The sequence below is a fragment of the Ensifer sp. NM-2 genome (genome assembly GCF_003024455.1).
GTDB classification, from domain to species: Bacteria; Pseudomonadota; Alphaproteobacteria; order Rhizobiales; family Rhizobiaceae; genus Ensifer; species Ensifer canadensis.
In genome coordinates, this window is the sequence record NZ_PVZR01000013.1 from 1 (window position 1) to 55,382 (window position 55,382).

General features: G+C 58.8%; 57 protein-coding genes and 7 pseudogenes (1 of these 64 running past the window's edge). 32 read left to right on the forward strand and 32 right to left on the reverse strand.

The features are described 5' to 3' along the window. A pseudogene (locus C6558_RS23170) lies at positions 1 to 427 on the forward strand (hypothetical protein); the annotation flags it as partial. A gap of 245 nt (positions 428 to 672) precedes the next feature. On the opposite strand, the gene C6558_RS23175 reads toward C6558_RS23170, so the two are convergent. From C6558_RS23175 to C6558_RS23200, 5 genes are all read right to left on the reverse strand, one after another. Continuing rightward, entirely contained in the window at positions 673 to 2,037 is a 1,365-nt protein-coding gene (locus tag C6558_RS23175) for a hypothetical protein (protein ID WP_146160900.1), read from the reverse strand. A 386-nt stretch (positions 2,038 to 2,423) separates the two neighbouring features. Continuing rightward, positions 2,424 to 3,215, reverse strand: a complete 792-nt coding sequence (locus C6558_RS23185) for a hypothetical protein (protein WP_107027814.1) — start codon at positions 3,213 to 3,215, stop codon at positions 2,424 to 2,426. A 104-nt stretch (positions 3,216 to 3,319) separates the two neighbouring features. Next, positions 3,320 to 4,351, reverse strand: a complete 1,032-nt coding sequence (locus C6558_RS23190) for a DUF1254 domain-containing protein (protein WP_107027717.1) — start codon at positions 4,349 to 4,351, stop codon at positions 3,320 to 3,322. A 134-nt stretch (positions 4,352 to 4,485) separates the two neighbouring features. After that, positions 4,486 to 4,830 (reverse strand): YcgJ family protein, encoded by a 345-nt coding sequence (locus tag C6558_RS23195; RefSeq protein WP_107027718.1) that lies wholly within the window; start codon positions 4,828 to 4,830, stop codon positions 4,486 to 4,488. A gap of 95 nt (positions 4,831 to 4,925) precedes the next feature. Next, positions 4,926 to 5,744, reverse strand: a complete 819-nt coding sequence (locus tag C6558_RS23200) for a phosphatase PAP2 family protein (protein WP_107027719.1) — start codon at positions 5,742 to 5,744, stop codon at positions 4,926 to 4,928. 204 nt (positions 5,745 to 5,948) lie between these two features. Between C6558_RS23200 and C6558_RS23205 the strand changes: the two genes are divergently transcribed. The 4 genes from C6558_RS23205 (at position 5,949) to C6558_RS39990 (ending at position 9,428) form a co-directional block, all read left to right on the forward strand. After that, positions 5,949 to 6,638 (forward strand): Crp/Fnr family transcriptional regulator, encoded by a 690-nt coding sequence (locus tag C6558_RS23205; RefSeq protein ID WP_057206664.1) that lies wholly within the window; start codon positions 5,949 to 5,951, stop codon positions 6,636 to 6,638. Positions 6,639 to 7,772: 1,134 nt separating this feature from the next. Then, positions 7,773 to 8,495, forward strand: coding sequence for a hypothetical protein (locus tag C6558_RS23215; RefSeq protein WP_146160901.1), 723 nt, complete (start codon positions 7,773 to 7,775; stop codon positions 8,493 to 8,495). Continuing rightward, positions 8,496 to 8,927: a hypothetical protein gene (locus C6558_RS23220; RefSeq protein WP_107027721.1), complete on the forward strand. Its 432-nt coding sequence runs from the start codon at positions 8,496 to 8,498 to the stop codon at positions 8,925 to 8,927. A gap of 345 nt (positions 8,928 to 9,272) precedes the next feature. Further along, the gene (locus tag C6558_RS39990; protein ID WP_158268945.1) at positions 9,273 to 9,428 is read left to right on the forward strand and encodes a hypothetical protein; all 156 of its coding nucleotides are present in this window, start codon (positions 9,273 to 9,275) and stop codon (positions 9,426 to 9,428) included. A gap of 125 nt (positions 9,429 to 9,553) precedes the next feature. Here C6558_RS39990 and C6558_RS23225 read toward each other — a convergent pair whose 3' ends face one another. Together C6558_RS23225 and C6558_RS23230 are read right to left on the reverse strand one after the other, a co-directional pair. Next, positions 9,554 to 9,976, reverse strand: coding sequence for a type II toxin-antitoxin system VapC family toxin (locus tag C6558_RS23225; RefSeq protein WP_107027722.1), 423 nt, complete (start codon positions 9,974 to 9,976; stop codon positions 9,554 to 9,556). Further along, a complete protein-coding gene (locus C6558_RS23230; RefSeq protein ID WP_057211036.1) occupies positions 9,973 to 10,227 on the reverse strand; it encodes a type II toxin-antitoxin system Phd/YefM family antitoxin in 255 nt (84 codons plus the stop codon). The genes C6558_RS23225 and C6558_RS23230 overlap by 4 nt, the downstream gene beginning before the upstream one ends. A 412-nt stretch (positions 10,228 to 10,639) precedes the next feature. Between C6558_RS23230 and C6558_RS23235 the strand changes: the two genes are divergently transcribed. The 6 genes from C6558_RS23235 to C6558_RS40350 all read left to right on the forward strand — a co-directional run bounded on the left by C6558_RS23235 (position 10,640) and on the right by C6558_RS40350 (position 14,044). Next, the gene (locus tag C6558_RS23235; protein ID WP_244497516.1) at positions 10,640 to 11,356 is read left to right on the forward strand and encodes an alpha/beta fold hydrolase; all 717 of its coding nucleotides are present in this window, start codon (positions 10,640 to 10,642) and stop codon (positions 11,354 to 11,356) included. 242 nt (positions 11,357 to 11,598) lie between these two features. Beyond that, positions 11,599 to 11,982, forward strand: coding sequence for an adenylate/guanylate cyclase domain-containing protein (locus C6558_RS23240; protein ID WP_245449196.1), 384 nt, complete (start codon positions 11,599 to 11,601; stop codon positions 11,980 to 11,982). 8 nt (positions 11,983 to 11,990) lie between these two features. Beyond that, positions 11,991 to 12,404, forward strand: a complete 414-nt coding sequence (locus C6558_RS23245) for an MbcA/ParS/Xre antitoxin family protein (protein ID WP_057225706.1) — start codon at positions 11,991 to 11,993, stop codon at positions 12,402 to 12,404. Continuing rightward, positions 12,398 to 13,096: an RES family NAD+ phosphorylase gene (locus C6558_RS23250; protein ID WP_057225704.1), complete on the forward strand. Its 699-nt coding sequence runs from the start codon at positions 12,398 to 12,400 to the stop codon at positions 13,094 to 13,096. The genes C6558_RS23245 and C6558_RS23250 overlap by 7 nt, the downstream gene beginning before the upstream one ends. A 322-nt stretch (positions 13,097 to 13,418) precedes the next feature. Beyond that, complete coding sequence (locus C6558_RS23255) at positions 13,419 to 13,682, forward strand: hypothetical protein (RefSeq protein WP_107027723.1); 264 nt, start codon at positions 13,419 to 13,421, stop codon at positions 13,680 to 13,682. A 77-nt stretch (positions 13,683 to 13,759) separates the two neighbouring features. Then, positions 13,760 to 14,044 (forward strand): hypothetical protein, encoded by a 285-nt coding sequence (locus C6558_RS40350; RefSeq protein WP_199197045.1) that lies wholly within the window; start codon positions 13,760 to 13,762, stop codon positions 14,042 to 14,044. Positions 14,045 to 14,233: 189 nt separating this feature from the next. Here the strand turns inward: C6558_RS40350 and C6558_RS23265 are convergent. Together C6558_RS23265 and C6558_RS23270 are read right to left on the reverse strand one after the other, a co-directional pair. Continuing rightward, positions 14,234 to 14,570, reverse strand: a pseudogene (locus C6558_RS23265) (adenylate/guanylate cyclase domain-containing protein); the annotation flags it as partial. A gap of 238 nt (positions 14,571 to 14,808) precedes the next feature. Continuing rightward, a complete protein-coding gene (locus C6558_RS23270) occupies positions 14,809 to 15,549 on the reverse strand; it encodes a hypothetical protein (protein ID WP_146160902.1) in 741 nt (246 codons plus the stop codon). A gap of 49 nt (positions 15,550 to 15,598) precedes the next feature. Here C6558_RS23270 and C6558_RS40920 point away from each other — a divergent pair. The 3 genes and pseudogenes from C6558_RS40920 to C6558_RS40925 form a co-directional block, all read left to right on the forward strand. After that, a pseudogene (locus C6558_RS40920) lies at positions 15,599 to 15,688 on the forward strand (AsnC family transcriptional regulator); the annotation flags it as partial. 119 nt (positions 15,689 to 15,807) lie between these two features. Beyond that, positions 15,808 to 16,749 (forward strand): hypothetical protein, encoded by a 942-nt coding sequence (locus C6558_RS23280; protein WP_057221530.1) that lies wholly within the window; start codon positions 15,808 to 15,810, stop codon positions 16,747 to 16,749. Positions 16,750 to 16,834: 85 nt separating this feature from the next. Beyond that, positions 16,835 to 17,575, forward strand: a pseudogene (locus tag C6558_RS40925) (PLP-dependent cysteine synthase family protein); the annotation flags it as partial. Between the two features lie 62 nt (positions 17,576 to 17,637). On the opposite strand, the gene C6558_RS23290 reads toward C6558_RS40925, so the two are convergent. The 6 genes from C6558_RS23290 to C6558_RS23315 form a co-directional block, all read right to left on the reverse strand. Then, the gene (locus C6558_RS23290) at positions 17,638 to 19,263 is read right to left on the reverse strand and encodes a tripartite tricarboxylate transporter permease (protein ID WP_082523792.1); all 1,626 of its coding nucleotides are present in this window, start codon (positions 19,261 to 19,263) and stop codon (positions 17,638 to 17,640) included. Between the two features lie 2 nt (positions 19,264 to 19,265). Further along, a complete protein-coding gene (locus C6558_RS23295) occupies positions 19,266 to 19,697 on the reverse strand; it encodes a tripartite tricarboxylate transporter TctB family protein (protein ID WP_057211026.1) in 432 nt (143 codons plus the stop codon). Continuing rightward, positions 19,694 to 20,653, reverse strand: coding sequence for a tripartite tricarboxylate transporter substrate binding protein (locus C6558_RS23300; protein ID WP_057211024.1), 960 nt, complete (start codon positions 20,651 to 20,653; stop codon positions 19,694 to 19,696). Before C6558_RS23300 ends, C6558_RS23295 begins: the two co-directional genes overlap by 4 nt. 49 nt (positions 20,654 to 20,702) lie before the next feature. After that, positions 20,703 to 21,758, reverse strand: a complete 1,056-nt coding sequence (locus C6558_RS23305; RefSeq protein ID WP_158268946.1) for a pyridoxal-phosphate dependent enzyme — start codon at positions 21,756 to 21,758, stop codon at positions 20,703 to 20,705. 191 nt (positions 21,759 to 21,949) lie between these two features. Next, positions 21,950 to 23,143: a Xaa-Pro peptidase family protein gene (locus tag C6558_RS23310; RefSeq protein WP_057211020.1), complete on the reverse strand. Its 1,194-nt coding sequence runs from the start codon at positions 23,141 to 23,143 to the stop codon at positions 21,950 to 21,952. After that, the gene (locus C6558_RS23315; protein WP_337797752.1) at positions 23,133 to 23,954 is read right to left on the reverse strand and encodes an IclR family transcriptional regulator; all 822 of its coding nucleotides are present in this window, start codon (positions 23,952 to 23,954) and stop codon (positions 23,133 to 23,135) included. The genes C6558_RS23310 and C6558_RS23315 overlap by 11 nt, the downstream gene beginning before the upstream one ends. 95 nt (positions 23,955 to 24,049) lie before the next feature. Between C6558_RS23315 and C6558_RS23320 the strand changes: the two genes are divergently transcribed. Then, positions 24,050 to 24,301, forward strand: coding sequence for a helix-turn-helix domain-containing protein (locus C6558_RS23320; protein WP_057211016.1), 252 nt, complete (start codon positions 24,050 to 24,052; stop codon positions 24,299 to 24,301). On the opposite strand, the gene C6558_RS23325 is transcribed toward C6558_RS23320, so the two are convergent. Further along, positions 24,285 to 24,524 (reverse strand): helix-turn-helix transcriptional regulator, encoded by a 240-nt coding sequence (locus tag C6558_RS23325; RefSeq protein ID WP_337797753.1) that lies wholly within the window; start codon positions 24,522 to 24,524, stop codon positions 24,285 to 24,287. The genes C6558_RS23320 and C6558_RS23325 overlap by 17 nt on opposite strands. A 177-nt stretch (positions 24,525 to 24,701) precedes the next feature. Here C6558_RS23325 and C6558_RS23330 point away from each other — a divergent pair, with 177 nt between their 5' ends. The 4 genes from C6558_RS23330 (at position 24,702) to C6558_RS23345 (ending at position 27,803) form a co-directional block, all read left to right on the forward strand. Then, positions 24,702 to 25,349 carry a LuxR family transcriptional regulator gene (locus tag C6558_RS23330; protein ID WP_158268947.1) on the forward strand — a complete coding sequence of 216 codons (648 nt, stop codon included), beginning with the start codon at positions 24,702 to 24,704 and terminating at the stop codon, positions 25,347 to 25,349. A 138-nt stretch (positions 25,350 to 25,487) separates the two neighbouring features. Further along, positions 25,488 to 26,111 carry an acyl-homoserine-lactone synthase gene (locus C6558_RS23335; RefSeq protein ID WP_107027727.1) on the forward strand — a complete coding sequence of 208 codons (624 nt, stop codon included), beginning with the start codon at positions 25,488 to 25,490 and terminating at the stop codon, positions 26,109 to 26,111. Positions 26,112 to 26,814: 703 nt separating this feature from the next. Beyond that, positions 26,815 to 27,300 (forward strand): antitoxin Xre/MbcA/ParS toxin-binding domain-containing protein, encoded by a 486-nt coding sequence (locus C6558_RS23340; RefSeq protein ID WP_057211010.1) that lies wholly within the window; start codon positions 26,815 to 26,817, stop codon positions 27,298 to 27,300. Further along, the gene (locus C6558_RS23345) at positions 27,297 to 27,803 is read left to right on the forward strand and encodes an RES family NAD+ phosphorylase (RefSeq protein ID WP_057211008.1); all 507 of its coding nucleotides are present in this window, start codon (positions 27,297 to 27,299) and stop codon (positions 27,801 to 27,803) included. Before C6558_RS23340 ends, C6558_RS23345 begins: the two co-directional genes overlap by 4 nt. Before the next feature lie 59 nt (positions 27,804 to 27,862). On the opposite strand, the pseudogene C6558_RS23350 reads toward C6558_RS23345, so the two are convergent. From C6558_RS23350 to C6558_RS23360, 3 genes and pseudogenes are all read right to left on the reverse strand, one after another. Next, positions 27,863 to 28,123, reverse strand: a pseudogene (locus C6558_RS23350) (DUF2493 domain-containing protein); the annotation flags it as partial. A gap of 94 nt (positions 28,124 to 28,217) precedes the next feature. Continuing rightward, positions 28,218 to 30,782: a relaxase/mobilization nuclease domain-containing protein gene (locus tag C6558_RS23355; RefSeq protein WP_107027728.1), complete on the reverse strand. Its 2,565-nt coding sequence runs from the start codon at positions 30,780 to 30,782 to the stop codon at positions 28,218 to 28,220. Then, positions 30,772 to 31,242: a plasmid mobilization relaxosome protein MobC gene (locus C6558_RS23360; RefSeq protein WP_107027729.1), complete on the reverse strand. Its 471-nt coding sequence runs from the start codon at positions 31,240 to 31,242 to the stop codon at positions 30,772 to 30,774. Before C6558_RS23360 ends, C6558_RS23355 begins: the two co-directional genes overlap by 11 nt. Before the next feature lie 385 nt (positions 31,243 to 31,627). Between C6558_RS23360 and C6558_RS23365 the strand changes: the two genes are divergently transcribed. Next, the gene (locus C6558_RS23365; protein ID WP_107027730.1) at positions 31,628 to 32,344 is read left to right on the forward strand and encodes a ParA family protein; all 717 of its coding nucleotides are present in this window, start codon (positions 31,628 to 31,630) and stop codon (positions 32,342 to 32,344) included. A gap of 11 nt (positions 32,345 to 32,355) precedes the next feature. Further along, a complete protein-coding gene (locus C6558_RS23370) occupies positions 32,356 to 32,787 on the forward strand; it encodes a DUF932 domain-containing protein (RefSeq protein WP_244494314.1) in 432 nt (143 codons plus the stop codon). A 451-nt stretch (positions 32,788 to 33,238) separates the two neighbouring features. On the opposite strand, the gene C6558_RS23375 is transcribed toward C6558_RS23370, so the two are convergent. After that, complete coding sequence (locus tag C6558_RS23375) at positions 33,239 to 34,210, reverse strand: LysR substrate-binding domain-containing protein (protein WP_082523786.1); 972 nt, start codon at positions 34,208 to 34,210, stop codon at positions 33,239 to 33,241. Between the two features lie 48 nt (positions 34,211 to 34,258). Between C6558_RS23375 and C6558_RS23380 the strand changes: the two genes are divergently transcribed. The 5 genes and pseudogenes from C6558_RS23380 to C6558_RS23400 all read left to right on the forward strand — a co-directional run. Continuing rightward, a complete protein-coding gene (locus C6558_RS23380) occupies positions 34,259 to 35,653 on the forward strand; it encodes a M20 family metallopeptidase (protein ID WP_057210949.1) in 1,395 nt (464 codons plus the stop codon). 67 nt (positions 35,654 to 35,720) lie between these two features. After that, positions 35,721 to 36,518, forward strand: a complete 798-nt coding sequence (locus tag C6558_RS23385; RefSeq protein WP_158268948.1) for a transporter substrate-binding domain-containing protein — start codon at positions 35,721 to 35,723, stop codon at positions 36,516 to 36,518. A 6-nt stretch (positions 36,519 to 36,524) separates the two neighbouring features. Next, the gene (locus tag C6558_RS23390) at positions 36,525 to 37,235 is read left to right on the forward strand and encodes an ABC transporter permease (protein ID WP_063963368.1); all 711 of its coding nucleotides are present in this window, start codon (positions 36,525 to 36,527) and stop codon (positions 37,233 to 37,235) included. Between the two features lie 2 nt (positions 37,236 to 37,237). Continuing rightward, complete coding sequence (locus C6558_RS23395; protein WP_057210945.1) at positions 37,238 to 37,978, forward strand: ABC transporter permease; 741 nt, start codon at positions 37,238 to 37,240, stop codon at positions 37,976 to 37,978. A gap of 85 nt (positions 37,979 to 38,063) precedes the next feature. Next, a pseudogene (locus C6558_RS23400) lies at positions 38,064 to 38,350 on the forward strand (integrase core domain-containing protein); the annotation flags it as partial. Positions 38,351 to 38,462: 112 nt separating this feature from the next. Here the strand turns inward: C6558_RS23400 and tauA are convergent. Both tauA and speB read right to left on the reverse strand, forming a co-directional pair. Next, a complete protein-coding gene (tauA, locus tag C6558_RS23405) occupies positions 38,463 to 39,473 on the reverse strand; it encodes a taurine ABC transporter substrate-binding protein (protein WP_057210941.1) in 1,011 nt (336 codons plus the stop codon). Positions 39,474 to 39,516: 43 nt separating this feature from the next. Beyond that, positions 39,517 to 40,491, reverse strand: coding sequence for an agmatinase (speB, locus tag C6558_RS23410; protein WP_107027731.1), 975 nt, complete (start codon positions 40,489 to 40,491; stop codon positions 39,517 to 39,519). A 170-nt stretch (positions 40,492 to 40,661) separates the two neighbouring features. On the opposite strand from speB, the gene C6558_RS23415 reads away from it, so the two are divergent. Beyond that, entirely contained in the window at positions 40,662 to 41,597 is a 936-nt protein-coding gene (locus C6558_RS23415) for a LysR family transcriptional regulator (protein WP_107027732.1), read from the forward strand. Positions 41,598 to 41,607: 10 nt separating this feature from the next. On the opposite strand, the pseudogene C6558_RS23420 reads toward C6558_RS23415, so the two are convergent. Beyond that, positions 41,608 to 41,841: pseudogene (locus C6558_RS23420) on the reverse strand (XRE family transcriptional regulator); the annotation flags it as partial. A gap of 134 nt (positions 41,842 to 41,975) precedes the next feature. Between C6558_RS23420 and C6558_RS23425 the strand changes: the two are divergent. Next, positions 41,976 to 42,773, forward strand: a complete 798-nt coding sequence (locus tag C6558_RS23425) for an inositol monophosphatase family protein (protein WP_107027733.1) — start codon at positions 41,976 to 41,978, stop codon at positions 42,771 to 42,773. On the opposite strand, the gene C6558_RS23430 is transcribed toward C6558_RS23425, so the two are convergent. The 7 genes from C6558_RS23430 to C6558_RS23460 all read right to left on the reverse strand — a co-directional run bounded on the left by C6558_RS23430 (position 42,754) and on the right by C6558_RS23460 (position 49,841). Then, positions 42,754 to 43,476: a glycerophosphodiester phosphodiesterase family protein gene (locus tag C6558_RS23430; RefSeq protein WP_158268949.1), complete on the reverse strand. Its 723-nt coding sequence runs from the start codon at positions 43,474 to 43,476 to the stop codon at positions 42,754 to 42,756. The two genes, C6558_RS23425 and C6558_RS23430, sit on opposite strands and share 20 nt — an antisense overlap. A gap of 101 nt (positions 43,477 to 43,577) precedes the next feature. Continuing rightward, positions 43,578 to 44,633: an ABC transporter ATP-binding protein gene (locus C6558_RS23435; RefSeq protein WP_107027735.1), complete on the reverse strand. Its 1,056-nt coding sequence runs from the start codon at positions 44,631 to 44,633 to the stop codon at positions 43,578 to 43,580. A gap of 36 nt (positions 44,634 to 44,669) precedes the next feature. After that, on the reverse strand, positions 44,670 to 45,440 hold the full coding sequence (locus tag C6558_RS23440) for an ABC transporter permease (RefSeq protein WP_371412290.1): 771 nt from the start codon (positions 45,438 to 45,440) through the stop codon (positions 44,670 to 44,672). 35 nt (positions 45,441 to 45,475) lie between these two features. Next, positions 45,476 to 46,330, reverse strand: coding sequence for an ABC transporter permease (locus C6558_RS23445; protein ID WP_245449197.1), 855 nt, complete (start codon positions 46,328 to 46,330; stop codon positions 45,476 to 45,478). Positions 46,331 to 46,347: 17 nt separating this feature from the next. Further along, positions 46,348 to 47,490 (reverse strand): extracellular solute-binding protein, encoded by a 1,143-nt coding sequence (locus C6558_RS23450; RefSeq protein WP_107027737.1) that lies wholly within the window; start codon positions 47,488 to 47,490, stop codon positions 46,348 to 46,350. A 36-nt stretch (positions 47,491 to 47,526) separates the two neighbouring features. Further along, positions 47,527 to 48,465 (reverse strand): carbohydrate kinase family protein, encoded by a 939-nt coding sequence (locus C6558_RS23455; RefSeq protein WP_107027738.1) that lies wholly within the window; start codon positions 48,463 to 48,465, stop codon positions 47,527 to 47,529. Then, positions 48,456 to 49,841, reverse strand: coding sequence for a 6-phospho-beta-glucosidase (locus tag C6558_RS23460; RefSeq protein ID WP_107027739.1), 1,386 nt, complete (start codon positions 49,839 to 49,841; stop codon positions 48,456 to 48,458). Before C6558_RS23460 ends, C6558_RS23455 begins: the two co-directional genes overlap by 10 nt. A gap of 12 nt (positions 49,842 to 49,853) precedes the next feature. Here C6558_RS23460 and C6558_RS23465 point away from each other — a divergent pair, with 12 nt between their 5' ends. The 3 genes from C6558_RS23465 (at position 49,854) to C6558_RS23475 (ending at position 53,061) form a co-directional block, all read left to right on the forward strand. After that, complete coding sequence (locus C6558_RS23465; RefSeq protein WP_245449198.1) at positions 49,854 to 50,756, forward strand: GntR family transcriptional regulator; 903 nt, start codon at positions 49,854 to 49,856, stop codon at positions 50,754 to 50,756. A 28-nt stretch (positions 50,757 to 50,784) separates the two neighbouring features. Then, entirely contained in the window at positions 50,785 to 51,261 is a 477-nt protein-coding gene (locus tag C6558_RS23470) for a YdeI/OmpD-associated family protein (protein WP_107027741.1), read from the forward strand. Positions 51,262 to 51,726: 465 nt separating this feature from the next. Next, positions 51,727 to 53,061 carry a TadE/TadG family type IV pilus assembly protein gene (locus tag C6558_RS23475; protein WP_107027742.1) on the forward strand — a complete coding sequence of 445 codons (1,335 nt, stop codon included), beginning with the start codon at positions 51,727 to 51,729 and terminating at the stop codon, positions 53,059 to 53,061. 534 nt (positions 53,062 to 53,595) lie between these two features. Here C6558_RS23475 and C6558_RS23480 read toward each other — a convergent pair. Continuing rightward, the gene (locus C6558_RS23480; protein WP_107027816.1) at positions 53,596 to 54,525 is read right to left on the reverse strand and encodes a nucleotidyltransferase and HEPN domain-containing protein; all 930 of its coding nucleotides are present in this window, start codon (positions 54,523 to 54,525) and stop codon (positions 53,596 to 53,598) included. A gap of 274 nt (positions 54,526 to 54,799) precedes the next feature. On the opposite strand from C6558_RS23480, the gene C6558_RS23485 reads away from it, so the two are divergent. Further along, positions 54,800 to 54,985: a WGR domain-containing protein gene (locus C6558_RS23485; RefSeq protein ID WP_107027743.1), complete on the forward strand. Its 186-nt coding sequence runs from the start codon at positions 54,800 to 54,802 to the stop codon at positions 54,983 to 54,985. Positions 54,986 to 55,056: 71 nt separating this feature from the next. Here the strand turns inward: C6558_RS23485 and C6558_RS23490 are convergent, their stop codons facing one another. Then, positions 55,057 to 55,382, reverse strand: partial view of a type II toxin-antitoxin system HigA family antitoxin gene (locus tag C6558_RS23490; RefSeq protein WP_107027744.1) — the 3' portion only. Its footprint extends 70 nt past the window's final position; the window shows 326 of its 396 coding nt (coding positions 71-396); its start codon lies beyond the right edge, outside the window; the stop codon is at positions 55,057 to 55,059.

Below are 55,382 nucleotides of genomic sequence, written 5' to 3' on the forward strand. Positions count from 1 at the left end.
ATGCCAGCCGTCGTCTAAATGCCCTGTCTCCTGCCTTGTTCAACAGCTCCACGCATATGCTTTCGTCGTCAAAGCCGGAAAGGAAAGAGTTATGACTAAAAGCTTGCAAACGAACATAAGAGCAGACGGTCGCCTGGCGCTCACCGAAGAGCTTTTTTATGCTGGGGCCCTGTGCCTGCTCGATCTGGATTGCACATCGGCCTCCTATGTTTCGCCCGATGGATCATCCATCGAACTTTCCTGGCAAAACTTCTCGCATCTGGCCCTCTGGGCCAAGACCGATGCGCCGTTTCTCTGCATCCAACCCTGGACTGGCTACAGCGACCCGCTCGGATTCGACAAGGACATATTCGAGAAACCAGCGATGCATTTGCTGGAGCCCGCGGCACAACGGCAGCACGGCATCAGCGTCCAATTTTCATCGTGATCAAGCGGTCCCGAAAGGGCCTTTTGCAACGTCTCAGCGGGGAGGCAGTGACATGGCTGACCGTGCCCTGAATTTCATCGGGGTCGAACATCACGAGTTCGGCGCGATGAATCGGCTGCTGTCGTGACGGTGCAAAGACACTGGGTCGAAGAGATCGTCACAAACTGCATCAAGTTAACGAGGCGAATGCGCACGGCAACTTTCGCAAGTGTGCATGCCCATAAACGTTCGATCCTCACCAGAACCTAGAGCAACAGCATTTTTTTCAGGATCGAAAGAACATCCTTTAGGGGCAACCGGGTCGCTCCCTCGATGGCGAATGGCAGGAGTGCCGCCGCACCGACCGGTAAAACCGCCTTACGGCTAAGAAGCACTGTCGAAAGCTTTTTCGCCAACTCGTGGTGCTTGGAGGGATCGGCGATGTCTTCCTTTCTCTCCGATCTCTCATCGCAGTGGGCAGCCACATTACGGCCAAGAACCTTGCGTTCGGCAAGCCGCTGATAATGGGTAGCTTGCACGGAGAGCGCGAGAATCGTGGCGGCCTTCAGGTCGGCAAGCGGTTTCCAGAAGGCAGAAAGTGAGTAGGCAAACAATGCAAGCACCAGCACCAGCCATACGGCCATGGTAGCGGTAAGGCTGGCCGCATTGAGGGTTTCCATATCGAAATGCCTGCCGAGGGTTACCGCCACAGGTGCGCTGACACCGAAAATATACATCATATAGGCATTGGGATATTCTGAGATGAAGGCGAGCCCGCCCTGTCCGTCGGGATGTGTTGCGACCAGCTTCAGTTCCAGCCTCGCCAGCTTCCTAAGCAATTGCGACCAGACGAAGTGACGCCACAGCCCACGCAGCATCAGGAACCAGAAAAGAGGCACGCTTACCGCCACGGACCACCAGCCCGCCAAGCTAATGGCACTACCGTTCGGCGCAAGCTCAACGGCCCAGGACGTCAACGGAGCATGATGGAGAAGTGCGCAGTAGAACAGTCCGCCAACGACCGCCAACGCCACGCATATGATCTCGGGCAAGCCGGAATCGCGCTGTTTGAGCGCCACAAGGACCGCCTCCGCGGCGCTCTGCATCGAAACGGGCGCAATGATCGGCGCTCTAAGGAAATGCCGGAGCTTGGTGCGTAGACCGTCTTCGACCTGTCGCTCGGCAAGAACGAACGTCCCGATAGCGACGAAAAAAGTGGCCCAAACGCCGAGATCTCGGAGATAAGCTCCTGCATCGCTGACTGACAGGCTACCGGGCAAAGCCAAAAAGAACGGAATTGCCCAAGCAATCGCGATGAAAAACACCGCACGGCGCCCCGCGTTGAGCGCGTGTGTGTCCAGCAGCTTCAACCGACGTTGAAGCTCGTAGAAAGGTCCGCCATGCGACGCGAGGAAATCCCAGGGCGTCTGGTCGGCTTCGGAACCTGTAGCTTGAGAGGATTGCGGATCGTCCGCATAAATATCGCCACGGTTAGTAGCATCTGCGCGCGCGGGCGCTGCTTGTTCCACGTCTTCTGACGTTTTGTTTATCGACGCATGAGGCATAGGCTGTCGTACTCCCGATTTCCTTGCCGAGAGCCCGCTCGACATCAAATGATGGTATGAAGCCATCAGTTCTGCCGCAGGCCGGACTCAGCCCTTTTGCTTGGTCAAGGTCGTGTCATTGAATCTGCGGCCCGCCACAGCACCGAGACCGTTCCACTGACGACCGCGAACCAGCAAAATCCGTGGCGGGGTTGGCTGGCAGACGTTTCGGCCTTGCACAGTTCCGGCGTCGCGTTCCGACGGGATCGAGACCGCGACTTCCGCGAAGGAGAGTTCCTGATTGCGCTCGCGTTTGAACAAGGTCGCCGGATCCCCGGACGGCTGATGCGTCGTCGGCAAAAGTATGTCGACCTGCGTTGTCTTTGGTGTTGATGCCGCCAGAGCGACGGGTTCCATCATCCCGACCGGATGACCGACATGCGTTCTCGCACGCAGACGTCGTTGCGTTGCGACTAGAAATGGAAAACCAACCCCAGCATCGGGCCTTTCTGCACAACGTCATAGTCAAAGCCGCCGGAGCTGTAATCGACACCCATCGCGCGATATCCAGCCACTGCCGAAATGCTATCCTTGATTTGGTAGCCGATGGCACCTGCGACATCCCAATCAAGATCGGCTTGCCCGGCGCCGACATTCCCCCAACCCGTGAGGTAGAATTGATCCGTGAGGAAATACGTTCCACGGAAACCTGCGACGGCGTCGAGCCAGGTAGCGCTGTCTTCGCGGCTTATGCCATCTAGGACGCCGCCGCTGAAAGATACCTTGGTGCTCGCGTACCAGAGGCGCGCCCCGGCAATCACGTCCAGATGGTTCCGGCCATTCGTCACCAGGCTGTAGCCGCCTCCAACCAGACCCGAAAACGTCTCGGACGTCACACCGATCTTGTTCGTCAAAACCCTGGCGGGGCTGTGGCCACTTACAGAAAGCTTTGTGTAGATTACGTCGCTGAAAACGCTGAAACGGTCATATCTACCCTCTGCCACGCCCATAAATGCGAAATCCAGATCCTTGAGTATATCGCCGAAGTCGGACTTCAAGCTCGCCGGCGGATGGCCAAACTGCCCGACGGTGCCGTCGATGCCAGCAGCCCAGAAATACGGGCTGGCATTTAACTGCCAGCCAGACGAGGTCTCGCTGCCGGCTTCGGGTTGGAATGGCAGAAACTGCTTATCCGCAGCCTTCGCCGAAAGCGAAAGCATCAAAACCGATGCGAAAGCAGTTGAGCATACTAAAAAAAACTTCATTTTCCCCTCGATAACGGCTTCCGTTTCAGAAAAGGCCGCGCAGCGAATGGCACTCCGGATACGCGTGCGGGCGAAATCCGATCCGCCCGCCCGCATGAGCCGTCTTATGGCAAGGGTTGTGGCTGCGGGAAACTCCATTCGCCGCTCAATATCTCGGCACGCGGCTGATAGAGCCTCACCGTATAATTCCAGCCAGGCACGGTCGGCAGGCAGTTGACGATGTTGCCGTCGCAGCCGCCGAACTGGATGGTGATCGAGCCATCGTCGCTCTTCTTTGCCGTCAGGTTGTTCAGCGAATAGGCGTTGTATGGGTTCTTCTCGAAGTAGCCCTCGGCGTTGTAGACGCTGACCGACCAGAAACTATCGACCGGAACGTCTCCAACCTTGAGCGTATAGACGGTGGCTCCATCGTTCTTGGGCGCGTCCCCGCTGAGGTAGGTCGCATCTTTGGCGGGATTTCCGCCCCAGCCGGTCGCGGTGCCGATCAGGTGCCGGATCGGATCGACGGCTTCCTTTGTGCCGAAGGCGTTGTTGTAGTCGGGGATCGTCGAACCGAGGACGAGCAGGGCTTCGCGCATCTTCGTCTGGCTCGGTTGATCCCAGTTCGGCACCTCGAAATTTCCGGCGCCTGCCAGGTTGACCTTGATCGCGTCCTGAAGCTCATGGACCTGGTCTACGTCCTTCGGATCGGCAGGATCGACCAGCGTGCGAATCGCGACAAACACGTAACGCGTGCCGACATTCTCCTTCGTCAGCGTATAGCTGCCGGCGCCGTAGAAGACCGACGGCACATAGTGGTCCTCGCTGACTACCTGCATCGACATGAAGCGCTTGCCCGCATCGGGTAGCGTGACCGTGACCGGGCCGGCGTCGAGATCGAACACCGCCTCCGAATAGAGCGTGTCACGATTCATGCGGATGACGTTCTGGTTGTCGATGGAGACCGGTTCGCGGCTATGGACGAACTGGCCGAAGCCGCCGTCCTTCACCGTCTTGCCTATGTACAAGTCGGACTCGGCGCGGACGAAATTCTCGACGCCGACGGGGGTTGCGGTGGTGGAGGGGGTCTGTGCGTTCGCACTCCCAAGCGTCGCCACAGACGCGGCGACAACGCAGATTACAGGCAAATACGGCATAAAATCTCCTCGATAATGCAATAGGTTACTTAAATCCCTAGCTTTGGGATTTTCTGTCGGTTGGCTTTCCAGATCCCCGCCGCGCACTTTGCTGCGTCCTCCGAAAATTCGGACGTCCGCCGGCGAGGGAATGTTTACCGGCGAAATAGGAGACGCGTGTACGTTCGGGTGATTGTGGCACTTCGCTTGCCGTCCGCATCGAAGTATCTGTCTTCGCGGCATAGCCGCTCTTTGACGTCGCGGAAGATGCCGTTGGCAAAAGTGAACTCCGCCTGGTCGAAATCACCTTGTGAAAACAGTTTGATTGCAGCCTTCTTACCAACGTGCTTTTGCGTCAACCGGCGCGAAACACCCGTATTGTCGGCGCACATGTAGCGGTCACAGAGCACGCCTTTCTCCGGTGAGAGTAGCCCGCCCGCAGAAGAGGGTTTCCAAACGCTGCAGCGAGGAGGAGGCAGGAGGCGCTTTCTCGCTCGCATGGGGGACCACCGTATCGCGGTTGTTTGCTGAGGGCAGAGCCGGACGCTAGATCAACCGGCTCGAATACTTGAAAATTGTCGGAAGCCCGAGATTGTTATCGTGCCGACAGAGCGGCTTCTTCCGCAACGCAGCTTGATGGCTCGGCCGCCCCCGCAGTCTTCAATTCTTCGCGTGCCGCCGCGACATCCGAGAGGAACTCTGCATTGTTATGCAGTTTTGCGACCGTCGCCGCACCCATAATGCGTCCCGCATCGACGTCGCTCTGCCAATGTGCATCACAAATTACGCGGCTCTGGCCGAATTCTATGCCGCGTTTCATCAGGACATCGGCGCGTTCCGGGCTGATTTCGCTCAACACCAGCGCCCAGGCCCAGCCAGCCGCCGTATGGCCTGAAGGATACGAGCCGTCGGTTCGCAGCAGCGGCTCCTGATCGGGATAGCAGGTGCCTTCGTTATGGACCACGAAAGGACGAGTGCGATTGTAGGTGTTCTTCACGCCATACGTCGACAGCCCTGCATCAGTCAGGACCTTCTGCATCAAGCGATATAGGTGAGGGGTCTTGTCTTTATTAATATCGACGCCCATTGCGCAGGAGAAGTTTTTCGCCGGCTGCGGGAATTGCAGATCAGCGTCTGCGCGCGCTAGATCCCAGCGCGGCGTACCGCGCAGCGGTATGGTTGCGGCTCTCAACTCTTCGTCACGCGCAAGCATCGCAGTACCGTCGGCCGGCGGCGGGCCAAGCAGCACAAGGCTATCGGGCAGATCCTTTTGCTTGAGATAGCCCGAAGCCAACTGGAAATGTGGATCCGTAATCTCTTGCTTTGCGGCGGTTTCTGCCGCGGCCGGTTCAATGCCTTGGCCGGCAAGTGCGATGACCGAGCACAAGGCCAATTGATAGATCTTCGATAGCATGCAAGAGCTCCTGGATATGCGATCTCGAGACGACCACACACGCGTGGCCGAACAATTCGATGGGGATGTGGGCAGGCATCAGCCGTAAACACGTAGAGAAGCCGGCTTACCCCTGATCGTCGCGGCCTCTTTCTTCTCGCCATAAAGTTGATACAGAGCTTTTGAACGGCACATTGTGTCGAACCGCACAATCTGGAGAAGAAAATGGCGCGTATGTCACGGGCGCATGCGGAACGCATCATGTGCGAGGCTGGGTGGCTGGCTCAAATGCCTGAAGCCTTCAGGGTACGCTTGCTGCAAAATGCGCTACTTCTGAAATTTGACGCAGGTCAGGTTATATTCCGTCCGGGCGACCCCGCCGGGGGCATTTATGGTCTTGTTTCAGGGACTGTGACCGTGGACACCGCGCCTCTCGACTCAACGCCGCGCCTGATCCACATCGCCGTACCCGGCGGATGGACCGGCGAAGACAGCTTCATGACCGGCAAGCCAAGACGGATCGAGCTGTTCGCGCGGAGCGAAACCTGGGTGATGCACGTCCCGCTGGAGACGATGGAACAGATGGCCGCATCTGATCCAAACAACATTCGGGCTTTCGGCGTCATTTCGATCTTGGCGGCGGACAAACTACTTAGAATCGTACATGATCTGCAGAAGAAGAGTGTCAGTTCAAGAATTGCGTCAGTTCTGCATCGCATGTCCTGGTCGACAGATGCTCCTATTTCCGTTTCCCAGGAAAATCTCGGTATCTTGACGAACACATCCCGCAAGCAAGTCAACAGCGCCATCCAACGTTTCGTCGAGGCCGGTTGGATTGAAACCGGTTATCGCTCCATAATCGTTACCAACCCGTCGGCTTTGCGGCGGCATGCTGAACAGGATGTGGCAGACTGATATGTCTCAGCGACCAGAGAGCCCTGTTGTGAAGAACGTCACGACTACATCAATGCGTGCGAGTCCGCCTGGATGCTTCGCAGAGATCGTGCGATGCGCGAGCTGCTGACATGATCCGGGCGACGCTGCTCAATGGGAGCAATGCGCCGCGCTAAATCACGAGAGCGGCACTTTGGGTTCGAGTGGTGGCGCTGTTTACCCCGCCCATATCTGGCCGAAAAAGCCGGTCGGCTTCGAGCCACCAGCAAGAATGAGCGTACCAGGCGCCGGCAGCGCAACTGACAGAGCCCGTTCGCGCGCGGTTTGACCGGTTAAAAGGCCTCGTCTCGGAGGATCAGCATCGCGACGGCAAACGGCCGGGATCCGGTATGCCTAGACCTGGCAAGCCGCTCCAATTGAAAAGCGCCCTGCCCTCACCTGCCCACCTGACCAGCAAACCTGCGTATCGATGATACCGTCTCTGGCGGCCGCTGGATCAAAATTGAGACGATGCAGGGCGCATGCTTACGACGGCCCCGGCGATGCGCTTTCTCTCGTCAGGCGGAAACGCTACGATCGGTTCCGCAAATCGATGTGGCGAGCGGACGACAACTTCCGTCGAGAAACCGTCGCCTGTCCGACTTTCGATCTCCGACTGCCAGACCGGACGGCGGGCCGCCTAAATCCTTCACGCTTGCAGATCGTGAACCGTTTGGCTGAGAGAGGAGCCCAGGACCTGGTCGCCCCGTGCGGATCATCTAATGTCGCCGGTATACTCTGAACGGGCTCTCATTCCATTTCGGACGGTCCGCAAGCCCTCTCAGACGTCGACGGACCACCTTCCCGCCGCGCCAGTTCATTCTCGATAGCTTCACGGACGAAGGCCGCAATGCCGTAATTTCCAACCAAGGCCTTAATCCGCTCTTTCGTTGCCGGCGAGAGGCGGATTTTTGTTTCTTTGACGTTTAGCGGCGGTCGTCCCATAAAATTCCTGTTCCGCCTGTTTTGTCGAAACAAACACCAGCCGCCATAAAACGGGCCCGTTTATTGACGAATTAAACGGGGACGTTTATCGTTGTATTGCAATACGGCTGGATTGCGTGTTCGCGCACGCTATCCAGCCTAACCACAACCTAGCTAGCTGGAGCTCGGATCATGGCTGATTCTGAGAATAGCAGAACTTTGCCTGCAATCACCCGTAGAGAAGAAAATTTTGAGAACGGCGCGATCGAAAAGCTGCCGTACGTGATCGACCGCCGAAACCTTCTGCCCGTCGCGGCGCGCTTTCTGAGCGCCCGTATTGCCGATCCGAACGGCCCGCGCAGAGTAAGCGGTCCAACGCCTGTCCGCGAAATGTGGCCACGATGGTATGCCCGTCATAAGCAACTGTTGGAGGCGACGCGCTTCAGACAAAAGCTAGAAACAGAAATGCTGGAGCAGGCCGGCGGTTTTCCGGTTGCCGAACTGCAGATTGTTGGAAGCGACCAGCCGGTGGTGGTGCACTCTTTCGCCGAGCTCAATCGCCTGGCTTACCAGGTGGATGCCGACCAACTGTCTCGGGCAAGGAGTGAACTTCGTCAGCGCAAGAAACAATGGAAAAAGGCCGACAAGCACCTGGGCTACAGCGACGCCGTTACCCTGGAACAGGAGCTCGCGCGACATCTCGGAATATTGGCCCGTGTCATGTGGATCACGAGGCCGTCCTGCCTGATCGAAATCACCGCGAAGTTCCATTGCCTGATCGTGACACACGATCCGGGCTTGAAGCTCGAAGAGGCACCCTGGCCAGAGCTGCGGACCATGCTGAGGGATCTTATGCGCATGGAAGAACGGGCCGGCGAGACAGGGGCTTGTCGCTCGAGCCTGGAGGCAAGCTGAATGGACCTGGCCTATCCTGATCAATCAGCAAAGGTTCGAGACATTCTGGCCTTGGCGACGCAGTACCGAGACGCGGCCGTCACGCTTGGTGAGGGCGTGTCCAAGTCCGGCCACCCGCCGCGACGCCTTCTCGCTCTCCATTCCATTGAGCTCCATCTGAATGCTCTCCTGCTTGCCAAGGGCCTCGATCGCGACACCGTTGACGGCTTGCAGCTCGATCTTGGCGAGCGGACACGAAGAGCAGTAGACGCCGGCCTCGTTCTGCGCAGGCGCACGGCGGAGCACCTGGCCAGCCTCTCCTCAAACAGAGAGTATCTCGTCATCCAGTATCGTCCAGACCTGACTGCCTCGATCTCACAGATGAGCCGGCTTATGGCGACCCTTGATGAACTCTCGCGCAAGGTCAGAAAGATGTTACGGGCTTCGTCGTGATCGAAAAAACCCGTCACCCAGGCTGCATTCTCCGCACCACGGGGACCATGCCTGGTTCACGTCCTTCGCTGCCTTTTCGGGCCGCCGGGTTTTGGAGCGGCCGCACCGGCGGTTGCTCGTGGTGCATGGCGTGGGCCACTTGGATCCCCTTCGTTGAACCGGTGCGGTAGAAGGCTTCGAGCTAAAGGAGCAACAGCAAAGTGACGGCTCACCGCCTCTTCATCGGGTTTTCGAAGTTTTCCGCAGCCACGGCTGCGGTTCGGTCGGCATAACTCGTTTGGGGAATGGCGCGCGCACGATGGAAGGTTAAAGACTGGTGCACGGTGGCAGCCGTTGGGATATTCGATGCGTCGGCACGAGGCGGTGCTCGAATATCCCTCGCCCATCATTCCGGCTCACGCGGCGCCGCGGTCCAGCTGGCTGGCGTTCATCGACATCCGGCTGCACACCATGCAGGCAGGTGACCGTGCGTTCTGCGTGGGCGGTTCTTCCGCATCCTGAGCCACGAGGCGTACCTCAGTCCCTTGCTTAGAAGCGCCCGTTGTGCTGTATCGCGCCAAGAAGCTTCCGGATTTTCTGGCAGAGCCGGTTCGGCATATGGGACAAGCCTGTTTGCGCTGTAACCGTCAGCTTTGCCAGGGATCAACCACAACAACGCCGGTGCCTTCAAAGTCCCTGAGCTTGCGTGTGACGACGATCATGTCGTGGACCAAAGCGGTCGCTGCAATCAACGCATCGGCTTCGTTGCGCCGGTCGGGAATATGCAAGTGAGCGCAACGCGTCGCAACCGCATCATCAACTGAAAGAATACGACCGGCAAACTCAGGGCGCACATGACTGTCAAGCCAAGAGCGCAGCCGAGCGCCCTGTGTGGCGTCCCGGCGCTGCACGCCGAGCACTCCTCGTTCCAATTCAAGAACCGTGATGGCGGAAATGAAGAAGCGCGCCGCATCTTCCGATCCGACCCACGCTACCACATTGGCATTGGCTTTGCCGTCGCCAACTTTGCGCAGTTCGGAAATCACGTTGGTGTCCAACAGATACTTCAAAACAAATCGACTTCGCGCGGCCTGACTTCGACGCGGCGCGGCTCGAAATCGATCGCCGAAAGGCCAGACATAGCGAGAGCCTCGACAAGGCTGCGCCGCCTGCCGCTCAAGCGCTCGAATTCATCGTAAGTCATGAGCACATGGGAAGGCCTGCCGCGGTCGGTGATGATCACCGGACCGCTCTTTGCCGCCTTCTTTGCGCGGCTGACGTCATGATTCAGTTCTCGACTGGAAAGAGTCGTGATGCTCACGGGTCACCTCGATGTAGGCATTTACCTTCATAAACACTGGAGGACGAAATAACAAGTGGAGCATACGCTTGAGCGCTCCTGCATGCTCCACGGCAGTGCCCAGCGCAGGGGCATTCCAGTCGACACGTTATGCGATCATTTTAACCCAAAACGTGAGACAGCCTCGCAACAAGCCGTGCACACGGCTGCTCCTGAAGAACGGCTCCCGCATAGCCTGACCGGGAGTTCTGGCGCGTTGATGACCTTCACCACCGCGGCAGCGGCCAAGGCGTCTTGACCGCTACGGGCTCGAAGCCGTCTGGCATAGCTGCATCGACGGTTCCGCCAAAGATTGAGTTTTGGTTCCTGGGTTCCATTTGATGTGCCTAGACGCCGTACAACATGAAGGAGGTATCCAATGACGCGGAACATCATGGCGCTGGTCTTCGCGGCCGTATGTGGAATGTGCAGTCTGGGAGTGACGCATGCCGAGCAGTTGGCGGCGAGATCGAGCGCCAGCACAAAGAACGATCTTAATTATCTGATGTACACGCCAGACGACTATGCGTCGTCCGGCAGCGCGTATCCGCTTGTTGTGTGGCTACACGGCGGCGATCAGGGCGGGACCGATATCGAGAAGGTTAAATCAAGTGGCATTCCGAAATTGGTCGAGGATGGAAAGACATTCCCGTTCCTGGTGTTTTCGCCTCAGAATCCGAGTGAAGAACTGCTTTATCCGATCGAGAAAGTGGAGGCCGCACTCGACGAGGTTATGTCGAAGTATCGCGTCGATCGCACGCGTGTCTATCTCGTGGGGTTCAGCCGCGGCGGTTTCGGTGCATGGGCCATGGCAGAACAGTTTCCCGAAAAATTTGCGGCTGTCGTTCCAATCGCTGGCGGCGGTAACCGCCACTACCTTAGCAGGACAAATGAAAAGGCAGCCTTCTGGGTGTTCCACGGCACGAACGATGAAGTCATCCCTTTGTCGGATTCAGTCGTGCTTTACGAGCGCCTTGTGGGTCTGAAGCGAAATGCTCGTTTGAGTGTTCTGGAGGGCGTGGACCACTCGGGCGTCGAGTGGGCCGCCTTAAATGATCCGGAGCTCTGGGATTGGCTTCTGAAACAGCGCCTTGACGTCGGGCCTGAGTAAAACTCTGCGCGTAGCGCGTAATGGGAACGGCGACTGCTGGCGCCTTCATCTCGGACGTTTGAAAACCTGTAGCGGCTTTTCGAAAGCTGCTCCTGCGGAGTTAGAACATTTGAGCAGCGTGAAATCCCAATTTCGTCATTTCGTCTATTTCGACGCCGACCAAAATGCTACCAAATTGCTTGAGTAGTCCCGAAACAGAGGGCTGCATTTCAATTCGCTATTTTCTTGGCGGAGGGGCAAGCGTGGAACGTCGCCTTACCACAATAATGGCTGCCGATTTGGTCGGCTATTCTCGTTTCATGGCGGCGGACGAGGAAGGCACCATTTCGCGGCTGCGCGATGCGCGAACTTACGTGATTGACCCGGCGATTATGGAAAGCGGTGGCCGCATCGTCAAAACCATGGGCGACGGGCTCCTGGTCGATTTCCAATCGCCAGTGTTAGCGGTAAGAGCGGCTCTTCTAATGCAACGCAACTTGATCTCGCGCGAGTCTCCTCAAGGGGAAGACCGACGTCTGCGTTTTCGGATCGGTATTCATCTGGGAGACGTGGTGATCGATGGGGACGACATCCTCCTCTGGTCTTGCCAATTGGCAAAAGAGGGTTATATTTATGCCAGAAAGTGAGGTGCGATATGCTGCTCCAACCGATTGTTGCCACGCCTGCTGCGACAAACAACGGTGTTATCACGGATCAGGAAGCCGGAGCGCTGGCACGCACGACCGTCAATCTGTTCAAGGCCTGGGAGCTTTCCGATGCCGAGGCGTGCACACTGCTTGGCGGGCTTTCTGCGCGCACTTGGGCTCGATGGAAAGAGGGTAGCATCGGCAGGATCGACCGGGATCTAAGGATGAGGATGGCTCATCTGATGGGTATCCACAAAGGGCTACGCTATCTCTTCAACGAGCCGGCCCGCAGCTACGCTTGGATTCGCAAACCCAACACCGCGTTTGCTGGCGAAAGTGCTCTTGCCATGATGTTGCGCGGGGAGATGTCCGATCTATCAGCCATGCGTGAATGGATCGATGCGGAGCGCGGTGCATGGTGAGTGGACTGGCCGTCCGCACCCTCGTTCAATGGCCGCAAACCTATCGAATCATCCGCTCAATCTATCCGCCAATCGATCTCTTTGAAGATATCGCCGACCCTCGCGACTGGGAAGCGCTCGTATCTGTAGAAGAAAAAACCAATCCACGCATTCGCCTCGAGGTCGGCGACCTTGGAAAGGTTCCGGCTGGTCGCCGGGTGGCCGGCCCGGGCGCAAGTCTGGTCATGGCGCCCTTCGTACATTGTTCCACTTTACGGCCTGGCCGCTTCACGGACGGTCGTTATGGGATCTACTATGCCGGCGCTAGTGAAGACGTTGCTGTTGCCGAAACCATTCATCATCACGAGAGATTCATGCGAGCAACAAGCGAGGAACCCGGTTGGACGGCGGACTTCCGTGTTCTTATCGGCAGTATCGATCGCGCGCTTCATGATGTGAGCGCTGTGCCGGATGTTCTGGACCCGAACGACTACACAGCGTCGCAGTTGGAGGGGCATGCCCTGCGCGCCGCAGGAAGCGACGGCCTCTTGTGGAACAGCGTTCGGATGCCGGGTGGACTATGCATCGGCATCTTCTGGCCGGACGTAATCCCGGTTCCGATGCAAGGCCGTCACTATAGCTATCACTGGGATGGCTCACGGGTCGACTTCGTGAAAAAGCATGACACCGGAGAGGTGCTGCAAGTCAGCTGAGATATCGTGATCGCGGGGGGACAACGGGTGTTGCATCTTGCTTTTGGGAAGGCAATCTCCAAGTCGCGACATTTGTCGAGCCTCTGTGGGTGGCTCGCAAATCTTTTCACCCCGGAAAACGATAACGAATCAGTTGTATTCGCCACGGGGACATATAATGCGATTCTTTCTTGGCCTTGGTTGTCAGTGGCACTTTGAGACGGCAAAGCACTGCCGGTGCGAAGCAGGTCATAACCGATATCGACCTTTCACTCGCAGTACCCGACATCGACGATCAACTTCCCTTTCGGCGAGCGCCCGTATCGAGGAACGCCACTACCAGATGACGCACGCGATCTCCTCCGTGCGCCCGTTGCTTGAACGACAGCCAGCTGACCTGAGCCTTTCCTTCGAGGCGGATCCCGCCCCCGCCCCCGGGCTCTCCGCATTCGAGGCCACCGGACAAGTCGCCCTCAACACCAATGGCAGCTACCAGATCCGCGGCGGCAAATTGCTCGTTGGAGACGAGGCTCTTGGCCTCGACTCACTCTTCCCGGCAATCGCCCGCGGTTTCTCGCTGACATCGACGCCGACCGGTTGGACCTGAGCGCATTTCTTGAGGCTACTACCTCGGCTTCGTCGCAACCCAACGCGAAATCGGAGAAGTCGGGCGCTTCGACGGGTTTGCAGCTTCTGACCGGGTTCGATGCCGATATCGGCGTGAACATCAGGGATCTTGTCCTTGGTGACATCTCGGCATCAGACGTTGCCTTGGCGGCAACGCTTAAGGACGGGCTGGTTACGGCAAGGATAGAACATCTCGGCATCGATGCCGGCAGCGTTGCGGCAAATATTTCTGCCGATATTCGCGAGGTTGAGCCGACCTTCAGGCGCCGCATATCCAGCAATGGGCTTGATGTCGCCAGATCGGCAGGACCCCAAGAGGCAGCAGAGAAACAGCTCCAATAATGATGAATCCGAAGATCCTAATCGGTCTCATAGACAATGCCCCAACACAGTTACTTGAGAAATCGATCAGATTAATATTGCTGCTATGCTCGTAGCATCGCTCCAAAAGAGGTGAGCGACACTGGTTGCCCGCTCGGCGAAGCTGCTTAAATATTTCGCAAGGCATCCTGTCTTCATTCGCCGCGCCTACTCACGGTGGCCCAACTGCGCAAGCGCAGCAGCCAGGAATGTGCGTGAGTTGGTACGATACGTGTCTTTCCTGCGGAGTGTAGCGGTTGCCGCCTCGTATTGCGCCTGCCCAAGATGACAAAGATACCAGCAGGTCGGATAGGGATTGAGCGCAGAGCTGTTTCGATCTGCGCTAGTCCGTCGGCAACCCTGCCGTCCAGCACGGACATGTCCGACATGGCGGCCCAGGTGTCGGCGTGGTTGGGGTCCAGCTCCAGGCCTTGGCGAAGGCGGCCTCCGCTTCCTCTCGCCGCTCATAAGCCAAAATGGTCCCCAGAACGTAACGGCAGCCGGCATCGGTGCGGGCGCTCGCGTCTGTTCATTGCGGTGCGCCGCAATGAAAAACGGGAGGCGCGCTCCCCGCAATCGTATCGAAAAGGGTCCGATGGCGGAGAAAGAAAACGCGTCGATTGTTCGCGTGTTCTCGACGAGCGAAAAGACCGGCTTCGAGCTGGCAAGCTCCTGTTGATCCCTTGGTGGAGGTGCGGTGACCTAAGACCCTGAACTGGCGGCTTGATGGAAGAGTAGTATCGAGCCTACCGCTCCGCGCCATCGCGGTCATTGCTGCGCTGGCGATCCTGCTCAGCCTGCCGGAGGATCTGCTGGCGCTGCTCGTCCTGGGCACCTTTGGCAGTGGCAGCCTGTTCCCGCGCCGCACGAGCGGCACGACCGGCGGCAATCGCCTGCTGCTGGGCGGCGATGGCGGGATCACTCGTCGGCGGCGATCCCCGGTCCTGGGAGCGTGTCGCGTCGGTCCGGGCGGCCGGCGGTTTGCCCCCTCCCCCTGCGGTGTCAGCGACCGATTGCATCTGCTGCATCTGGATGTCGCGGCGCTGCTCGGCAAAGAGCGCGGAGATTTCCTTGCGCATCTCCTCGACGGCCTGGCGCTCCGCACTACTGTCGACCATGGTCTCGAGGCGGTCCATCGATTTGTTCGCTCGAGAAACACGCTCGTCGAACTGTTCCAGCGATAGGGGCATGGTCTTTTCCTTCTGCTGTTGAATGAGGGTCTTGAGTGCCGCCGACGGCTCGCTCGACGGCGCGCCGGATCGCTGCGCAAAGGCTTCAAACCGCTTTTGAAGCCAGGGCGACGGTGAACCCTCCTTCGAGGAGCCCACCGCCTCAATGATTACGTCAAAACGCAATCCCAGCTTGAGCATCCGCGCCTCGAAATCCCTGACGACGGACAGCGTCTCTCCGCCCGGGCCAAACTCGTCGTTCTGCTTGGCGAGTTCCCGCTCTATTTTGCTGACGCTCGCCGTTGTGGGCGCCAGCACACAAATTGTCTTGCCACCGGCCGAAACGAAGTTGCTATCGACGCCGGCCACCCGATTGACGCGGCTGCAAGGCGTTGCCTCCATAGAGGCAAGCTTCGCGCTGAGCCAGATCAAGCATTCCCAAGCGCTGCCGTTTTAGCATTCAGCCGACGAGGTCCGCCAAAATACCGCACAAGCTGATGAAATCTCCGGGAAATCGCGAATGGCCCTCACTCTGCCGCAGGAGGAAGGATAGAGGCGCAACCGGAGTTACGGCCGATGGTCAGTTCACAGGCATCTGAGCAAGGTTTTCCACCATCCACGCCCGGTGCCGGCTACGGCGAAGCGATTGGACACCATGGAGAATTTCTCCAAGGCGTGTTCAAGACGCCGGAGGGCGGCCTGAGGCGCGGCCTTCTCACGGTACCGCATCCTCGCTTGAAGAGCGTCGTCAACTTCTGGCCGCGGACAGGCAAGCAGATCCGAACACGACCGGACGACCGGGAAAAGGCCGCGGCTGCGGCGCGCCTGACTCTCGATTTCCTTGGCCAGAACAAGGTCGGCGGCGACCTGACGATCAGCAGCAATATCCGGTTCGGGAGCGGTCTTGGGTCTTCGACGGCCGATGTCGTCGCGGCAATACGGGCAACTGCCGATGCCTTCGGACAACGGCTTTCACGTCTCGATCTGTGCGATCTCGCCGTGCGGGCGGAAACTGCCATTGACGCGATCGCCTTCGGCATTCAGCCGGTCCTTTTCGCCCATCGCCAGAGCGGGCTGATCGAAGCTTTTTCCGGTGACTTTCCAGACCTTCTCATTGTCGGATTCGATACCGGAGACGACCCTATCAACACGACCGAGCACAAGCCGGCTCGCTACTCGTCCGATGAGATCGAACTTTTCGCCGTGCTTCGCGGCCTCGTTTCAAGGGCGATCACCGATCGCGACACCCCGCTATTCTGTCGCGTCGCAACCTTGAGCGCACAGATCAATCAACGCCACCTACCCCGTGCGCGCTTTGACGAGATCACCTGGCTTGCCCAGGAGTGCAATGCGCGAGGAATACAGGTGGCCCACAGCGGCAATATCGCAGGCCTGCTATTTGACGTTGGCAACCTATCGGCTGCGTTGACGGGCACGCGCTCCCTTAAACATTCCGGCTTTGGCAATGTCGGCGTTTTCCATTTTCCCAGTGGTAGGGAATTGCAGAACCATGAATGAACTCAATCGATCTCGGCTTTCAGCCTTCGAGCTTCCCAGAATGGTTCCCATGCATGCCAACCTCTATGCTGCGTGCTTCCAGCTCATGAAGCTTCTTCCCGCGCGGTTCATGCTCGACCGGGCCGAAGATGTCGGCAGGCTGAAACCCGGGGGACATATCGTCGAGACAACGTCCGGCACGTTCGGAATGGCATTGGCCATGCTGGCTGCCGTGCGCGGCTACAGACTATCGCTGGTTACCGCCTCCAGTCTGATCGACGCGGACTTCGCGCGCAGGCTCCGGGACCTCGGCACCATGCTGACAATCACCGACGATCCGGAAGGTTCCGGCAATCAGCAACTTCGACTGGAGCGGCTTGCGGAAATACAAAAAATCTTTCCCGGCAGTTTCTGGCCCAATCAGTATGACAATCCGGACAATCCCCTCGCCTATGCAGCGGTCGCAGAGCATCTCATCCGGACAGTTGGGTCAATCGATTGTCTGGTGGCGTGCGTCGGCTCGGGCGGATCGATCAGCGGCACGGCGCATTTTCTTCGGGTGGTTTCTCCGGAAACCCATGTGATTGCGGTCGATACCCACGGCAGCATCCTTTTCGGGCAGCCACCGGCTCCGCGAAAATTGCGAGGAATGGGCAACAGCATCGTGCCGAGGAACCTTCGGCACGATCTTGTCGACGAGGTTCATTGGGTCGGCGCCCGGATTGCGGTGGAGGCCGCCTTCAATCTCTTCCGCTCCCACGGCCTGTTTGTAGGGCCGACAAGCGGGGCGGCATTCCTCGTTGCCGACTGGTACGCCCGCGCAAATCCTGAGGCGAAGATCGTCTTTCTGCTTCCTGACGAGGGGCATCGCTACAACGCAGTTTATGCCGCTCTGCCCTGCCTTGAGGATCAACGCTCATCTTCTTGCTTCGAGACTGGCGGACCGATCCTGATCGACCGGATCGTCGCCGGTAGCGAGGCCGACTGGTTTCGGTTTGCCTGGGCTCGCAGGTCCATCGAGGACGTCATAGCTAGGCCACTTCGGACATGACGTGCTCTCCGGCCGCTGATCAGCGGCACTAAGAGGATGGCGATGGCTGCTATGCTGAACGCGACGGCAATCGGACTGTTCATGAAGACATTAAATTCTCCCGCACTAAGAATGATGCTTTGCTGGAGGTTCTGTTCCAGAAGCGATCCGAGCAGAAAGGCCAGCAAGAGCGGCGCGAGTTCGAAACCGGCTCGCTGCAGCGCGTAAGCCGCAAATCCGCAGACCATCATCACCCCCACGTCGAACAGGCTGTTGTTGATGCTGAAGGCGCCGATCGCGCAGAAGACTAGAATCAGCGGCGTGAGAAGCGCCGCTGGTACCCGCAACAGCAGCACGAAGATGCGCACAAGAGGCATGTTGAGCACTAGTAGCATCGCGTTTCCGACCAGCATGCTGGCAATCACGCCCCAGAACAGATCGGGGTGGTCCGCGATCAATGAAGGTCCCGGGGTGACGCCCTGCATGAGAAGCGCGCCCATGATCACCCCGATAACGGCGTTCGCGGGAAGACCCAGGCAAAGTAGCGGGATAAAGCTCGCCTGTGCTGCCGCATTGTTGGCGCTTTCCGGCCCGGCCACACCTTCGATCGCTCCTTTTCCGAACCGGTGCGGCGCGCGGGAAATCTTCTTCTCCATCACGTAACTTGCAAAGCTCGCTATCAAAGCCCCGCCGCCGGGAAGGAGACCAAGGAAAAATCCCAGCGCGGAGCCGCGCGATATCGGGCCGGCCGCGGCCCGCCAATCGGACCGGGTGGGCAACAGGTCACGGAGCCGATACCTATCGAAGCTGCTCGTCCCGGGCGGCCGTTTTCGCTCCGCTGCGACAAGCACCTCGCTCACTCCGAACATACCCATTGCGAGGACAGCGATATCGATGCCGTCACGCATATCGGCGGTGCCGAATGTGAACCTTTCTTCGCCGGTGACAAGATCCACCCCGACAGTGGACAGGAGGAGACCAAGGCCAATCATGACCCAGGCCCTTGCCCGGGATCCGCTGCCGACCGAGGCTGCAAGGGTTAGTCCAAAGAAGACCAGGGCGGTCTTCTCGATTGGGCCGAAACGAAGAGCGACGTCGGCAAAGGCAGGGCCTACCAGAGCGATGCCGAATGTGGCGGCGATGCCGGCGATGAAACTTGCGGAGGCCGACATGCCGAGAGCGGCGCCCGCCCGCCCCTGTCGTGTCATCGCATAACCGTCGAGCGACGTGATCGCACTTGCGGCCTCGCCAGGCACGCGGATCAGGATGGAGGTGATCGACCCGCCATACATTGCGCCGTAATAGATCGCCGCCAGAAGGATGATCGCGGCCGTCTGGTCGAGCGATACGGAAATTGGAAGGAGGAGGCTGACTGTTGCGGTGGGGCCGAGTCCCGGCAGCACGCCGACGGCCGTGCCGATTACGACCCCGATCAACGCGACAAGGAGATTGGATGGTTCGATCGCAACGAGCAGGCCGCCAAGAAGATTGATGATTGAGTCCATGGTCAACTCCAGAAACCGGCAGGCAGGGGCACGCCTAGGAGCCTCTCGAAGACCGCCCAGCATGCGAAGGTCGTGCCCGACGCGATGGCGAGGGCTTGTGGCCAGCGCAACCGCTCAACGATGGCCACGACCAAGCTAAGAAAGACGAAGATTGCGGGCAGCGTCCCGGCGATGCTAAGCAGCCCCACAAATCCGATGATGGCGACGCCATATCCGAGGAAGCGAGGGATCTCGATCCTCTCGTCCATTCCCTCCTGACGCCATCCTTCCCGCATCGTCGCGGCCAGCGCCACGAGAAGAAGGATTGCCGCCGCTACGGGGAAGAGACCCGGCCCAGGCATCCCGTGTTTCCAGACCCCAAGCGAAAGGGATGAGCTGATCGCGACGATCGACACGACGACCAAGCACGCGGCGACAATCGATGCGAGCCTCATGGCCGCAGCCCCAGAAGCTCGATCTGTTTCCCGATCTCGCGATAGTTCCGGGCGATCTCTTCGTGAAAAGCCTGGCCTTCCTGGAAAGTCGCCTGGCCGCCCAAAGTTTCCAGGAACCGCTTGTAGAGGTCGGTCCTGGTCATGACGCGAAGAGAGTCCTGCCAGTATTGCAGTACCTGTGCCGGCAATTTTGCCGGTCCGAAGAGCCCGTAGGCACTAGCGACGGAAAGCGGATAGCCGAGCTGCTTGAAGGTCGGGACATCGGGATGCCCGCTCACCGGCTCCGGCCCGGTTTCGACCAGAAGCCGCACCTTGCCGGCCTTGAGATGAGCTGCAAAGTCCGAGGAAACCACCATATCGATATGTCCGCCAAGGAGAGCGGTGATCGCATCTGCTCCGCCAGAAAATGGGACGAAAGCGGCTGTGACGCCCTCTTTGCGGAATGCCGCCTCGGTCGCAATATGGCCGATGCCGCGAGGGGCGGCAGTCGCCCAACGCAGCTTTCCGGGATTGTCCCTCCCGAACTTAATAAGATCGGGCCACTCCTTGAAAGGACTATCCGTTCGGACAAAAGCGGGAATGGCGATGTTCGAATAGGCCGCGATATAGGAGAAGTCGCGCAGAGGATCATAGGGTAGCGACTGCAGATGCGGTGCAACGAGAAGCGGGCTTGCCGAATAGAGCGACAACACCGTTCCATCGGCCTTGGCACGCCGGATCTGATCGGTCGCAATGGTTCCGCCGGCGCCGGGCCGGAATTCGACGCCGACCGGATATGAGTCCGTCAGCTTGACGTGCTCCGCCGCAACGCGGGCGGCCAAATCACCGGCCCCGCCTGCAGAGAAACCGACGACGATCGTCGCATTGTCGGTGGGCGCAGGATTCGCCTGGGCGAACGAGATTTTCGAAAACGCCGCCAGAGTTGCGGACGTGAAGAGAAATGAGCGCCTATTCATAGAGCTCCCCCTTGTTGGTCAGGACAGATTTCTTTTGCGGTGGCGACGCTTACACAAGCAGAGTTTGTTCAATTTCGTCCCAGGCAGCAGACGGCCTGGCATACGCCTTTACGGCTGGAATCGCCTGTTGCGAGATATCGAAATCTTTCATTCCGGAGGCCGTGATCACGGCCGCCACACAATCCGGACCGGCAATGACGCCGGTCCGGCGAAGTGTATCGATGGCGACAAGCGGTGCCACAGCCGACAGTTCGGCGAAAATACCCTCAAGCATCGCCAGGTCCCGTTGCGCCGCGAGCAGGCGGTCGTTGTCAACTGAGCAGGCAATCCCTCGGGATTGCCGCAGGGCGCGCAGCGCCTGGAAACTGCTCTGGGTGGCGCCGATCGACAGGGCAACGGTAGCGAAAGGCCGCGCCATTGCGGCGACTTGGTCGGACCCGCAGCTCATCGCCGAGTCCAGCGAGCCGTAAACCTCCGCCGCGATCAGGCGCGGGAGTTTTCGGACGAGACCGGCGTTGAACGCTTCCTTGAAGCCTTCCCAGACCCCGCTCAACACGTCGCCGTAGCAGACGGGAAGCGCACACCAGTCGAGATCCTGACCATTCATCTGTTCCGCCAACTCGAACGCAATGGTCTTGTAGCCCTCGACACCGATAGGATGGCTTCCAACCACCGGTGCGCTGAACGGAGAGGCGACCACCCATCCCCGGCGCTCCCAGCCCTCGGCCAGGAATTTCCACCGATCCATCTTCTCGTCGAACGGCACAACCGTCGCACCGAAGGCTCGGATCTGAGCGAGCATCGGAGCCGGTCCCCCGTTAAACGTGGAGACGATACATTGAAGACCGGCATGCGCCGCATAAGCCGCCAATGAGGCTCCAGCATTTCCGGATGACGCAGTGGCGATTGTCGAATATCCGCGCTGCCTTGCATAGGAGGTGAGGACTGCGGAAAACCGATCCTTGTGCGAGCCGGTCGGGTTGCGGCTCTCGTCTTTGATCAGAAGCCGTTTGACATCGAATTTGGTTCCCAAGCGCTCCGCCGGCGAGAGGGGTGTGAGGCCCTCGCCCAGAGAAACCGTCGCGCTGCTTTCGATTGGCAGCATCGAACCGTACCGCCACATCGAGGGGATATGGGTAAAGCCGTGATCCGCCTGCGGCCAACGAGTCTCGTAGATCGGCCGCAGGTTCGAAGGCGCGGTCGCAGCACAGCGTGGGCAACCGCGTGAGTCGATTGGGAAACCGGATGGATAGGTTGCCTCGCAACGCAGACAGGATAGGTGCTCGATAACGACGGTCATGGCGCAATCACTTTAATATCTCCGGAGGATGTCAGCCGCTCGGCGCCTTGCCCGGTGACGACGAACATGTCCTCGACTTGCAGCCCATACGAGCCGATCATGTAAAAAGGCGTCTCGATGCACAGCACCATTCCCTCTTCGAGAACGTCTTTCGAGCCGGGAGCAAGGAGTGGAGCATCGTAGCCATCGAGCCCGATACCGTGGCCGACGTGATTTCTTCGGTATCGATCGAGACCTGCGTCCTGAACGGCGCGCATGATCTCGCCGAAAAGTTCGCTGGCGCTCAGGCCCGGTCTGACAATCGAGGCGCCGTGTTCGACACCGGCCCGTAGCGCGGCGTACTGGCTGCGCAGTCCGGAACTAGGCTCTCCGAAAGACGCGATCCTCGCGATATCGGCTCGATAGTGTTGATACCGCCCACCGACGTCGAAGCGGATGATGTCGTCCGGCCTCAGTGAGCGTTGCGAAGGCTGAACATTCATCAGGGCGCTCCGCTCACCGAACCCGATACAGCCAAGGATTGGTAACGTATCCTCTCGGACGGTCTTCTCGTGAAATACGCGGGCCATTTCGATCTCTGTGATTCCAGCCCGCGCAACGGCCAAGGCCGCCTCTACGGATATTTCCGCGACTTTGCCGACGCGCCGAAGCCGCTCGATCTCCGAGGGGCTTTTGACGGATCGAGTAGATCGGAAGAGCGGCTGTGCATCGATGAAGGATGCTTGCGGGCATTTGGCGCTGAGCTGCTCGAGATAGCCGGGAGACAGGCCTGATAGATCCAGCCCTATTCGGGCCTTTCTCAGGCCAAGCTCCTCAAGCTCTGCGGCCAGTGCCTCAACGGGACTTGCATGCTCCCGAAGGGACTGCATCTCCGCGAGCCGCCGGCTCGTAAGGTCGTTTTCGACGTCGGCGCCGACTTCGACCGCAAACTCGCCATAACGCGCGACGCGCGCAGCCCAGACATTCTGATCGGCAATCAGATCGAGCGTCCCGCTGCTCGTGATTACGCTGGACCTCGTCTCCGCGTCGGCCCGTGGCCAGACAGCGTAGGCTTGTGGGCCCGGGCGGATCCATTGTGGCAATGCCCAGAAGCCGCTGAGATAGGTGACATTTTCCGCGCCGGTGGCGATGACGGCATCCAGGCCTTCGGCATCCATATTGCGCTCGAGGCGCGATAGATTAAGCAGCATCGGATTTCTCGCTTACGTTCGCGCGCACGACGCCGCGCGCCATTTCAATCGCTGCGGCCGCCGCCATGACCCTCTCGCCGACGGCGGCGACGGCAAGGTTGGGTTGCGCCGCGCGGGGGAAAGCAACGCTGATCGCAGCCACGATCACCCCCTTCGCATTGCGGAGAGGGGCACCAATCGAGAAGATGCCGGGAATATTCTCGTTGAGGGCTGTGGTGTATCCCACGCTTCGAGCGCGCCGCAGCTGGTCCATCAGTTTCTCAGGATCGGTGACAGTGCGTGGCGTCCTGCGTACGAAGGGCTCCTCGGCAGCGAGGGCGCGGATATCGTCGTCACTGCAATCGATCAGCAGCGCTTTTCCCAGTGCTGTTGAATGCAGGAACATGCTCTCACCCGGCGTTGCGCGAATGACCAAGGAACCATTGCTCTGCACCGCGGCAAGGTAGAAGGCCTTACTGCCTCGACGGGCGCCGAGGAAGCCGTTCAGGTCGTTGCTCTGCGCAAGCAAACGCAGCTCGGCGTCGGCCAGGGCGATCAACTCGTCCTGTTCGAGTAACGTGCGAGCGAGATTGAGTATCTCGTGTCCCGCACAATATCTCTTGGTGGATTCAATCTGATCGACAAACCCTTGCGCACACAGCGTATGAAGCAGGCGTTGGATGCTTGAAGGGCTTTGTTCAACCCGCCTCGCGATCTCGCGAACGCCGAGTGGCTCAGACGAGCTCGCGACGGCTTTCAGAACCATGAGCCCTCGCTCCAAAGACATATTTCCCTGCATTTTATTGTCCCGCTCCTGCGTACATCGTTCCATTTTTTAAATTAGGTCAGATATGAGCAGGCCCTGTCAATTAAAAATGTGCACTAAAGTTTGTCGTCCTATAGTTTGCACCCGCGCATCCATGACGCATGGACATCAGGGTGATAATCGGGAAAAACATCCAGCGCTTTAGGAGAGAGCGATCGCTCTCTCAGGAAGAACTGTCGTTTCGATCGGATTCCTCGAGGGCCTACATCAGCGGGCTCGAAGCAGGCAGAAGGAATCCAACTGCTCTCTCCCTTGTCAAATTCGCCGAAGCACTTGGGGTCACGGTCGTGGAGCTCATAACCGACCACGATGCAGACAGAAAAACCAAAAAGTCGATCAAGGCGAGTGAGTGAGATCTCTATCTACAAGAGCCTGTGGATCTGTCATGAGCGCAATTGCCAGGGCCTCGAGCGTGTCGACGGTGGGAGCGCTTTCTTCTCGCTCTAATTTACCAACATAATTGCGATCCAGCCCTGCGAGTTGCGCTAACTCGGACTGTGACATCCCTGAGCGGTGGCGCAAAATACGCAGATTTCTCGCAAATACCGATCTCAGGCGCATACCTCCATTTGTCATAAACGCCACTCGGAACCCACCTACTATAGTAAGCAATCGATAATCCCCCGATTGTCGACCGTTCAGTTCACAACTAAATCGAGAAGATTAGTTTATGCGGGTTGTGCGATGCGGAATTCTTGGGAAGCGCTTAGCCTTTTCTCCGACGCTGTTACACAAGCGACGACGCCCCGAGGGGTGGGCGAAGCTCTTCGAAATCTTCTGGAGCCATTCGGATTTGATGCCTGTCTGGTCGCTCTTCTGTCTCCGACCGTGGAGTCTGTCTGGACACCGCAGGTTCTCGCGGATCTTTGGCCAAAAAGCTGGTCGGTGCACTACTTTGAAAACAAACTCGTTACCCATGATCCATGCGCGTCGCTGTGTCTTAGGACAGATCAGTTGTTCAGCTGGCGCAGCGTTACGCACCGGAGGCTGCCACAAGCGGAATATGAGGTCATGAAATCGGCGGAAGCATTCGGCCTGAGAGACGGTTTCTGCCTGCCGGTCCACGGTGCGAATGGACAAATCGGCGTTGTCTCCATCGCCGGCGGCGAAATCGAACAACGGCCCCCGCTTCGCTTTCTCATCGAGGCCGCGGGCTTCTGTGGTTACCAGAAGATACTGCGCCTGAAAGAGGAAACGGCACATCCAGTTCTGACAAAAAGGCAGGCCGAGATCTGCGACTGGATCGCCTCGGGAAAGACCGCCTCAGAGACGGCAACAATCCTCGGCATATCGGAGGCAACTGTCGAACGGCATTTGCGTGACACTCGCGAACGTCTCGGCACCGTGAACTCGGTGCATACGATCGTGACAGCGATCAAACGTCGAGAGATCCGCATCTGAGACCAGGAACGGCGGGCGGGTGGGATAACCATGCCTACAACCAAAGATCACATTTTGTTGACGACACATGCTCATTTTCCTGAGTATCGGCGGCGACGTTCCATCGATATCGTTTCTTCCTAAAGCGAGTGAGGGAACATGAAAGTAGTCGCCATACAGGGGTCGGCGTCGTGCCAGACAATGATCTGGCTAAGACAGTCTTACAGGCTGCGCGCCAAGGTCTTCCACCATCGGCTTGGTTGGAAGGTGACCGTCTCTCGGGATGAAGAAACCGACATCTTCGATCAATTGTCGCCTGACTATCTGCTGGTTGTCGACGCTCGAGATCATGTCGTCGGGACGGTGAGATTTCTACCGACGCACGGGTTAACCATGCTCTCGACTGTCTTCTCCTACCTGTTGACCAACAGCCCATCTCTGCCTGCAGGCCTGGTCGAAGCATCACGTTTCTGCGTCGACACTGAAAGATGCCGAAACCAGGAGTTTATCAATCTGGCGACTCGAAGCCTTTTCGCCGGCATGGTGGATTGGGCATTACAGCGCCACTATCCGCAAATCGCGGCCGTCGTGGACCTTCGAATGGAACGCGTTCTAAGACGCGCGGGATGGTCCCTTGCAAGGATATCCATCCCGCACTCGATGGGACGGGTTACCGGCGTGGCCGGCTATTTGCCGGTCAGTCAGGAAGTCCTCTTCGCGCTTCGGCCGTCCAATTACGTTTTCAGCGATCGGAGCGGCGATACTTTTGTACACAATTGTTGACGCCAGCATACATCAACTTGTCCAAACCTCTTGAGCGCGGTGCAAGCCGATCTACCGATCCCAGAAGCGGAGCAGTCCTCGGTTTCACTTTCCGTAAACGCGACGATCGAGAACCTACGTTTCACTTCGCTCCGGCCGAAGAGTGACCATCGTCTCTACTAGGGTCAACAGCGACTCGACCGCATCAAGGGGAAGCGTCTCCACGATTTTGATCGGCTTACGGCGACTCTCGGCCTCGGCCAGTGTTTTGCCCAAACGATAAGAGCAGCGGCCATGATCAAATCTATTGGCGAAAAATCAAGTAGTTCACTGAGGTGAATCAATCGCGTGACGTGCATCTTCGTCTCGCTGCGCTCATAGCGGCCGTCCGCAAGTAGCGCAATGTAGTGACATATCATTTGCAGCGTCAACGGCCCATTTGAATGTGCCGGCGCCTCAAGGGCCAAAGATGATTCGATGCATGATTACTTTTGCACTGACTTGTTTCGCCTCGTTGAGCATCACGCTCAAAGAGTTCCCGATCCATCTCGGCGCGGGTTTCGGCCGCCATACCTTCGCTGAGCGAACACAAAAGTGTGGCGTGAAACTGCCTGCCCCGCAAAGCCGCAGTGACGCGGTCGAGGCTGTCGGCTTCCACGGACCTATTGAAAGAAGTCGCGCCAGCTGTCATATATGGAACGACAGATGACGTAGGAGATGCACGATGGCACTTGCGGTGGAAAATGGCTTCCCGGAAGCAACCGGCGGAGAATTGCAGAAGGTCGCAGCGTTGCTCGGCGGAACGCGTGTCCTGTCGCGCCGTCTGACGAGTGCGCTCGATGCCCATGAGCTCCTGCTGCATGGCTTGCCGGCTTCGGCGATCGATCACCTCGTCGGAAGCCTGCTCTTCATCGGCAAGACCGAATCCCTCGAAAAGGCCGTCGGCATGAGCTTGCGGACGTGGCAGCGGCGCAGGGATGCGCCGTCCAAGCCGCTTAGCCAGGAGCAAAGCGGGCGGGCATGGAAGTTCGCCGAGATCCTGGCAAAGGCGACGGATGTCCTGGGAACGCAGGCGGAAGCCGAGCAATGGCTGGAGCGTCCGGCAATCGGGCTCGACCAGCGCCGCCCGATCGATCTTTTGGGAACGCCCGCCGGCGTCGAACTCATCGAGGACTATCTCCAACGGCTCGAATACGGCGTCTATGCATGACGCCTCTGCCGATTGCGCTCGGTGGTTCCGAGCTGATTGCATGGCGGCTCGACCAAGCCGCCTATGCCCCGACCTGGGATAGTGGGGAAGGCGCCTATCGTGTCGGCGGGCGCTGGAACAGCAGGGGCATGCGCGCGGTCTATTGCTCGATCGACCCGTCGACGGCGATCCTTGAGGTCGCGGTCCATAAAGGTTTTCGCGTGCTTGATACCGTTCCGCATGTTCTGACGGCGGCCGTGGTCGCTGACATCTCCGCGGTGCATGTCGTCGATCCTTCCAGCGTTCCCAATCCGAACTGGCTGCGCCCCGGCATCCCGAGCGCGGGCCAACAGGCGTTCGGCGACGATCTGCTTCGCCGGCATCGCTTTGTCGCGATCCCGAGCGCGGTGTCGGCGCATAGCTGGAACCTGGTCTTCGTGGCAAGCGCCGCCACCGAGGCCTATGCGCTGAAGTTCCAGGAGGCTTTCGCTCTCGATACAAGGCTGCACCCACCATCGGCATGATGCGAGCGCGACCGGGCACAACTCGTGGCCGGTCGTAGAGTGCCTTGTGGTCATGGCGCTCACGCGTCGGTGATCCCGGACCCCGAGAAGATGATGACGCCGGCGGGCATGATCGAGAGCATGTCGTCGTTGCGGCGGAAGGGAGCCGCCTTGGCGTGCTTCGTCCAGTTCGGCTTGAAGGTGATCTGGGTCACCTTGCGGCTTTCCGCCCAGCAGGCGGCAATGCGCTCGGCGCCCTTCAGCGAACCGCCGTGCAGCAGGACCATGTCCGGGAATTTGGCGCGGGCGCGATCGAGCGCATCAAAGACGCGTTCGTGATCAGGTCGCCTCTCGGCAGGCGGTCGGCCGAGCAATATTGATGATGTCGCCACGGGCGGCGGCCGAATCCCCCACATGAGGGAGACTACAGACGGATCAGCGCTCCGCGCCATCGCGGTCATTGCTGCGCTGGCGATCCTGCTCAGCCTGCCGGAGGATCTGCTGGCGCTGCTCGTCCTGGGCACCTTTGGCAGTGGCAGCCTGTTCCCGCGCCGCACGAGCGGCACGACCGGCGGCAATTGCCTGCTGCTGGGCGGCTATAGCAGGATCGACGGTCGGCGGCGCGGCCCGGTCCTGGGTGCGCGCCTCGTCGGCGCGGGCGGCCGGCGGTGTACCCCCTTCCCCTGCGGTGTCAGCGACCGATTGCATCTGCTGCATCTGGATGTCGCGGCGCTGCTCGGCAAAGAGCGCGGAGATTTCCTTGCGCATCTCCTCGACGGCCTGGCGCTCCGCACTACTGTCGACCATGGTCTCGAGGCGGTCCATCGATTTGTTCGCTCGAGAAACACGCTCGTCGAACTGTTCCAGCGATAGGGGCATGGTCTTTTCCTTCTGCTGTTGAATGAGGGTCTTGAGTGCCGCCGACGGCTCGCTCGACGGCGCGCCGGATCGCTGCGCAAAGGCTTCAAACCGCTTTTGAAGCCAGTGCGACGGTGAACCCTCCTTCGAGGAGCCCACCGCCTCGATGAATACGTCAGAACGCAGCCCCAGCTTGAGCATCCGCGCCTCGAAATCCCTGACGACGGACAGCGTCTCTCCGCCCGGGTCAAACTCGTCGTTCTGCTTGGCGAGTTCCCGCTCTATTTTGCTGACGCTCGCCGTTGTGGGCACCAGCACATAAATTGTCTTGCCGCCGGCCGAAACGAAGTTGCTATCGACGCCGGCCACCCGCTGGACGATCTCAATCATCGCGTCGCGGTCAGCGACCTCCTCCGTCTCCAGACGAAGGAGAGCAAAGCCGGCAGCGTGGCGCGGCGCTGGCTGCGCAGCTTGTCCGGCCGCCGCGGCTGCGAACCGGTCGGCCGCCGCGATCACCGACGGCTCCGCGCCGGCCTTCTTCAAGGCGTTTGCGGTTGCCTGCCATTTTGGAGCAAGCGCGAGGTTTCTATTTGTCAAGGAGGCGGGATCCACGACGCCGGCGCGCTTGCGCTCGACACGTTTGACGACAGATGAGGTTTTTAAGTAACGCGAATTGGTTTTGGCGCGCTCATAGGCGCCGGCCTGCGACTGGCTGTAAGGCCGTGTGGCCGCGACGTCTGCCCGCCGGGTGGCGACCATGGCGATGCCCTGTTCGCGTGCCTTGGCCGCAAAGCGCTCGCGCCATTCGTAGAGTTCCGGCTTCGTCAGGCGCAGCGCCTTGCCAAGGTCGTCTCGCGCCGTGATCATCGCATGAATATGCACATGGCCGGTTTCGGGGTGATACGCCGTGATCCAGCGATGCCCGGCGACCTGCTCGCTCAGAAAATCCCGCGCGGCCCGCTTCATCGCTTCCGGATCGGTTCCGGCCCGCGCCGAGAAGATGACATGGAAAGCATTACGTGGCTCGACGGTGCGAATGTGGGATGACCAGTCCCGCCAAATCCCATCCGCCTTTTCCTTGACGCTCGACCCGCGTTCGACCGGATCGCCTGAGCTCGTTGTGACACCCCTCTCGGTGCGAAGGAATTTTTCAAGGAAGTAGCGTCCGGATTTTTCGGAGACGGCGGCGCCGAGAATACGCACCTCGGCCGTCACTCCAGCGTCGGCCAATCGGCGTGCAAAACTGGCCTCCGCATTTTCGACAGCGCGTGCCGGGCCATCGCCCCGCTCCCGTATCTTCAACGCGCCCGCAATCGTCTTCGCCGGCAGGTCTGTCACCGCGTAGACCGAGACCTTGCCATCCGGATGCCGAGAATAGAGGAAAGGCTTTGAGCCGAACGCGGCATTCAGGGCGCGGTGAAACGCGGCATCGTCGACCGTATCGGCGACGGTAAAGGAAAATGTGGCCAGCGCGTTGACCGCATAGGCGTCACGGAATTCCCCGCCCCATTCGGCCAGCGCCGCGGCCCGGTCCTCGCGGCTTGCGACCGCGAGGCCATCCTGATCGTAGATCGGAATATCGACCTTGCCCCTGTCGCCGTTTTCCTTCTCGACTTCGCGGGTTCCGAGATAGGTCATCAGGCCCGCGGCCGAAGCCCGGCTCGATACCGTCGACGTCACCTTGATCACGACCGGCTGTGCACCGGCGGCAGTCGCTGCACGGCTCGCGGTTTCCGCTGAGGATCTATCCGTTGCGGCGCGGCGCGTGGAGATCGGTTGAGCCATGCGAGGCGCGGAAAGGCCTGCGCCCCCTCCCCCGCCGGCCGACTTCTTCAATTCATCTTCGTCATCCAGATTGCGGCCAGCACCCAAGGCACCGACGAGGGCGATGATACCTCGCTGCGATGCCTGGGACACCTGCAGGATCGACGCGATCGTCGGCTCGTTCGGCGGTATCGGACCTCGACGTGTCTTGCTCGCAATGCCGGACGGTACAAAGCGCTCCTGCGGCGCCTGCCCCGACATCGCGATACCGATCGCGCGCCGCCGGCGCAGTTCCTCGTCCTCGTCAATCAGCGACGATGCTCGACGGACGGTATAGGTCTCGATTGCGCCGAGCAGCCCGGACCAATCATGCGCCACGGCCAGTCCCCCTCCGCTCCCCACAGCTGATCCGCAGCATCAGGTCGACGTCGGCCCGCAGCCGAAACAGGCCGTCGAGAAGAGTGCGCAGCGCCGCGTCGAGATGCGGTTCATAGGCGACGCGCCCCTCATTCATCGCCCGGACCGCCTGGTTGAGATTGATACCGATCCGCCGCAGCTCCTCATTGGTGTCGCGCAGCGCGTCTGCCTCGGCCAGTCCAACCGGAAGCGGAAGGCCCGCCTGCTCACGAAACAGCAGCCGGATCACGTCGCTGGCGGTGCGGTCTTCTCCGCACAACACGGCGAGCGCCTCGCGCTCCTCGGGCTGAAGTCGGACCCTGACCACCTCGCTCCGCATCGTTTCCTTCCCGCTTGTCAGGTTGCCGGAGGCGACCCGGAGCGCCAGAGGCGCGAACCACAGCCCTGCCGGAGGCGGGGCAACGTCGAGTTTGTACCACAAACTTGACTATCCTGCCACAGAAAAGACAACTATAATTTATTCTCAATCTCAATCCGCAGATACCGACGATCTCGATCCGACCACCTCGGCCGATTGGCGCGAACCGACAAACTCCGGCGCGAACAATTACCCGTTGTTAACGCGCTCATACCCACTTGCAGCGCTGGCAACTGGTTATTCATCGTTGATAATCAACAATTAGCAGTGCACATGTTGTTCATCATTAATGGCCACATTGTTGATTGCCTATTGACCATTACCCGTCGTCAGCGGGCAATCATCGGTCATCAATCATCAATGGTGAACGAGCAACGGGCAATAATTACGTTGCGAAAGGCAACTTTTGTAATTAATTATAATTTATTCTTGAACTGAAGGAGCCACTATGATCGTCACTATCGCCAACCCGAAGGGCGGAACCGGGAAGACCACGCTCGTTCGCGCGCTTTCGGGGACGGCAGCCCATGCGGGCAATGACGTGTTTCTGATCGATGCCGATAGCCGCGCCAACACGATGCGCTGGGTCACGATGTCGAAACAGATGAATGTCTGGCCGGAGCGCCTGGAAGCGGAAAGCTGCCTCGACCCGAACCGCATCTACAAAATGGCGCTCGAGCGCCAACACCAGGGCAAAGTCGTCTTCATCGACATCGAGGGAACGACGAACGAGAACTTGTTCGCCGGCCTCTACTGCGCCGATATCGTTCTGATCCCGCTGCAGACGACCCAGGACGACGTCGTCGCCGGTATGCAACTCGCGCTCAATCACATCCCCGTGGTCGAGGAGGATCAGAAGCGCAAGCTCGCGGCGATGATCGTCATCAACCAGCACGATCTCGTCACCGGCCGGGCAAAGGCACACGAACCGCTACGCGAAATCCTGCGGGAAAGTGGGGTCGCCCTCGCATCCCAGCCAATAGCGCGGCGCGCCTCCTATCAATCGATTGGCGCGGCCGGAACGCTGCAGACCACGGCGAGGTCGGATCCGAAGGCGATCGCAGAAATGGAAACGCTGCTTGGCGAACTCCTCGCTCTCTATAGATCGACCGCGAAGGAGGCATCTACGCCCGAACCGCCCGCTTCGACACCGGCCGCGCCCTGACCGAAACTGAAATGCGCCACATCGCACCGTCAATCTTTGCCGTGACCGCCCATGAGAGCCGGTCCGAACGTTTCGAACCCATCCCGACCATCGAGGTATTGCGCGGCCTTATGAACGAAGGCTTCATGCCGGTCGGCGCCAAGCAGTCGCGCAGCCGCATCGAAGGCAAGGCCGATTTTACCAAGCACCTCATCCGGCTACGCCGCATCGATGACGGCAAGATTTACAATGTCGGGGATACGGTTTGCGAAATTCTCCTGAAAAACGCCAATGACGGAACCAGCGCCTACGAGCTGATGGCCGGGCTTTTCCGTGTCCGTTGCCTCAATTCCTTGGTGACGCAGACCGGCACCATCGATGCCAACAAGGTTCGCCATTCCGGTGACGTCCAACACAAGGTCATCGAAGGCACCTATCGCGTTCTCGGCCAGGCCCCACGATAAGCTACGGGTGTCATGCCGACCTCTCGGCGAGGCATATGGCGGACAACCAAGCGACTGCTTAAATGCCCTGCAAAAGTGGGGAATACTAAGATTCACCACCTCGGCCAAATGAGAGAGGGATAGACCGACATCGAGGTTCTCGTCGATTTTCTCGATGACCCTGTTCAGGCTTGCCGGCGTCAATCCGCCTTTGCGAACGGAAGGAATATACCTCTGCCGACGGAGCAACTGTGCGAAGATCGTCGCAACATAGCTTTCGACTAGAAGAGCACTGTGTGGCCACCCTTGGTCCTGTATTTCTGCACCGATCCCACGCGCCGCATTCATAAGGACTGGATCCTCACAGGGACGTCGGACCAACGTGAAACTAACCAACCTGCACACGATGCGTCTCTTGCTCGAACGAGGCCGGCGAGAACAGTACTCGGACTGAAAGCACATGCGGGACTGGTTACCCCAGTTTCGCCGTCGCAAGACCTTGATCCAAGAGCCAGCTTCTTAAGATCGCAACCTCTGGTCGCGCAAGATTAGCGTCGGGTGTCATGATGACATAGGGCTGCCTAATCGGCAGCGATATCCCGAAGGCATCGACCAGCCGCCCGGTGCATAGTTCGGTCTCGACCAGGAAATCTGGAACCAGAGCGAAGCCGGCGCCCGACAGACAGGCACCGATCGCAAGGTGCACCAGATTGAACGACAAGGTTGACCGCAGTTCGAGATGCCCAAACCCAGTTGCAGCAAACCATGCTTCCCACCCTTCATCGTGCCAGCCCGGTTCGGCATAATCCACCTTGATCAGGGGCCGGGACAACAAGTCAGCAGGTGTCGACGCAGGCGGGAGGGTGGCCGCCAAGTCGGGCGAACCGACGACAATCAGGCTGCCATTGATCAGCGTATCCTGTCGGACGCCCGGAATCGTTCCACGGCCATGATAGATTGCAAGATCCGGATCCGGTTCCCTAGCGCTCCACCGGTGCGGCAGAGCCATGACAGCCACGGAGATGTCGGGATGGGCCTTGCGAAACTTGCCAATGCGGGGTGCAAGCCACTTCGTTGCGAGTGAAAACTGGCAACGAACGGTGACGGTGCTGAGCCCGCCGGGCACTCGTGCCGCAGCGCCGACGGCGGTGAGTTGATCGAAGATCGCACCGAGGCGCGTTGCAAAGACCCGGCCGGCCTCCGTCAATCCCACACCATTGGCGCGCCGTTCAAACAGCGGTCCACCGACCCACTCTTCGAGCTGTTTCATGTGATGACTGACTGCGCCCGGGGTCACGCTCAGCTCACCAGCCGCCCTGGCGAAGCTCAGATGGCGCGCCGCAGCTTCGAAAGCGCGCAGTGCGGGCAGCGGTGGTAAATGACGGGCCATGTCGAGACTCAATCCAGCTAAGGGTAACCGAGAGAAGTTTTGGTTTGCTTGCATATTCGCCCGCGTGACATCGTGCTGTCAACGCAATGAATGAGCAGGATTATGTCTAGGGATCAATCTATAGCCACCGCCGTCGCCTATCTGGCCAACGGGCGCTTTCTGGCCGATCTGACACGCCGCGTCGCAATCGCGACCGAAAGCCAGAATCCCGCACGGCGCCCGGAATGCGTGCGTTATTTAAACGAGTTCAGGCAGGATCTCACAAGCCTCGGCTTTACTGGCGACATTCTGGACAACCCGGATCCCATGGGCGGCCCGCTGCTGATCGCGCGGCGCGACGAAGCAGGACATCTGCCGACACTGCTCGTCTATGGACATGCGGACGTGGTGGCTGGCATGGAAGGCGCATGGTCGAATGGCCGTGATCCCTGGCGCGTGAGTGTCGAGGGCGACCGCCTCTACGGTCGCGGTACCGCCGACAACAAGGGCCAGCACACAATCGTGATGCTGGCTCTGGAAGCGGTTCTGGCGACGCGCGGATCCCTCGGCTTTAACGTCGTGGTGCTTATCGAAACCTCTGAGGAGACCGGTTCGGCCGGACTTCACCAGATTTGTTCGGAACATCGTTCGAAGCTCAAGGCCGATTGGCTGATCTCATCGGACGGACCTCGCCTGGCCCGCGACCGCGCGACACTTGATGGTGGCACCCGTGGAACCGTTGATTTCGATCTGATCTGCGATCTCAGGGCTGGCGCACATCATTCCGGCAATTGGGGCGGCCTGATTGCCAACCCGGCCGTGATCCTCGCCAACGCCATCTCCAGCCTGGTGTCGGCGACCGGTCAAATCAATGTTCGAGGAATTCTTCCGACTGAAGTTCCTCCAGGCGTCATGGCCGCACTCGGTCGAATAGAGCTTCAAGCCGAGAGCGGCGGCCCGGAGCTTGACGGCTGGTGGGGCGAGCCGGGATTGACGCCATCGCAACGCGTCTTCGGCTGGACGGCGCTCGAAGTCTTGGCGATGACGGCAGGCACGCCGGCTCTACCGATCAATGCCATTCCGCCCCGCGCATCTGCACGACTGCAGATCCGTTACACCGTCGATACCGATCCGGCGGGCTTCATGCAGACAATTCGCGCCTACCTCGACGAAAACGGCTTTGGCAATGTCGCCGTCGTCCCAAAGGCAACAGAACTGGAATGGGGCGCCACACGCCTCGATCCCGAGCATCCCTTGATGCGCTGGGCGGCTGCGTCCGTTCGAAGGACGACGGCGGTGGAACCGACAATTCTGCCGAATGCCGGAGGCTCTCTACCGAACGATTGCTTCGCAGATCTGTTAGGAATTCCAACAGTCTGGGTGCCGCACTCCTATTCGGGATGCTGTCAGCATGCGCCGGACGAACATCTGCTGACGCCACTTGTCGCAGAGGGTCTTGCAATCATGGCAGGCCTGTTCTGGGACCTCGGCACGGACGACCGACCCGAACGCTTTTGAACCTGCCAACACAAATACAATGAGGGGGACAATCATGAAAGCAAAATGGACGGAACTGGTCGCAGCATTGACGCTTGCAGCATTATGCGCGACGCCGGTCTTGGCTGAGGACTTACCTGAAGTGCGCATCGGAACGGATGGCGGCTATCTTCCCTGGACCTCGATGACGCCTGCGGGAGAACTGACCGGTTTCGATATTGAACTGGCAAGGCTCGTGTGTCAGCGAATGCAGCGCAGCTGCCGCTTCACCGCCCAACCCTGGGAAGGACAGATTCCCGCTCTTGAGCAGGGCAAATATGACATCCTCGTCGGTGGGATATCGATCACCCCAGAGCGGCAGAAACGCCTTGCCTTCACGCAGAGCTACGGCAACCTGCCGATCAATTTTGCGGCCGCCAAAAATTCCGGCCTGAACGGGAAAAGCTCCTGGGCAGAGCTCAAGAATGCGCTGGTAGGCAAGACGGTCGGCGTCCAATCCGGCACGCAAAGTCAAAAGTTCATGGACAATGAACTGAAGGGCGAAGTTAACGTCCGCCTCTACGACAATCAGGACAGCCTCAATCTCGACCTATTGGCTGGAAGGATTGACGCCGCACTTGCGGGGCGTTCCCCGTGGATAGCTCTCACGGGTTCGTCACAAGGCGAAACGATCGAGATCCTGTCACCCAATCTTGATTTCGAGCAGTTCGACTATCTCGGCGTCGGTGTCGGCGGACTGATGCGCAAGGATACCGCGGAGCTTCGCAAAGCATGGGACGTGGCCCTTTGCCAACTGAAGAAAGACGGCGAAGTCACACGGATTTCGCAGCAATGGTTTGGTTTCGATATCTCGACCAAGGCCGACCCGAAAATCTGCGGAGAATGATTTTTGATGGCTGCGGACGCGTCCATTCTTCAAATGCTGGCCTGGGGCGATCAGGGCTGGTCCAGGCCGCTCCTTTTCGGACTCGGCGTCACCGTAACCTGCGCGAGCCTCGGCTACGTTCTCGGTGTCGCCCTTGGGTTTGCGATTGCACTGGCGAAGCTCGGAAGCAATCGCTGGATCGCGGGCGCAGCCAATCTCTATACGACGGTGATGCGAGGAGTGCCGCCCTTGCTCGTCATTTTCCTTCTCTTTTTCGGAACCAACGGGGCGCTGATGTGGGTCGCGCGCGGTTTCGGTTACACCGGCTACATCGAGATAGACGCGTTTTCGGTCGGCGTGATGGCCGTCACCCTCGTCTCGGCATCCTATAGCTCCGAAGTGTTCCGCGGCGCGCACGGCACAATTCCAGCCGGACAGTTCGAGGCTTTCGCCGCGCTCGGCCTTCGTCCGTTTCTGGGACTCTATTTGGTCATCATGCCGCAAATGTTCCGGCAGGCCCTGCCGGGCCTGGGCAATGTCTGGATCATGGCCATCAAGGAAACGACACTGCTTTCCGTGATCTCTGTGGCCGAGCTTATGCGGGTCGTCGGCCTCGCCGGGCGCACGACCGGACAACCCTTCGTCTTTTACGGCGCCGCGGCTGTCATCTATTTCGTGCTTGTCGCCGTATCCTCGCGGGTGTTCGTCGCCGTCGAGAACAGAATGCGCTGGGGCTGATCATGGATTTCGAAACGACACTACACGTTGCTAGCGAACTGGCTGGCGCAATCTGGGTCACATTGGCACTTGCGGCTGCAACCCTCCCACTTGGTTTCGTCCTGGCGGGTATTGCCACTTGGGCGCGTGCTTCGCGTCATGGGTCTCTTCGGGCTATCGCATCAGCCTATGTTCTAGCGTTCCGCTCCACGCCGCTGCTGGTTCAGATCTTCGTACTTTACTATGGCCTCAGCCAGTTCGCATGGCTGCGCGAAAGTCCAGCATGGATCCTGTTGAGGGAGCCTTTCGCCTGTGCTGTGATCGCCATGAGCCTTTGCTCGGGCGCATATACGGCCGAGGTGATGCGCGGCGGTCTGGCCGCCGTGCCCAAAGGCGCGATCGAGGCAGCCCGCGCGCTGGGACTGTCGTCGATCAAGGTCTTTTTTCTCGTCACCGCTCCGATAGCTGTGAGACGCGCTTTGCCGGCCTACAGCAACGAGATCGTCGTGTCGCTCAAGGCGACGTCGCTTGCCAGCACCATCACGGTGATGGAACTGACCGGTGTAGCAAAGGATCTGATGAGCGAGACCTTCGCCGTCATCCAGGTATTCTGCATGGTAGCCGCCATATATTTGGTCATCAATTCGGCACTGATCCTGGGATTGCGTTTGTTGGAAATCTACCTTGCTCCACCACACGAGCGGCCGCTTAGGCATCAGCGCGGGAGAAATCGAAAGGCTGAAGTAAGTTCAGCGGATGCATGAGAGGTGCGATCGAGCTCAAACGATTAGAATCGCGCGAAAGTCATTGACGTTCGTGCCCGTAGGTGTGGTCACAACTAGATCCACCACTACATCGATCTCCCGAGATCTCGACCTTTGGGCCCATGCCAACAACGTCATGCTGGACTTCTCGCGGCCCGGCAAGCCGACTGACAACGGCTCCATCGAGGCGCTCAATAGCAAGTCCGCGCGGAATGCCTGAACGTTCATTGGTTCCTGACCCTTGCGGATTCACGCGAAAAGTTGGTGACTTGGCGTCGATCCTACAACGATGAACGTCGTCACTCGGCGATCGGTTACAAGGCTCTGATCCTGCTTAATAATCCCGGTGGCGAGATCAGCAAGCCATCGTGATCACAGCCGGAAAACTCCAGACGATAAAGCGAACCCGTCCACACCATCATAAGAAGGGAATGCTCGGGGGCCTATAAAAGTCCCCCGAGGCGCTCGTGCAGCAGCCAAAAGATTACTCTGCGCGTTCCAGATAGTCATCCGTAACGAACCCTGAATAATCATCGAGAACCGTCCCGATCTTTCCCTGCGATTTCAGAAAGTCCGCCGTCAGCTTCAGTGTTTTTGCTCCGCCGCCTTCTGCCGCACACCCTAACCAGGAGCATGAAATTTGCTCGCTGAGCGATGGATATCTATAGTTGGAAATATCCTCTGCAACAGTCTCGGCATCAGCACCAAAAAGATTGGATATCAGCTTTACGTTGTCCGATTCAGCGCCCCATTCGGACCTGTTACTCTTGTAGTCCTGATTGGCGGCATTGATGATGCCGACAAACTGGCGCATGAAATCGCTGTTCTTTTCGGCGAAGCTGGTGGTGGCGACCATTCCTTCGAACGTGCAGCGCCCCATTTGGCAAATCTCGCCTGAGGTGACCAAAGGCTTGCCATCCAACTTTAGGCGCGCCATTGCAGCCCCCCAGATGAATGCACCGTCAACATCCTTGCGCTCCCAAGCAGCAGCAGCTTTATTCGGGTCGAGGTTCAACACTGTGGTCTGGCCATCAATGCCCCATTGCTCCAGCGCATACATCAACTGGTAGTGGCTCGTGCTGGCGAAGGGAACCGCAAGCTTCTTGCCGGCGAGATCGGCAGGCTTGTTGATGCCAGAGTCATTGCGGACATAGAGTGCTTCAGCGCTAGCAATGTCCTCCAGTATCCAGAACAGCTTGATGTCCAGGCCGGCCGTCGCTGCGACCGCCAACGGGCTTGAGCCCAGCACGCTGATATCAATCGACCCCGACGCCATGGCACTGATAATTTCCGCGCCGGTGTTGAACTGGCGCCAATTGATCGTGTAGCCAGTTTGCGTCTCAAATGACTTGTCGGCAACACGAGCGACCCAAGGGCTCGGCGTGAGCTGGTAGGCGATGTTCACTACATTTTGCTCGGCTTGTGCGGGACGTACCGATGGCAACGAAACCAAGAGCGTCACGCCGGCCATCGCTATGGCGTTGTTCAATTTCATCTGTTCCTCCAATAGTTTACTTAAACTTCTGCTTTCTGAAAAATTATGCCCTGACTCTCGCGATACCGCTGGCCGCAACGCAGAGGATCTCGAATAACAGCGTGGCCGCAGCGAGCGCCGTGTTGCCACTCAGATCGAATGGTGGGGAAACCTCGACAACATCCGCACCGACGCAATTGATGCCATCAAGACCTCGAACGAGAAGTTGGGCCTCGTGCGTGGTCATACCGCCAATTTCAGGGGTTCCTGTTCCTGGCGCGTAAGCGGGATCAAGCGCATCGATATCGAAGCTGATGTACGTCGGAGCAGAGCCAACAACGGCGTGCGCCTCGCGCAGAGCCCGTTCGACGCCCAACGTTCTGTATTCGTCAAAGTCGATGACACGGATACCCTGCTCGCGCCCCCATCCATCATCACCATCGGCGTACAGCGCTCCTCGTATTCCAATCTGTACCGTGCGCTTTGGGTCGAGAATTCCCTCCTCGATGGCTCGACGGAAGGGTGTTCCGTGGGTGTACTTCTGACCACCGAAATAGGAATCCCATGTATCCGTATGCGCATCTATGTGGACCATGCCCAACGGCCCGAAACGTCGGCTGACCGCACGCATGACGGGCAGCGTTGACAAATGATCACCGCCGACAAAAAGCGGAAGAATGCCTGAGACGCAAACCTCGCCAGCAAACCGCTCGATACGCGTCATCGAATCTGCCAGATCTGCCGGATTTACTGGGGTGTCACCGAGATCTGCGCACCGACACAATGCAAATGGATTAATGCCGCTCGCACGGTTCACATTGCGAACCATGGTGGATGCATCACGTACCTGCCGTGGTCCCTGCCTGGCGCCCGGGCGATTGGTTGTTCCTCCATCCCAGGGAACACCAAACAGACCGATCTGCACGTCGTTCCAATCGGGAGTACCCGGGAGGACTTGCGGCAACCGCATCAAGGTGGCCGCCCCGGCATATCGCGGCATCTCCGTCCCTGTTATGGGGGTGAATCTTGGATCAGACATGACAACTCCTCCAACGTCCATTTCTCGACATTGGATTGCTCTCACGTCGTGTGGCGCAGACGAATAGCTAGTTGAACAAGTTGACTTCTCACCAAACCGAAGTGATCATCGACTAGGGGTATTCTTGTCTATTCATTGCCGATTGCGACAACACTGCCTGGGGTGTATGCGTGCGAGCTGTTTCAGATTTTGACCTTCGCCTCTTCACCGTTTTCAGGACGGTAGTCGACTGCGGAGGACTATCCGCATCCCAACCGATTCTCGATATGAGCCTTTCCAACATCAGCACGCACCTTGCAAACCTGGAGAAAAGAGTTGGATTCAAGGTTTGCCACCGAGGGCGATCCGGGTTCAGACTGACACCGGGCGGTACGGAGCTTTATTCATCCATCACCGAACTTTTCGAGTCGATAGACGAGTTCCGCAGTAAAACATGGCTGACGAAGAAACGGATCGGCCGCGAATTGTCGCTTGGAATCGTTGACGGGCTAATCTCGGAGCACCAATTCAAACTGCAACGCGCTATTCATAAACTGGGATTAATCGACGACGACATACTTATAAGGATCGACGTTCTTTCGCCCGACAAGCTGAAGAGCAGTCTGGCCAACGGGGATGTGGACTTCATCGTCGGCCCCACTTCCATCGCCTCGGAATCCGTCGTCATCAAGGAAGCCTTTCACGAGAGGATGACCTTGTTCTGCTCCGCGCAGCATGCTCTGGCCGACAAGAAAACGCAGAAGGATAAGATATTCAATCAAGACGACAAGTTCGGGTTTGTCTCGCGGGGTTATCTCCGGGAATCCTTACAGCCCGCCTTCATCCCCAATTTCGAAACGGCAGCAATTGTGCACTCGATGGAGGCCGCAGCGATGTTGATACTGAGCGGGAAATATATCGGATACCTTCCGGACCATTACGCAAAGACATGGGAAGATCTCAACGAGATGGTGCGTATCATGCCTGATGTTACAAGCCATGTCGTACCGTTTGGTCTTATGTATCGACGCGATCATAAATTACCGCTGCCGGCCAAACTGCTACTCGAATACCTCAAACCTTCGATTGCCCCCACGGAAAATTCTCAAAACCCGCCGGCGGCTTGATTGCAGCCATTTAGCGAAAATCACCGCGGGCAACGCTTTCGGCCGCTGCAAGGATGTCGTCGTCATGGCCGCGTTTCAGCACATCGAGCCCCGTCCGCTCATCCAGAGCGCCATGCGGCGTAATTAGGAAACGGTAAACCGCCCATGAGCTGCCCAGAATCGCATGCAACTTCGGGAGCGCAGCATAGGGCCGTCCAACCCGGTCGAGTTGCCATGCCGGAAAGCGGAAGCCGCGTTTGGCGCCCACAGCTTCTGGCGAGCAAGCCAGTCGAAGCTGTGCGCAAGCCCACCTGGCGGCCAAACCGATCAATAGCTTGCTCAGCTGGAAATGACCTGTTATGACCAGTCCGATGTAAACCCACTTTGGAAAGGCGATCCATGTCATTTCAGCCGAGCGACGTAGCATCAGCGATGATAGATGCGGCGCGCGCTGGCGGTGCCATCGCTCTAAAATACTACGCTGCGAACGAGACCATCGGCATGGTCGAGAAAGCGCCCCGGGACTATCAGCTGGCGGCCGACATCGCGACCGAACGCGCGATTGCAGCTGTGCTCAATGAGAAATGCCCGGACGCGGGGATTGTCGGCGAGGAAAAGACAAGCGACCGGGCTGGAGACGGCCGGCGGACATTCATCATTGACCCGATCGACGGGACGTCGAACTTCGCGTTCCATATTCCATTCTTTGCGCAGGTCATTTCGCATCTGGAAGACGGCCGAGTAACGGCTGGCGTCGTCTTCGACCCAATCCGTGACGAAATGTTTGTCGCGGAGACAGGTAGAGGCGCATATCTGAACGGCAAGCGGCTGCCCGTTTGCGGCGATGTGTTGCCGGAGCGATCCGTTGTCGGTGTCGGACTTCCCATCCCCGGACAGGTCCAGGGGATATCGGTTGAGCGCTATCACACCGCCCTGCGCGCGGTGATCGACCGGGCGGCCGTCACCAGGCGGCTTGGTTCCGCTGCGCTTTCCGTTGCCTATGTCGCAGCCGGGCGGCACCACGCTTGTTTCGAAGATGGGCTCGACACGCTCGACTATCTCGCGTCTGCACTGCTGGTCAGGGAGTGCGGAGGCGTGGTTACCGACTTCCAGGGAAACGAGCAGAATGGCAATGGCGCAGTTCTCGCCAGCGTGCCGGCACTTCAGCGCTGGCTGCTCAGCCTATTTGCGGAATAAGCCGGTCTAGCATGTTTTCAAGAACAAGCGGCTCGTCCGTCGTGATTTGATCAACGCCTGCTTGTACCAGCCGGCACAATGTCTCCTCGACCCCGTGGTGGTCGGCATTGAGTGTATATGCGTCGACCTTCATCCCCACCGAATGAAAAATCGAGACGACGTTCACGCCGGCATCGAGGCCGGCAAGTATGATCGGGTATTCGAGATAGACATATGCCGCAAACGGCACTGTATGGACGGCATCGCCGGCGAAGGCCTCAAAAGCGCCGGTTCGGCGGAGCCTTGTCAGCGTGTCGTCGCGGCAAGGGTCGTAACCGATCTTGAGCCCCGGTAGGCCAGCGCCAAGGCTGAGCAGTCCTGCCGGGTCATCTCCGGAAAGGATAAAGCGATCTGCACAGGATGCGAGACATGCATGGAAATGCTGACGATGGCCGGCAGAAAGCGCCCCGATGTCGTCCTTGAAATCCAGCTGCATCAAAGCGTCCGGGTGAACCGCGTCACCGTCCATCGCCGCGGCAAGATCGCCAAGCAGCATGGGTTGCAGGTCGGTCAGATGGCCATCATCGGTGCGCATTATCATTGACCTGACATCCGACGACGTGAAATCCCGCACCGGACCAGCAGCACTCGTTTCCCGATCGACTGTCGCATCGTGCAGACAGACGAAATCGCCGTCGCCAAGGGCGCGCAGATCCACTTCCATCGATGCGCCGCATGCCCACCCCTGCAACATGCTGGTGAGACCGAACGCACAGTCGGATCGGACCTGGCGCAAGCGATGCCACTTGAGGGAGGGACGCAAACTCATCTGGAGACTGAGACCGAACGAAAGACGTCGTGCCCGTCCTTGAAGACGGAGAAATGAACGGGATCAAGGAATATTTCCTGCCCCGGTTCGAGTACCGTCTCCGTGTCGGCATGTATCTTCACGCGGTTGACGCCGTCGGTTGTCGCCTCGACGGTGCGGTAAGCTCCGAAATGGACCACCCTGGTAATCTTCGCCGATGCCGAAGTGTGTCCACCTTGGGCAGCGATCGCCAGCTTCTCCGGCCGAACAGCAAGCGTTGCCTCACCATCCGGCAATGGTACTTTTACTCTGAAACCGGCAGCATCCATCACCCCGGACGAAACACGCCCGTCGATCAGGTTCATCGCGCCGATGAAGCCGGCGACAAACCTGTCCTGCGGCTGTGCGTAGATATCGGCTGGTCCACCGACTTGGTTGATCTTTCCAACCGACATCACAACGACCCGATCCGCTATCGCAAGCGCCTCGTCCTGCCCGTGGGTTACGAAGACGGTGGTGATGCCAAGCTCGCGCTGAATGTTGCGCACTTCCTCGCGCAGCCTCTCCCTGAGATGTTGGTCGAGGCTGGCGAAAGGTTCGTCCATCAGCAGTATCTTGGGCTCAAGAACGATGCATCGCGCGATGGCAACGCGTTGCTGCTGGCCGCCCGAAAGACGCAGCGGACTGCGCTTGCCATAGCCGCTGAGACCGACCAGATCGAGCGCTGCATCGACCTTGCGGGCAATTTCCGTTCGGCTCATCTTTCTGAGCTTCAACCCGAACGCGATGTTTTCAAAGACGTTCATATGCGTCCAGAGCGCGTGGCTTTGAAAGACCATCCCGGTCGGGCGGCTTTCCGGCGCGCTCGCCGTTACGTCGATACCATCGATGAGAACGCTACCTGCCGTGGGCTTTTCGAAGCCTCCCATGATCCGCAGGAGCGTCGACTTGCCCGATCCCGACGGTCCGAGCAGGCAGACCAGTTCCCCCGATGCTATTTCGAGAGAGATGTCGCGGACTGCGGCCATGTTGCCGTAGCGCTTCTCGATTCCCTTCAGTTCCAATTTCGCCATTTCAACAGAACTCCGACAACACGCGTGCGTGCGGCGTCATGCGCCAAATCCTTTTGCAAACTGGTTCGACGCCAGGACACGGCGAGCAAACAACAATGCGATGAACGATGGCACCCAAAGCAGAACCGAGAGGACGGCCCCATATTGCACCACGATCTGCCCGGTAATCATCTGCAGCATCACCATTGGCATCGTGCGCAGCTTGGGAGCGCCGACCAGCCATGCGCCTTCTGTCTCGTAAAAGGTCGAAACAAATGTGAGCAGCATCGCTGCCCCGATAGCGGGGGCGGCTTGGGGAATGGTGATGCGTATGAATGTCCGCACGGGCCCGGCCCCCACATCACGCGCGGCTTCCTCTAACCGGCGGTCGACGCCGCGGAATGCCGCCGACGGGAGCCAGATCATGATCAGCATGGTATTCAGCAACTGCACCAGGACGATGCCCCAGAACGTGCCCACCAGGCGCAGGCTCAGGAACAGCGTCGCGATCATCACGATGAGCCCGAATCGGGGAAAGGCGTTGATTGCGAGGAACGACATCATGAAGGTCCGGCGCCCGACGAACTCCATCCGTGCGAAGGCATAGGCCGCCGGCAGACAGATCACCGCCGACAGAAGCGTCACAGTGACCGAAAGGGCAAGTGACAGGCGCAAGGCCGACAGAACGTCGGCCCGCGCCAGGGTCGTGTGCCAGTAGCGCAAGCCCCATTCGGTCGGAAGCAGCGCCGGGTAGGTCCATTTCTCGGCAAAAGCCCAGAGAAAGACCGTCGCGATGGGCATCACCACATAGGCAATGAGGACAAGCATGATGACGATGCCGACGATGGTACTGGCGCGGATCTTCATACGTCCTGCTTTCTCGTCAGCATGACGACATAGAGGATGCCAAACACGGAGCAGGTCAGGAAAGTGATCACCGCCTGCGCTGCGGCAAAATCGGGCTGACGGACTTCCGAAAATGTCCTCAGCATGTAAGGGCCCATCATCTCCGGAGACGCCGGTCCCAGCATGTAGGGGATAACGAACGAGCCGAAGAGGCTGATGACGTTCAAGGCGACCACGACCAGAAGCGAGTCGACCATGAGCGGCAGAATGATGCGATGGAAGATGACGACATACCCGGCTCCGACATCGCGCGCGGCCTCGATCGCCTCCTGTGACACCTTGGCCATCCCCGCGGTCAGGATAAGCAAGGTCAAGGGCATATGGTCCCAGACCAAGCCGATGACCGGCCCCCACGGAGTCAGATATGGCGAGTTATAGGATCTGAAGCCGACGACCTCTAGCAGCGACTGGAGCAAGCCGTTCGGGCCGATGTATCGAATGAGCGCATAGGCGACGATGATACCCGGCACGAACATCGGAAAAAGCGCCAGGGCTTGAACGACGGCGGCCAAGCGGCTGCGGGTGAAATGCAGATAGATGGCGATCGGCAGACAAATGGCGATCAACAGAACCAACGTCACCACCGTCGTCCACACGGTGCGAACATAGTTGGCAACACTGTAGGGATCAGTGAAGAACCGATGATATCGAGCAAGGCTCCAGGAGACGGAGCCGTCGGCTGCGGTCTCCTGGAGTGTTTGCAGGACAGAAACGCCAGCGGGATAAAGCAGCAGGCAGACCATGACTGCAAGCGGCGGACCGATTAGCAGCAGTCCTTTCAGGTTTCGTGTAGAGTTGCCTTCGCTTCCCAAACCAGCGCTCCGATCTCTTAGTTTCGCGCGATCGCGGGCGCGACGTTGCGATACCAGCCGTCATTGACGGCGGCTTCCCACTCGCCGTCGGGGAAGGCAGGTATCGACTTCGGAATGATGTCGGCATTTGCGGTGCGGATTTCGTCCGAAAGATAGGACCATTCGATCGACGGGAACCCGGCGATCTGATCGACGATCTGTTCCTGGACGGCGGGCGAAATGAGGACGTTTGCGAGTTTGGTCGCCGCCTCGATGTTCGTGGCATTGGTCGGAATGGTGCAATAGGCAAACCCGCCAACGAATGCCAGATCCTGCAGTTGCGCGAGCTTGATATGAGACGGTAGCTCACCCGATTTCAGGCCGGACAGGGCCTGATCCGACCAGGTTGGCACCATCGAGACGACACCCGATACAAGCAATTGCAGCGACGGCGTGTTGCCGGCCGTGTAGGATCCGCCCTGGTAGAGCGAAGGTGCGAGATCCCTCAGGATCTCCCAGGCCGGCGGCAGCATCGCGTCGGCTTTTTCCTTGCTGAAATTGGCTGCCGTGAATGCAGACGGGTCTCGTCCGTTGGCTTCGTGGATCGCGCGCCGCACGAAATTGCCGCCGGATCCGCCCTTGTCCGGACGATTGTAGATGAACTGGCCGGGCGTTGCCTTGATCCAGGCCGTCAGTTCCTCCCAGGTCTTTGGCGGCGTCTGCACCTTGGTGGAGTCATAGGCCAGAACCACCTGTGACCCACGGTATGGCAGGCCGAAATTCGTATCGATCGCAAGCTTGTTGAGCTTCGAATAGTTGCTCATCGATGCCTTGGAAAAATCGAGCCAGAGACCGGCATCGATCGCACCGACCGTATTGCGTGGATTGAAGGCCTCCATCACATCGACCTGCGGATCGCTCTTTGTCTTCAGCGCCGCAAGAGCTCGGTCGGCCAGGGCCATCATGCCCGAGTTTCCGTCAGACACAGTCACGTTGACGACGAGGTCTGGGAGTTCTTGCTGCAGGGCCGGAACGACGACATTGGACCAGAAATCCGCCACGTTCTGATCGCTCCCCACGATCACTTCGACCGCCCCGTCAGCGCTAAAGGCTACCCTGGGGCTGATGGCAATTGCCGTAGCAGCTGCCGCTGCGGATGCAAGGAATTCCCGACGTTTCATATGCATGCTCCCACGTTGCGTTTGATGTGTCGTTCTCTACCAGGTGGCTTCTGCCATGCTTTGAAGAAGCTCACTCTCTCGAGGCAGTGCCTTGCCGCCATGCGCCGTCACCGAGGCCGACCCGCAGGCAACCGCTGCCCGAAGTGCTTTCTCGATGGCCCAGCCCTGCAACAGGCCGTAGACAAAGCCGGCGTTAAAACTGTCGCCTGCCCCGGTCGTATCGACGACCTGGACTTGCGGTGCGCCAATTTCGATGACCTGACCAGCGTGGAGTGCAGCCGTTCCGTTGGCTCCCCTCTTGATCACGACGGTCGGGCAATATCGAGCAAGGGCGAGAAGCGCCCCATCATGGCTCTCACCACCTGTCAGCCGCTTTGCTTCGGTCTCATTGCAGATAAAGCAATCGGTGTGGAGCAAGATCTCAGCGAGATTGCCGTCTGCGATGTCCTCACCGACATGCTGGCAATCCAGGCAGCAAAAGACGCCGATGGAACGGGAAAACGCGAACAAGTCGGCCAAATCGTTCCGGCAGGTGAGCCCTTGCACGATGAGGACACGCGGCCCGAGCCGTTCGATCTCAGCCTTTGACGGAAGCGTCTCGACCCCTTGGAAGTGACTTATGAACCCGCGGTCGTGTGCCATGGAGAAGGCAGCGCTCAGGCGGATTCTTGCCTCTTCGCGGCGCTGGAACAGGGAAGTGTCGATTGCGTCCCGTGTCGCGGCTGCGATCATCAACTGGCTGAAAAGATCAGTCCCGGTCTCACACCACCAGCCGACCTTCACACCGAGCAAGGAAAACGCGCGCGCCGTCGTGTAACTGGCACCCGGGACCGCATCGAAATCCTCCGACCACACGTCAGCACCGAGCCTTGGCATCTCGCCAAGATCGGAAAAAATCAGGTCGTAGTAATACTCGCCGGCGAGCACCACGTCGTAAGGGGAGGCCCTGCACCGCTTTGAGAGCATCAGCGCCATTCCCCGGCAAAGGGTTGATGTGCAGCGATGTATTGCTCGACCAACGGCTCCGCGCGCGAGTAGGACAACACAAGCGGATGCGCCACAAGCGCCTCTACGGCGAGATCCTTCCGCCGCTCCGCAATTGCTCTGACTGCGAGCCGCTCGTAACGCTTGATGTTGTGCACGAGCTGCGCTTGCGCCTCCGGCATCGCTCCGATCTTTTTCGCCTTGATCCCATCGCGGCCGACGACGCAGCTCACTTCGACGACGTCATCGGGACGAAGGCCGTCGATAGCGTCCCCGTTGCGCACGTTCAATCCGATGTGGCACTCGGCTCCCGATTCCATCGCATCAATGATGTTGAGCGCAACACCGGCATAGCCCTCGCCGACACCGTCCGCGGCATGCGCACTGACCGCGCGGATGGCCCTGTCGGCATCTTCCATGCTCGGCGCTTCGGGCCGCGCGTAGTGCATGTAGGTCGCCTCGCGGCGCTGCTCATAGGCGAAGTAGGCCGAAAGGGCAGCATCCGCATCGCGCTCGACGCCAATGGCGGAGAGTTCAGCAATCAATGTTCGATTGAGATCGCGCACCTCCTCGCCACGGGTGCGCGCATCGGCCTGGATGTCTCCAAGTGCCTTTTCGGCGTAGTAGAAGTAGTAGAGATACTCGTTGAGCCACAGGCGATGCCGCCGGATAATCGATGGATCAAAAATGCGCTGCGCCGTTTCGGCAAGAAACGCATCGTCATCCAGCAGCTCTTGTAGAACCTCGCGCCCTCCAACGACCGCCGACCGCGTAAACGACAGGTGATTGAGACCGAAGACTTCGGTCTGCACGTCCCTGACGGCAACACCGAGCTTCTGCGCCACCGCTTCCTGGGCCGCATTGGCACCATCACAGATGCCGACGACACGATCGAAGCCTGCGTCGCTCAAAGCCTGGGCCACCAGGCCCGCCGGGTTGGTGAAGTTGAAGAGCCAGGCATCCGGACTGACCTCTTTCAACAGCCGAGCATATTCCGTGATGACGGGAATGCTGCGCAACGCCATGGCAAAACCACCGGGTCCGGTAGTCTCCTGGCCGAGAACGCCGTGGGACAAGGCAATCCGCTCGTCCTTGACCCGTCCGTCCTCGCCGCCAGGCCGAACAGTAGTGACCACGTAACGTGCGCCCTCAAGGGCTTTCTCGGCAGTCACGGTGGCGGAAATGCGGACAGGCGACTGCATCCTGAGAGCAATCTCGCGGGCAAGCCCACCGAAGATCTCGAGCTTCGATTGATCGACGTCGTGCAAGCAGATTTCGGTAAGCCCACTGCGTTCGGCCCTGCGAAGAGCCGAAGCCACGAATAGGGGTGCTCTTACGCCGCCGCCGCCAATCAGAGTGAGCTTCATCGGATACCTCAGTTGTCTATTAATGCAGTCGTAACTGGTCATATCCAGACATGTCAAGATATACCGTTGCCTTGCCACCATATTTCGTGCAGCACTGGAATCGTCACAAACGGTACGGAAAAGATGCCCGCAAAAAAGCCGACAGTTCGAAGCAATCCGTTGGCGGAACGCGCCCGGCTGAAGCCGCTGGATCGCGATGATCAGCAACCTCTCTACAGGCAGGTCAAGCAGAACATCCTGGATCTGACGCGTGATGGCACGATCCCCGCACATTCCAAACTTCCGTCCGAGCGCGAGCTGGTACAGGCATATGATGTCAGCCGCATTACAATCAGACAGGCGCTTGTGGAACTCGTTCAGGAGGGCCATCTGCAAAGCCAGCCAGGCAAGGGCTTCTACGTCGCCGAAAGAAGTGAACCGTTCGAGCTGCACTTGCTGACGAGCTTTACTGCCAACGCGATCGCCAAGGGCATGATGCCCGGCAGCCGCCTGCTGGAAGCCAAGATCTATGCCGCTCCGCCGGAGATTTCACGCGCGCTCTACCTGCCAGAAGCGGCTGACGTCGTGTTGTTGAAACGCCTTCGCACGCTCGACGACGTGCCGGTGGTCATACAGTATGACTGGCTGCAGCCCGTCGCATGCCCGGGCCTGCTGGATTTGGACTGGTCGACTGGAAACCGTTCGCTCTACGCTGAATTGCGCGAGCGTTACGGCCTGCGCCCCGTGCGTGGACAGACAACAATCAGTGCGCGCTATCCTGATGAAGACGAGATTGCATTGCTCAAACTGGAACAAAAGACCGCGGTGCTGACGTTGGATCAGATCGCGTTCAACGCCGAAAACCGACCTATCAACATATCAACCTCTGTGCACCATCCCAAGCGCTATCCCCTGAGCATTCAACAGGGCGAATAGGTACGCGCAGCAGCATTGGATTTGGACGATGTCATCTAGCGACAATCAGAACAAAAATGCAGGCAGGGGAGCAGCGACGTTCCAGGCGAAGGTTGTCCCTTCCGGCAATGCGACAGGTGTCGAGGTCCCCGATGCAGTAATGAAAGAGCTGGGTCCTGGAGGTCGCCCACCGGTGACTGTGACAATCAATGGCTTGAGTTGGCGCACGCGGGTGGCGGCCATGCGGGGGCAGCGGCTGATAGGGATCAGCGCTGCCCATCGCGCCGCCGCCAGGATCAGCGAAGGCGATATAGTCGAAATCGAAGTCGAGCTCGACGAGGAGCCCAGGGAGGTCGCCGAACCCGCAGAGCTCGCCGAGGCGCTCAATAACTCTCCGCAAGCCCGAATGGCTTTTGACCGCCTGCCTTTTGGGCTGCGGCAAAAGCACGTCAACGCGATCCACGAGGCCAAGACCTCAGAAGTTCGGGAACGCCGCATTCGCAAACTGGTCGATAATCTGAAATAAGCGCGCGCGATGAGTGCATGGACAATCGATCAGGCGTGAAAAACAGGTCGCGCTCGACCGGCAGGCTGAGCTTGCCGGCCACGGATAGCGTGGCGTCCCGCCGCCCGCCGTAGACTTCATAGCCAGTTCCCGGCGATACACTATGCGATCCCAGACGCACACATCGGAAACAAACACCGCCGCAGAGCGGCCCCAACGATACCCAGAGCGGCAGCACGGGCAGGCACCCGCCCGTTTCCGCTGTGGATTCCCCCGCACAGCGCCGGATGCCACAAAGTTTAACAATTTCTGAAGCTATTTCTCTACGCTTGATAGCTAAATTAGCAATCCTGTTTTGGAGCGTAGGGAGGGGACGTAGCCAGCTGGCCGCATCTAACTCCAACTCATTGGAATCGATTACCTCTGTTGCTTTTTGGCCACCTGGCTCCGAAGTCGTCGTGATCTGTTGAGGGGGCCACAAACAAGATGCCAAGCGATCTGAAGAACAACCTCGTCCGCATCCTTAAGGACGAAAACGGCAACTTTGCCGTCATGACTGCTCTCTTAATAATCCCGTTGTTCACGGGCGCTTCCATCGCCATCAATCTCGCCCGCATCAATCTCGAATCCGCCAAGATGCAGGACGCGCTCGATGCGGCCGCCTTTTCCGCGGTCAAGTCCTATGGCGAACGGGAGGATGAAGCCAAAGCGAAGGACCTGGCGAACAACATCTTCTTCGCCAATTTCGGCACACCGGAGATTATCGACGAGATCGGGTTGGGCAGTTCGACGCCGGTGGCAACGCAGGCGATCAAGGTTACTTTTGGCACCCTCGGCGTCGAAAGCACGGCGACGACGACCTATGAGCTCAAATACGCTCCGCTGTTCTGGGGACTCCAACCCTATACGATCGATCGCGAAAGCGTCGCGGCGCGCATGCCGGGGCGGGAAGCCTGCATTCTGGCACTCCACCCGACCGCATCCCGGGCGTTCGAAGTGAGCGGCAGTGCCACTGTCGATACCTCCGGCTGTACCATCACGTCGGATTCGAGCGACGCACAGTCGATCTATCTCAGTGGGTCGGCCACTCTCAAGGCAGAGTGTCTTTATGCAACGGGCAAGGTTTCGGCGACGCTTGCCCATCTCGAGCTCGCCTGCGGCAAGGCGGTGGAAGGTGTTCCACCGATCCCGGACCCCTTCCGGTTCAAGAAAATGCCGACGACCGGGAACTGGGTGAACCTCTCCGGATGCGGACAGAACTTCGTGGCCGGCGGTGGCGGCAATGGCGACTGTAACGGTACGAGCAAGACACCGAACAACGCACCCGCCGGCTACACTGTCGAACTGAAGCCCGGCACCTACGGCGGCTTGGAGATCAAGGGCGCGGTTCTTCTGCGGCCGGGCTCCTACATCATCGATGGCGGCACTCTGAAACTTGCCAGCCAGTCGGTGCTCACGGGTAATGGCGTCACCTTCTTCCTGATGAACGGTGCCCAACTCGACATTCACGGCGGCTCGACCTTCAAGATCACGCCGTCGCTGACCGGTGACTGGGCAGGTTTCTCGATCGTTGCCGCCAGGAACAACACGGCGACGGCCGTGATCAACGGCAACAGCGCCTCGTCGCTTGCGGGCATCATCTATATGCCGGCGTCACGTGAGATCCAGTATGCCGGCAATGGCTCCACCGGCGGCGAATGCGTACGCATCGTCGCGCAGGAGATCACCATGATCGGCAACAGCAGCTTCAAGCTGGATTGCAAAGCGGCGCTCGCGAACAACACCATTAACAATCCGGGTGCGATCCGTCTGGCCCGATAGTAAGCCAAATGATTTGCAACCAGGAGCAACGCTCCCTCGGGCGCCCGCTCCGACAGCCTTGATGTTCGGTCTAGCGGTGAGGCTAGGAGGGCACCCGTCTGCCACCCGGTTAATTCTACCAAATACGTGAGATCGCTACCGCTCGAGCATGTCACGGCATCCCCGCCGCGAGTTCACACAGTTGGCGATGGACAGCCGCCTCTGTCGGCTTGGGGCAACTGAAAGTGTCTCCCGTCCTTGATTGGAAGACTGAGAGGCCTTTGAACGAGAACGCAAACGTCTTTCTTCGTTTGGAGTTCGGCGTCGGAATTGTCTCCCCTTTGGCGACAGCCGCAGTTGCTCGAGGGGGTTCTTGCCATTATGGCTGAGAGACATGTCATTGGTCCGGGCGGGCACAACATCGAAGTGGTTTGCCACGACCCCGAGGCATAACCTTTCCCTGGAGGGGACACCCACGTCCGGGTTCACCCACCTGCGGCCGCCCTTCATGTCAAACGTGAACGTCTGCTTCCAGACCCAATAGCCGACACCAGATCATCGCCCTGACTTTTCCTCGGCGATTTCGCCGGCCAGCGTGATTAGATGGTTTTCGCAGACCGTTTTTACCAGCGCGTGAAGAACCTGCGTACGCTCAATCAGGAAAGAAAGCGCCTCTTCGCTTATCTGGTAATGCTTGGAGTACCGCGCCTTCACATAGGCCTCATTGATTGTATTGAACCAGGCCGAATAGCGCTGCCGGTCTTGTGGCCAGGCGTCTGCGAGCCGCCGGTCCAGATCTTCGGCAAAACCGCGCAGGGAACGCAGGTTGTGGGTTGGTGGACCATAATTCTTTAGAACAAGAAGCACAGTTGAGTAGGCGTGCTCGATTGCCTGATGAATAAGAAACGCCGCTTCGTTGGCGCGGCCCTTGCTGAGTGAATATTGCGCGGTGTCGAGGAAGCCAGCGGCATGCGGAAGTCGGCTTTCATAATGTTCGCGTGCGATCTTGAACTGCTGTTCAAGGCTGATTGGCCTCGGTTCCACCAGCGGCTCGCTATCGAGCTCGTAAAGCAGAATGCCTTGCCGGCGAATGTCGCAGAAGAAGTCCTTTCCGCGCCTGAGCTCCTCGTTCACCTCACGGCGAGAATGCACGATGAAGGACACCTGCATGCGCTTCAGGATGCGGTCGTTCAGAAGTCGGTCAGCAGCGTTGTTCCAGTATGCGGTGAAATCCGTCAGCTTGCGATTGTTGACGATCACCAGCAGGTCGAAATCGGAGCGATAGCCCTTGCCGATGTGCTCCTCATCGACCCAATCGCCGCGGGCGTACGAACCAAACAGAATGACCTTGAGGATCCGCCCCTTTTTCTTAAATTCGGCCGTGCCCCCTTTCAACGAATCCTCGAACTCCTCGCGCAGGATTTCGACCGCACGCGCGAGTTCCCGCCTCTTGGCATCAGGCAGGTGATGGAGGCTGAATTTCATCATTGTCGGCAAGAACTTTCGCTTCGCGGGCGATAGGCCCGCCCGATTTTAGGTCAAACGTCGTGCGCAACCCAGACGGGTCGAGTTCCCGCCTTAATAAACAAACGTCAGTCCTTCACGTGGGGATCGGTCGGTCGCGTCGGTGATACTTTGCCCAAAGGTACCAGCGAATTCAACGAAGCAACCGTAATGATTCCTTCGCATTAGTTTCACAATCGGCAGTCAGCACATATACTCACCCGCGTGTTCCGATACATTATGAGATTTTAGAAACCTGTTTGGTGAAATTTGCCTCATTCGGTCTCGGGGGCGTATCGGAACGCTTGGCCAGCAACTAAGCCACCATTTCGCGTCCGCGACTGAGGCAGTGGCGCTCCTGCACATATTCGCCCATCAGCAGACCGCGAAGGGCTACGTGTCCACAACAAGCCTTGCAAAATCGGCGCTGTGTGGCGACTAATATAGGGTCATCCAAGGCGTCGCTTTGCCTATTCCTGAGTACGCTGGATGAGCATTTTCAGGCGCGCCTTGTCAGGCTACCTCTCTTTCGCGGCCAACAAGATGATACGGTTCCACAAGGTGGTCAGAGGGAATATTCCACGCTTTATGCAGCCGGTGGATCATCTCCACGGTCAGAGCGCGCCTTTTATTAAGAACTTCAGAAGCTCGAGAGCGCGAACCCAAAATCACGGCAAGGTCGGCCTGAGTGCGGCCAAACATTTCCATGTGAGCCTTGATTAGCTCAACGGGTTCAGGTGCCTCGATCGGGTAGTGCGCGTCTTCATATGCCGCGATGAGGGCCGATAGAACGTCGAAGCGGTCAGCCTCCTCAGTCCCGAGTTCCGGCTGGTTCTCGA

What these genes read in the sequence shown, in the direction of transcription:
- C6558_RS23455 (WP_107027738.1), bottom strand. Translation starts at nt 48,465, where the DNA reads ATGGCGCTGATGCTCTCAAAGCGGTGCAGGGCCTCCCCTTACGACGTG.
- C6558_RS23290 (WP_082523792.1), bottom strand. Translation starts at nt 19,263, where the DNA reads ATGGACTCAATCATCAATCTTCTTGGCGGCCTGCTCGTTGCGATCGAA.
- C6558_RS23370 (WP_244494314.1), top strand. Translation starts at nt 32,356, where the DNA reads ATGCGCCACATCGCACCGTCAATCTTTGCCGTGACCGCCCATGAGAGC.
- C6558_RS23190 (WP_107027717.1), bottom strand. Translation starts at nt 4,351, where the DNA reads ATGCCGTATTTGCCTGTAATCTGCGTTGTCGCCGCGTCTGTGGCGACG.
- C6558_RS23245 (WP_057225706.1), top strand. Translation starts at nt 11,991, where the DNA reads ATGCTGCTCCAACCGATTGTTGCCACGCCTGCTGCGACAAACAACGGT.
- C6558_RS23390 (WP_063963368.1), top strand. Translation starts at nt 36,525, where the DNA reads ATGGCTGCGGACGCGTCCATTCTTCAAATGCTGGCCTGGGGCGATCAG.
- C6558_RS23320 (WP_057211016.1), top strand. Translation starts at nt 24,050, where the DNA reads ATGGACATCAGGGTGATAATCGGGAAAAACATCCAGCGCTTTAGGAGA.
- C6558_RS23450 (WP_107027737.1), bottom strand. Translation starts at nt 47,490, where the DNA reads ATGAAACGTCGGGAATTCCTTGCATCCGCAGCGGCAGCTGCTACGGCA.
- C6558_RS23310 (WP_057211020.1), bottom strand. Translation starts at nt 23,143, where the DNA reads ATGCTGCTTAATCTATCGCGCCTCGAGCGCAATATGGATGCCGAAGGC.
- C6558_RS23380 (WP_057210949.1), top strand. Translation starts at nt 34,259, where the DNA reads ATGTCTAGGGATCAATCTATAGCCACCGCCGTCGCCTATCTGGCCAAC.
- C6558_RS23295 (WP_057211026.1), bottom strand. Translation starts at nt 19,697, where the DNA reads ATGAGGCTCGCATCGATTGTCGCCGCGTGCTTGGTCGTCGTGTCGATC.
- C6558_RS23365 (WP_107027730.1), top strand. Translation starts at nt 31,628, where the DNA reads ATGATCGTCACTATCGCCAACCCGAAGGGCGGAACCGGGAAGACCACG.
- C6558_RS23220 (WP_107027721.1), top strand. Translation starts at nt 8,496, where the DNA reads ATGGACCTGGCCTATCCTGATCAATCAGCAAAGGTTCGAGACATTCTG.
- C6558_RS23335 (WP_107027727.1), top strand. Translation starts at nt 25,488, where the DNA reads ATGAAAGTAGTCGCCATACAGGGGTCGGCGTCGTGCCAGACAATGATC.
- C6558_RS39990 (WP_158268945.1), top strand. Translation starts at nt 9,273, where the DNA reads ATGCGTCGGCACGAGGCGGTGCTCGAATATCCCTCGCCCATCATTCCG.
- C6558_RS23460 (WP_107027739.1), bottom strand. Translation starts at nt 49,841, where the DNA reads ATGAAGCTCACTCTGATTGGCGGCGGCGGCGTAAGAGCACCCCTATTC.
- C6558_RS23425 (WP_107027733.1), top strand. Translation starts at nt 41,976, where the DNA reads ATGTCATTTCAGCCGAGCGACGTAGCATCAGCGATGATAGATGCGGCG.
- C6558_RS23205 (WP_057206664.1), top strand. Translation starts at nt 5,949, where the DNA reads ATGGCGCGTATGTCACGGGCGCATGCGGAACGCATCATGTGCGAGGCT.
- C6558_RS23475 (WP_107027742.1), top strand. Translation starts at nt 51,727, where the DNA reads ATGCCAAGCGATCTGAAGAACAACCTCGTCCGCATCCTTAAGGACGAA.
- C6558_RS23175 (WP_146160900.1), bottom strand. Translation starts at nt 2,037, where the DNA reads ATGGCTTCATACCATCATTTGATGTCGAGCGGGCTCTCGGCAAGGAAA.
- speB (WP_107027731.1), bottom strand. Translation starts at nt 40,491, where the DNA reads ATGTCTGATCCAAGATTCACCCCCATAACAGGGACGGAGATGCCGCGA.
- C6558_RS23375 (WP_082523786.1), bottom strand. Translation starts at nt 34,210, where the DNA reads ATGCAAGCAAACCAAAACTTCTCTCGGTTACCCTTAGCTGGATTGAGT.
- C6558_RS23340 (WP_057211010.1), top strand. Translation starts at nt 26,815, where the DNA reads ATGGCACTTGCGGTGGAAAATGGCTTCCCGGAAGCAACCGGCGGAGAA.
- C6558_RS23435 (WP_107027735.1), bottom strand. Translation starts at nt 44,633, where the DNA reads ATGGCGAAATTGGAACTGAAGGGAATCGAGAAGCGCTACGGCAACATG.
- C6558_RS23200 (WP_107027719.1), bottom strand. Translation starts at nt 5,744, where the DNA reads ATGCTATCGAAGATCTATCAATTGGCCTTGTGCTCGGTCATCGCACTT.
- C6558_RS23280 (WP_057221530.1), top strand. Translation starts at nt 15,808, where the DNA reads ATGGTCAGTTCACAGGCATCTGAGCAAGGTTTTCCACCATCCACGCCC.
- C6558_RS23195 (WP_107027718.1), bottom strand. Translation starts at nt 4,830, where the DNA reads ATGCGAGCGAGAAAGCGCCTCCTGCCTCCTCCTCGCTGCAGCGTTTGG.
- C6558_RS23255 (WP_107027723.1), top strand. Translation starts at nt 13,419, where the DNA reads ATGACGCACGCGATCTCCTCCGTGCGCCCGTTGCTTGAACGACAGCCA.
- C6558_RS23440 (WP_371412290.1), bottom strand. Translation starts at nt 45,440, where the DNA reads ATGCTTGTCCTCATTGCCTATGTGGTGATGCCCATCGCGACGGTCTTT.
- C6558_RS23395 (WP_057210945.1), top strand. Translation starts at nt 37,238, where the DNA reads ATGGATTTCGAAACGACACTACACGTTGCTAGCGAACTGGCTGGCGCA.
- C6558_RS23430 (WP_158268949.1), bottom strand. Translation starts at nt 43,476, where the DNA reads ATGGAAGTGGATCTGCGCGCCCTTGGCGACGGCGATTTCGTCTGTCTG.
- C6558_RS23250 (WP_057225704.1), top strand. Translation starts at nt 12,398, where the DNA reads ATGGTGAGTGGACTGGCCGTCCGCACCCTCGTTCAATGGCCGCAAACC.
- C6558_RS23345 (WP_057211008.1), top strand. Translation starts at nt 27,297, where the DNA reads ATGACGCCTCTGCCGATTGCGCTCGGTGGTTCCGAGCTGATTGCATGG.
- C6558_RS23470 (WP_107027741.1), top strand. Translation starts at nt 50,785, where the DNA reads ATGTCATCTAGCGACAATCAGAACAAAAATGCAGGCAGGGGAGCAGCG.
- C6558_RS23300 (WP_057211024.1), bottom strand. Translation starts at nt 20,653, where the DNA reads ATGAATAGGCGCTCATTTCTCTTCACGTCCGCAACTCTGGCGGCGTTT.
- C6558_RS23315 (WP_337797752.1), bottom strand. Translation starts at nt 23,954, where the DNA reads ATGGAACGATGTACGCAGGAGCGGGACAATAAAATGCAGGGAAATATG.
- C6558_RS23235 (WP_244497516.1), top strand. Translation starts at nt 10,640, where the DNA reads ATGGCGCTGGTCTTCGCGGCCGTATGTGGAATGTGCAGTCTGGGAGTG.
- C6558_RS23480 (WP_107027816.1), bottom strand. Translation starts at nt 54,525, where the DNA reads ATGAAATTCAGCCTCCATCACCTGCCTGATGCCAAGAGGCGGGAACTC.
- tauA (WP_057210941.1), bottom strand. Translation starts at nt 39,473, where the DNA reads ATGAAATTGAACAACGCCATAGCGATGGCCGGCGTGACGCTCTTGGTT.
- C6558_RS23325 (WP_337797753.1), bottom strand. Translation starts at nt 24,524, where the DNA reads ATGACAAATGGAGGTATGCGCCTGAGATCGGTATTTGCGAGAAATCTG.
- C6558_RS23215 (WP_146160901.1), top strand. Translation starts at nt 7,773, where the DNA reads ATGGCTGATTCTGAGAATAGCAGAACTTTGCCTGCAATCACCCGTAGA.
- C6558_RS23185 (WP_107027814.1), bottom strand. Translation starts at nt 3,215, where the DNA reads ATGAAGTTTTTTTTAGTATGCTCAACTGCTTTCGCATCGGTTTTGATG.
- C6558_RS23305 (WP_158268946.1), bottom strand. Translation starts at nt 21,758, where the DNA reads ATGCTGCCAATCGAAAGCAGCGCGACGGTTTCTCTGGGCGAGGGCCTC.